Here is a 56,658-nt window from a genome sequence, read left to right as displayed (position 1 = left end):
CGCCAGCGCGAAGCAGGCCAGCACAGCCGGACCGAAGGCGGCGAGCGTCACGGTGGAATGGTCGATGGTCGCGACCCAGCGTGCCACTTTCAGAACGACGTCGGAAGCGAGCCCCATCAACGCCCAGGCTGGCCAGTCCAGCCCGAACGGATAGGCCAGCACGCCGAACACCGCCGCCGGCATCACGAAAAGCGAGACGAAGGGCAGCGCCATGGCATTGCCGAGCAGGCCGAAGGGGTTGAAGGTCTGGAAATGATAGGCGCCGAAGGGCGCGGTCGCGGCGGTCGCCAGCATGGTGGTGACGAGGATGCCGAGCGCCGCGGTCCAGATCGGCCCGAGCGGCCAGGGCAAAGCCGATGGCGGCTCGCTGCGATCTCTTCTCTCCCAGCGTTCGGCGAAGGCGATCAGCGCCGCGACCGCACCGAATGACATCTGGAAGCTCGGCCCAAGCAGCGCTTCCGGCTCGCGCAGCAGCACGATCATCGCGGCGAGCGCGAGATTGCGCATGCTCAGCGCCGCACGATCGACCAGGATCGCGCCGAGCATCACCAGCGTCATGATCAGCGAGCGTTCGGTCGCGACATCGCTGCCCGAGAAGATGCAATAGGCGGTCGCACCGAGCATTGCGGCCACTGCCGCGAGCTTCTTGACCGGCCAGTGCAGCGCCACCGTCTGCGACAGGGCGAGCAGCGCGCGCACCAGCCAGAAGATCGTGCCGGCCGCCAGCACCATATGCAGGCCCGAGATCGAGACGATGTGGTAGATGCCGGCGGCGCGCAGGTCGTTGTTCGTGGCTTCCGTGATCAGGCCGCGCTTGCCGGTGACGAGCGCGGCGGCGACCGCGCCGCCCTGCCCGCCCCCGACCTCGGCGATGCGCTTCGTCAAGGCATTGCGGGCGCGGTCGATCATGACGTCGATCGCAAGGCGGGTGGGCATCGGATAGGGTGCCGGCGCGAGCGCGACCTTGCCGGAGATGCTGCCGACGGCGCCAATGCCGCGGAAGAAGGCGTCGCGACCGAAATCATAGCCACCCGCCCGCGCCGGTCCCGGCGGCGGCAGCAGGCGCGCGGTCGCGACGATATGGTCGCCCGGCGCCACGGCGCCGGAGCGCAGGCTTACGCGGACGCGCTTCGGTCTCTGCTCGGCCGGCACATTGGCGAGGTCCGTGACCAGGACCACGATCCGCGCGCCATTGTCGCGCGCTTCGACGCTCTCGACGAAGCCGGAGAGCTTTCCGATGCGCGAGCGCTCCAGCATCGGCGCGGCGATATCGGCGGTGCGCCAGACCCCCGCACCGAAGCCGGCGAAGGCAGCGGCCGTCGCGAGGCAAGCCATCGACGCGAGCGGACGCAGGCGCAGGAGGAAGGCGGCTGTGCTGCTGAGGATCAAGCCGAGCAGCGGCGCCCACAGGGCCGGCTCACGATCGGCCGCAAAATAGAGCAGGATGCCGGCGCCCATCGCGATCGGCAGCCAGAGGAAGGGGCGACGGCGCTCGACCTCCAGCGCGAAACCTCGCTGGAGATGCAGCCAAAGCTGGCGAAGCGTTGGACGGAGGCTTGCGGTCAGCGGGACAACGGCACCAAGGCGAGCCGGCAAGGCATCGGCGCGTGCGCCGCGCCGGCCCTGTGCCCGCTCCTGCCCCGGCGGCGCCGGCTGCATCGCCCGCTCTCCCCCTGCCGGCGCTGCGATTTGACCGCTTAGCGTTCCGGCAAAGCCATGTTACAGGGCGCGCGCCGGTTGTCATGTCACGACTTGTGTCATGCCGCGACTCGGCCCCTTCCCCTGTCTTGCCCCGGACGGCTCTCCGCCGCCCGGCCGGAGTTTCCTCCCAATGAGCAACGCCGTCGTCACGCGCTTTGCGCCCTCGCCCACCGGATTCCTGCATATCGGCGGCGCCCGGACAGCGCTGTTCAACTGGCTCTACGCCCGCCGGCAAGGCGGCAAGATGCTGCTGCGCATCGAGGATACCGACCGCGAACGCTCGACCGATACGGCGATCGCTGCGATTCTCGACGGGCTGGAATGGCTCGGCCTCGATTGGGACGGCCAGACCGTCTACCAGTTCCAGCGCGCCGCGCGGCATCGCGAGGTCGCCGAGCAGATGCTCGCCGCCGGCCGGGCCTATCACTGCTATGCGACGCAGGCCGAGCTCGAGGAGATGCGCGAGAAGGCCCGCGCCGAGGGCAAGCCGCTGCGCTACGATGGCCGCTGGCGCGACCGCGATCCGTCGACCGCGCCGGAAGGCGTCAAGCCGGTGATCCGCCTCAAGGCACCGCAGACCGGCGAGACCGTGGTCAATGACGAGGTGCAGGGCCGCGTCGTCTGGCAGAACGAGAATCTCGACGACCTCGTGCTGCTGCGCTCCGACGGCACGCCGACCTATATGCTCGCCGTCGTGGTCGACGACCACGACATGGGCGTCACCCATATCATCCGCGGCGACGATCACCTGACCAATGCCGCCCGCCAGACCCAGATCTACGACGCACTCGGCTGGGACGTGCCGAGCATGTCGCATATCCCGCTGATCCACGGGCCTGACGGCGCCAAGCTCTCGAAGCGCCATGGAGCGCTCGGCATCGATGCCTATCGCTCGATGGGCTACCTGCCGGCGGCTCTGCGCAATTATCTGGTGCGGCTCGGCTGGAGCCATGGCGACCAGGAGGTCTTCTCGACGCAGGAGATGATCGACGCCTTCAACCTGTCCTCGATCGGCCGTTCGCCGGCGCGTTTCGACTACGCCAAGCTGGAGAACCTCAACGGGCTCTACATGCGCCAGTCGGATGATGCCGACCTGCTCGCGGCGCTCAAGGTCATCCTGCCCGAGATCGGCCCGGCGCGCGGGGTCGGCGCCACGCTGTCGCCGGAGCTGGAGGCGAAGCTCCTCGCCGCCATGCCTGGCCTCAAGGAGCGTGTCAAGACGCTGATCGAACTGCTAGACAGCGCCTTTTATCTCTATGCCCAGCGCCCGCTCCAACTCGACGACAAGGCCAGGGGCCTGCTCGACGAGGCTGCCCGCCAACGCCTGCCGAAGATCGCGGAAAAGCTCGCGGCGGTCGACGACTGGACGCCGGCGCCGCTGGAAGCGGCTGTGCGCGCCTATGTCGAGGAAAGCGGGCTCAAGCTCGGCCAGGCGGCGCAGCCGCTGCGCGCCGCGCTGACCGGCCGCGCGATGTCGCCCGGCCTGTTCGACGTCATGGCCGTGCTTGGCCGCGAGGAGACGCTGGCGCGACTTGCAGATCAGGCTGCCTGAGCAGGCGCAAACAAGGCCACCTTGTCATTCCGGGGCTTCGCGCAGCGGAGAACCCGGAATCCACGACTGGGTGAATGGCCAGCCACCTGGCATCAGGCGCCTCGCCCAGTCGTGGGTTCCGGGTTCGCGCCCTTGGCGCGCCCCGGAATGACAACCGGGTGGTTCGAGCCGGCTGAGCTAGCAATTGCGCCCCTTAAGCTACCCCAAGCCTCGGGAAAATCGCGGGTCGGAAGCGCCTGCATCGGCCACAAACGACCCGCTCGCGCAGATATGAGCGTAACGCGGTTCCAACCGCCTTTTGGCTCGGTTGAATGCACTGCGCAAATGGTCTAGTGACGCGCATGTGCATTGCACCGCGGCAACGCGGCAGGGCACGAATATTGCTTGTAAATCAGCCACATGGGCCAACTTCTCCCGTCTCCTTCCGACATCTGCCCGTCACATCGCGGCCTTCGGATGCGAGATGCCCGGCGCGCAAGCGCGGAGAGGCGAAACCGGGGCTGAACAGCAGCGAGCCTTGAAAGGATCGGTATCGATGAGCGGAAATACCAGCCAGCTCCAGATCGGCGACAAGACCGTCGACATGGCGATCAAGGAGGGGTCGGTCGGCCCCGCCGTCATCGACATCGCCAAGCTCTATGCCCAAACGGGCATGTTCACCTACGATCCCGGCTTCACCTCGACGGCAAGCTGCGAGTCGCAGATCACCTATATCGACGGCGACAAGGGCGTCCTGCTCTATCGCGGCTTCCCGATCGAGCAGCTCGCCGAGCATGGCGACTTCCTCGAGACCTGCTACCTGCTGCTCTACGGGGAACTGCCGACCGCCGCCCAGAAGGCCGATTTCGACTATCGCATCACGCGCCACACCATGGTGCACGAGCAGATGGCCCGCTTCTTCCAGGGCTTCCGCCGCGACGCGCACCCGATGGCGGTGATGGTCGCCTCGATCGGCGCCATGTCGGCCTTCTACCACGACTCGACCGACATCTCGGACCCGCATCAGCGCATGATCGCCTCGATGCGCATGATCGCGAAGGTGCCGACGCTGGCCGCGATGGCCTACAAGTACTCGATCGGCCAGCCCTTCGTGTATCCGCTGAACTCGCTGGACTACACCTCGAACTTCCTGCGCATGTGCTTCGCGGTGCCGGCCGAGGAATACAAGGTCAATCCGGTGCTGTCGCGCGCGCTCGACCGCATCTTCATCCTGCACGCCGATCACGAGCAGAACGCCTCGACCTCGACGGTGCGCCTCGCCGGCTCGTCCGGCGCCAATCCCTTCGCCTGCATCGCGGCCGGAACGGCCTGCCTCTGGGGCCCCGCCCATGGCGGTGCCAACGAAGCGGCGCTGAAGATGCTCGAGGAGATCGGCTCGGTCGACAACATCCCGAAATACATCGCCAAGGCGAAGGACAAGGATGATCCGTTCCGCCTGATGGGCTTCGGCCACCGGGTCTACAAGAACTACGACCCGCGCGCGAAGATCATGCAGAAGACCACGCATGAGGTGCTGAACGAGCTCGGGATCAAGGACGATCCGCTGCTCGACGTCGCGGTCGAGCTGGAGCGCATCGCGCTCTCGGACGACTACTTCATCGAGAAGAAGCTCTATCCGAATATCGACTTCTATTCGGGCATCACCCTCAAGGCGATGGGCTTCCCGACCTCGATGTTCACCGTGCTCTTCGCGGTCGCCCGGACGGTCGGCTGGATCGCGCAGTGGAAAGAAATGATCGAGGATCCGTCCCAGAAGATCGGCCGCCCGCGCCAGCTCTATACCGGCTCGGCCCAGCGCGACTACACCCCGATCGGCCGCCGCTGAGCGCAGCCTTCAGGGACCGACGACCAGGGCGCGGTGGTTTCCACCGCGCCCTTATTGTTTCAGATGATTGATGTTTCCGGTGCGGCTGATCCTGCGGACGGGCCGGATAAAATCGGGCCATTCACGGAGATCCGTTCATGACCGAAAGCCGCTTTCTCGACCGCCGCTCCTTCCTCATCGCCGCCGGCGTGGCCGGCCTTGCCGGCACAAAGGCTCGCGCACAGGCCAATTTCCCCAGCCGCCCGATAAACCTGATCGTTCCCTTCGCCGCCGGTGGTTCGACCGATATCGTCGCCCGTCTCGTCGGCCAGAAGATGAGCGAGATCCTCGGCCAGAGCGTCGTGATCGAGAACCGGGCCGGCGCCGGCGGCAATATCGGCTCCACGGCCGTCGCCCGTGCCCAGCCTGACGGCTACACGCTGCTGCTCGGGACGATCTCGACCCATGCCCTCAACCCGGCGATCCTGAAGACCGTAACCTTCGACGCGGTGAAGGATTTCACGCCGATCAACCTGCTGGCGATCGTGCCGAACGTGATGGTCGTGCATCCGGACTTCCCGGCCAAGACGGTCAAGGAGGTGATCGCGGTGCTGAAGGCCAATCCGGGCAAGTACTCCTACGCGTCCTCCGGCGTTGGCACGCCGCTGCATCTTTCCGGCGAATTGTTCAAGTCGCTCGGCGGCGTGCAGATGAATCATGTGCCTTACCGCGGCGCGGGGCCGGCCCTGAACGACGTGGTCGCGGGCGCCGTCCCGATCATGTTCGACAACCTGCCCTCCTCCGCCGGCTTCATCCGGAACGGCCAGTTGCGGGCGATCGGCGTCACCACCAAGGAGCGCGTATCCTCGTTCCCCGACCTGCCGACGATCGCGGAAGGCGGTCTGGCCGGCTACGAGACCTATACCTGGAACGCGCTGTTCGGCCCCGCCAACATGCCGCGCCCGATCATCGAGAAGATCAACCAGGCTGCAAACCAGGCGCTGAAGGACGAGAACGTCAAGAAGAGGCTCAACGATGTCAGCGCCGATATCGTCGGCTCGACACCCGAGCAGCTCGGCGAACACGTCAAGGTCGAGCTCGCCAAATGGGCGCCGATCGCCAAGGCCTCGGGCGCCGTCGTCGAGTAAGCCGGCTCAGCTCCGCACCGCCTCGCGGCCGGTCCGCGAGGCGACCAGCTCCAGCGCCGCCGCAACGGCATTGGCGGCCGGGCTCGGCCCGGCCGAGCGCATGATCGTCTCGACCTCGGCGAAGCCGTCGATTTGCTCCCGCCGCTTCTGCCCCTCGGCCATGGCTGCGAGGAGATGGCTGCTCAGCGCCTCAGCCGTCGCCTCCTCCTGGATGAATTCGGGGACGATGCTGCGGCCGAGGATCAGGTTGGGCAGGATCACGCTCGGCAGTTTGACGAGGCGCCGCGCCAGGAAGGCTTCCCAGTTGGCGCCGCGATAGGCCGCGACCGTCGGGATCTGCGACAGGGCGAGTTCCAGCGTCACGGTGCCGGACGCAGCCAGCGCAGCGCGGGCTTCCCGGAAGGCCGCGAGCTTGGCCGCCTCGCCGGTCACGATCTCCGGTCTGATGGACCATTGTGCCGTCGCCTCGGCGATCATCGGATGCAGCCGCTGTACCGCCGGCAGGACGAAACGGGCGCCCGGCACTGCCGCGGCGACCTTCGCCACGGCCTCGCCGAAGACCGGCATCAGGTGATGGATCTCGGAGCGCCGGCTGCCGGGCAGGACAAGGATGGTTGGGCGCGCGGCATCGTCGCGACGGCGCTGCTCATCCGCGTCGGGACGCATCTCGGCGAGCCGCTCCATCAGGGGATGGCCGACATAGACGGTTTCGGGACCGTGCAGCCGGGCGAGCGCCGCGGGCTCGAAGGGCAGCAGGGCGAGGATGCGGTCGACATGCGGCGCCATCCGCCGCGCGCGCCCGGAACGCCATGCCCAGACGCTGGGGCAGACCCAATGCACGATCGGGATCGAGGGCGCGCGCGCCCTCACCTTCTTTGCGACGCGCAGGCAGAAATCCGGGCTGTCGATCGTCAGCAGGAGATCGGGCTGAAACGCCGCGATGCCGCGCGCTGCATCCTCCATCCGCCGCAACAGCAAGGGCAGGCGCGCGATCACCGGGCCGAAGCCCATCACCGCGATATCGGCCTGGGGAAAGAGCGGTTTCAGCCCGGCTTCGGGCAAACCGTGATCGCCCACGCCGCAGAGCTCCACCGGGCGATCGCCCAGGTTTTCGCGCAGCGCGGCGAGGAAGCGCAGCGCCAGGGCATCGCCCGAAGCCTCGCCAGCGATGATCGCGAGGCGGAACGGCCGCATCAGGGGAAGCCCTCGACGAAGAGGCCGAGTTGATCCGCCAGGCGGCCAAGCGCCGCACGGTCGCCGACCAGGACCTGGCCGGCGCGAACGCCGATGCCGGCGAGCCCGGCCTCAGCGATATGCCGCAGCGTATCCGGGCCGATGGCCGGCATGTCGACGCGCAGATCCTGGCCGGTCTTCGGCACCTTCACGAGAAAGCCATCGCCCTTGCCGATCTTGAGGCGCCCGCGCGCCACCAGATCGGCCACACGGCGGATCATCGCATCCGTGCCCTCGGCCGCCTCGATCGCGACGACGCGGTGATCGGCGAGGATCGCCGCCTGCCCGACATCGAAGGGCGACAGCGTGGCCAGCAGCGAGAAGCCACGTTCGAGCTCTGCCCGCTGTTCAGGATTGGCCTGCTTGCGGCCAAGGGCTCCGTGTGGAGCGGTCATCTCGGGGGCAATGTCCGCCGGCCCGTGGACATGGAAGCCCTGCATCTCGAAGAAGCGGACGACGCCGCGCAGGAGATGATCATCCCCACCCTGGAAAGCCTTGGCGAAATGCGGCAGGTATTTCAGCGTCGAGACTTCGGGGCGCAGCGAGCCGAAGCTCGGCCGCGGCAAGGCGCCGAGCATGACGATATCGGCGATGCCGCGCCGGCGCAGCTCCTCGAGCAGGCTGCCGAGCTGGCCGAGGCGGTAGCGCTTGGTATCGGCGCCCTCGCCGAAGGCTGCGGGATCGGCCGCACCGTCGAGCGCCGCGATATAGGGGCGCTCGCCCCGACCGGTCACGATGCGGGCGAGCTGGAGCGGGTAGTCGCCGCTTCCCGCGATCATCGCGAGCGGACCGCGGGCCACCGGAGCCGCTCCTGGCGCGTCGGCGCTCACCGATCCGCTGCGGTGGCTTCCCGCGGCGTGCAGAGTGGCTTGCCCGCACCTTCCCGGATGAAGTTCAGGATCTCGTCGATGAGCGGATGGGCCGAGAACTCCACCGCAACGTCCTCGACACGCTCTGCCAAGGTACCTTCGTCGGCGAATAGCAGCCGGTAAGCGCGGCGCAATTCATTGATATGCTCGCGGCTGAAGTTGCGACGTTTCAAGCCGACAAGATTGAGCCCGGCCAGATGGGCGGGGTTGTCACGCACGAGGCCGAAGGGAATGACGTCGCTGGTAACGCCCGCGCCACCACCGATGAAGGAGTGATCGCCGATCCTGATGAACTGCAGCAGGCCGGCGCCGCCGCCGACGATGACGAAGTTACCGACCGTGACATGGCCCGCGCACATCGCGTTGTTCGAGAACACGACATTGTTGCCGATCCTGGAATCGTGCCCGACATGCGAATTGGCAAGGAAGGCGCAGCGATCGCCGACGACGGTTTCCATGCCGCCGCCCTCGGTGCCCGGATTCATCGTCACGCCCTCGCGGATGATGCAATCCTCACCGACGGAGAGCGTCGAGGGCTCGCCGCGATATTTCAGGTCCTGCGGCGGGTGACCGATCGAGGCGAAGGGAAATATACGCGTGCGCGCGCCGATCGTGGTGCGACCGGCGACGACGGCATGGCTGACGAGCTCGACGCCCTCGCCCAGCACGACATCGGGGCCAACCTCGCAGAACGGCCCGATCTTCACGCCCGCACCGAGCCGGGCCTTCGGGTCGACGAGCGACATGGGATGGATGGTGACGCTCATCGCGACGCTGCCCTGATCCTGAACCGACGCTACGCTCAAACGACCATCGCCGAGATTTCGGCTTCGGCCACAAGAACGCCATCGACGCGCGCTTCGCCGCGATAGAAGAAGATGTTGCGCTTGCGGGCGAGCTTGGTGAGATGGAAGCGGATCTGGTCGCCCGGCGTGACAGGCTTGCGGAACTTCGCCTTGTCGATCGTGGTGAAGAGGACGGTCTTGACCTGCTTGTCGCCGAATTCATTGGCATTCACGACCAGCACGCCGGCTGTCTGGGCCATCGCCTCGATCATCAGCACGCCCGGGAAGACCGGCCTGTCGGGGAAATGCCCGGTGAACTGGGGTTCGTTGGCCGTGACGTTCTTGATGCCCACGCCGGACGCATCGCCATCGATCTCAACGACCCGGTCGACCAGCAGGAACGGGTAGCGGTGAGGAATGCTGGCCATGATCCTCTGGATGTCGATCACACCCAGTGCCGTCGTCGCCTCGCTCATGGTCTGTCTTCTCCCGCGTGCCTTCGCCGGGCAGCGCCTTGCATTCACGTCTGCGGCCGGCAACAGGCAACACCCCTGCAACCTGTCGCGATTTCAAAGCCTTCCGCCGCTTTGCAGGAAACGAAGCGGGTTGGGCAACAAGATTCTCCGCATTCCTGGCAGAAAGAGCCCATCCGACGACGGTGGGAGCGCCTGTCTCAGCCTCGCGACGCGTCCGGCTTCTTGCCGCGATTGGCCACCAGCGTCTTGAGCAGCGCCGTTTCGCGCGCCCAGCCGAGCGCGGGCTGAGCCGGATATCCGCCATAGCGAGCGCCGCGCGGGACATCGCCGGCGACGCCGCTCTGCGCCGCGATCTGCGCACCCGCACCGATCACGAGATGGCCTGCGAGCCCGACCTGGCCGCCGAGCACCACGAAATCCTCCAGCGTGGAGGAGCCCGCAAGGCCGGTCTGGGCGCAGATCACGCAATGACGCCCGATGACGCAGTTATGGCCGATCTGGACGAGGTTATCGATCTTGGTGCCCTCGCCGATCACGGTGTCGCGGCTGGCGCCGCGGTCGATCGTGCTGTTGGCGCCGATCTCGACATCGTCCTGGATGATGACGCGGCCGACCTGCGGCACCTTCATGTGCCCCTTCGGGCTCATCGCGAAGCCGAAGCCGTCCTGCCCAATCCGCGCGCCGGGATGAACGATGACGCGGTTGCCGATGAGGGAGGCCTGGATCGTGCTGCCCGCCCCGATCGAGCAATTGCGCCCGATCCGGACCTGCGGGCCGATGACCGCATGCGAGGCCACGACGGTGCCGGCGCCGATCTCGGCGCCCGGCCCGATCACGGCGCCCGGATCGACGGTGACGCCGGCTTCGAGAACCGCTGTGGCGTGGACGATGGCGCCCGGTGCCACACCCTGCGAGGCAAAAACAGATTCAGGCTTCAGTGCATTCGGGAAGCAGTGCGCCATCACCTTCGCGAAGGCGTGGTAGGGGGCCGGCGACACGAGCGCCACCGTTCCCGCCGGCACACGATCGGCGAAACGAGGCGAAACGAGGCACAAGCCCGCCTTGGTCGACGCCAGGGCCTCCGTGTATTTCGGATTGTCCATATAGGCGAGATCGGCCGGACCGGCGTTCTCAAGCGCGGCGATACCATCGAGCTTGCGGGCCGGCTCCACGCCTTCCGGCAAGGTAGCGCCCGAAATGCTTGCGACCTCGCCGAAGTCCAGCGAGGTCGCGAAAGGAAAGAAAACTGGCTCTGCCATGATCCGGTCCGGAGCGGGATCGCCAGGCGTCCCACGGGACACGAGGATGGCGATCCATGTCGTTGTTATCGCACCGATTTTTCCCGGGAAACGAAAGCCGCTTCCCGGTCGATGCCCAGCCTGCTCCCGTCAGAAGCGGGTGCCGCCCGAGAAACGGAAGGCCTGGAGACGGTCGCCGCCATACTTGCCGACGATGCCCGTCTGCGGGTTGATACCGATCTGGCCCTCGTCCTTGGTCAGGGCGTAGGCATAGTCGAACCGGATCGGACCGAGCGGCGACTGCCAGAGCAGGCTCACGCCGACCGACGACCGCAGGACGTTCTTGTCGCGGATACAGCCGATGCTCGACTGGGCGCCACCGGTAACGACGTTGTACTGGCGCGCCTCCGAGCCCGCCGGGCAGGCGAAGGCCACAGACTTCGTGCCGCCGTCATAGTTGAACAACGTACCGGCGTCAGCGAAGACCGCGCCACGCAGGCCGAGGTCGCGCGGCAGGCCGAAGAGCGGGAACTGCAATTCGACGGTACCGCCGAAATAGGTCGTTCCGCCGACCGAGTTCGCCGTCGGGTCGTTCAGCACGTCGCGCGGGCCGATGCCGGAGGGCGCGAAACCGCGAACCAGCGACGGGCCGAGGAAGTAGTGATCGACCATGCGCAGGTTGCCGCTGGTCGCCTGGACGTGACCGCCCTGGACGCGCAGGAAGCCGACCACGTCGTCGAAGATTTCGCGGTAGTAGCGAGCATCGGCCGAGATGCGCAGGAACTTCGAGTCGCCGCCGAGACCGGCGAATTCAGGCTTCAGCTCCGCCGAGAAGCCGTTGCGCGGGTTCTGGACACTGTCGAGCGAGTTGTAGTTGAAGTTCAGGCCGACGAGCGAAGTCAGGGTCGTGCCCTGGGCCTCCTTGACCGCCACCGTCGCCTCGCCGTTGGTCACGCAGTTATAGAGCGCGCCGGGACCAGCATTCGGCGTGATGCCCGCGATCGGGTAGGTACAGTCGTTATACGGCCGGTTGATCTCGTTCGGGATGTCGATCTCGGTCGTGTAGAGCGAGTAACGCGGCGTGATCGAGAACTCTTCCGTGATGGGGAAGGTAAAGCGCACCTGTCCGCCGGTCACGCGGCTCTCGAAGCGGCCGGTGTTGTAGTTGTCGTTGTACTTCGAGAACAGGTCGATACCCGCCGCGACGCGGTAGCCCAGGAAATAGGGCTCCGTGAACGAGAAATCGATGCCCTGCGTCCGCTGGCCGAGCGTGCCGGCGATGCGGACGAACTGGCCGCGGCCGAGGAAGTTCGATTCCGACAGCGAGATTTCGCCGATGACGCCGTCCGAGGTCGAGTAACCGCCGGCAACCGAGAAGGAGCCCGTCGCCTTGTCCTCGACGTCGATATTGACCACCACGCGATCCGGAGCCGAGCCCGGCTCGTTGGTGATGCGGACCTTGGTGAAGAAGCCGAGATTGTTCAGGCGACGCTCGGCGCGATCGACCATGACCTTGTTATAGGCATCGCCCTCGCCGAGATCGAGCTCGCGGCGGACGACATAGTCGCGCGTACGGGTGTTGCCGCGCACGTTGATGCGCTCGACATAGACCCGCGGGCCCTCGTCGACGACATAGGTGATGCCGATCATGCGGCCCGCGGCATCGCGGTCACCGCGCGGGCGGACCTGAGCGAAGGCATGGCCACGACGCGCCACCTCGGTGGTGAGCGCGACCAGCGACTTCTCGACCGCCTCGGCATTGTAGGTATCGCCCGTCGAGGTCGCGACATAGCGCTGCAAAGCGGCAGGATCGACATCGCGCAGTGAGGAATCGACGGTGACGTTGCCAACCTGATAGCGCTGGCCTTCTTCGACCTGAATGTCGACCACCCAGCCACCGGCCGCCTCGTCGAAGCGGGCGCCGCTGTTGACGATCTGGAAATCGGCATAGCCGTTCTTCAGATAGAAGCGGCGGATGAGGTCCATATCGGAATTGATGCGATCCGGATCATAGACGTCGGAGGTCTTGACCCAGCTCAGGAAGTTCGACTCCGTCGAGGTCATCAACCCGCGCAGACGACCGGCCGAATAGGCCTCGTTGCCGGAGAAGTTGATCGACTTGATGCCGGTCTTGCCGCTCTCGTTGACGGTGAAGACGATGTCCTGGCGACCATTCGGCAGCGGAGCCACGCGGCCGCTCACCGAGGACAGGCCGTAGCCGGCCCGGCGATAGGCCTCACGCAGGCGCTCGGCGTCGGAGTTGATCAGAGCCTGGCTGACCGGGCCGCCGGCGCGCGACTGCACGATCTGCGAGAGCTGCTCGCTCTTCAGCTTGCGATTGCCCTCGAAGGCGACGCGGTTGGCCGTGCCGTTCTGCTCCTGGACCGAAACGACGGTCTGCGAGCCGCGGCGGCTGACCTGCACGCTGCTGAACAGACCGGTGGCCAGCAGGCTCTCCCGGATCTCCTGCGGATTCTCACGACCCGCGGCGTAGGAGCGGATCGTCTCCGCATCGACCCGCCGGTTGCCTTGGACAACCACGGCCTGCGCGAAAGCCACACCACCACTCACGGCCAGCATCAAAGCCGAAAGTCCGATCGATCGAGAGAGCCGCGTCCTGGTCGTCCGGCTCTTTTGGGTCGACGTCATCGGGTCGCCTATTCCATATCTCTGGTCACCACCCCAAACGGGGACCGCCATCAACCGATGGCAGCACGGGGACATTGCGGTTCAAACGCTTCTACAAAGTTTCCGGCAGGGTGCAAACCGCGATCATCGTTAATAAAGCGTTTTTAGAAATCTCGTTGCCGCGGAGCCACGCAGCGTGCCGTTTTTCCGCCGCAAAGTGCGGCGCAGCAGGCGGTTTCAGAGCATTCCGCGAACGTGGACGATATCGTTCCAGGTCACGAAGAGCATCAGCATCAGCACGAGTGCCAGACCTACCCGGAACCCGATCTCCTGCGCCCGCGGGCTCAGCGGCCGGCCACGCAGGGCCTCATAGAGATAGAAGAGCAGGTGCCCGCCATCGAGCATCGGAACCGGCACGAGATTCATCAGGCCGATCGAGACCGAGAGGATCGCGGCAAGGTTGATCAGCCCCAGCAGACCGCCATTCGAGGCGACGATGCCGGAGACCTGCGCGATCCGAATCGGGCCGGAGAGCTGATCGGTGGATTCGCGCCCCACCACGAGTTTGGCGACGTAGTCATAAGTGCGGGTGACCACGAACCAGGTCTCGACGAAACCGGCCCTGACGGAGTCCAGCACGCCGAATCGCTGGGTCGTCCAGTCCTCCGGACGCGGCGAAGCCCTGACACCGATCACGCCGATGCGCTGCGTGCCGAGCTGGGTTTTCATCTCGGTGAGCGCCGGCGTCACCGGCAGGGTCACGGTCCCGCCGTCGCGCTCGATCGAAACCTCGAGGCGCTCCTCGGGCCTGATCGAGACGATGCGCTGCATGTCAGAGAAACTGGTGACCTTCTGGCCGTCGATGGCGATCACGATATCGCCCGCCTTCAACCCCGCCTTCTCGGCCGCGCTGCCGGCGACGACGGCATCGACGCGCGGGATCAGAACCTGCTTGCCGAAGAAGAAGGCCGAGCCGGCGAAGATCACGATCGCCAGCAGGAAATTCGCCATCGGGCCGGCGGCGACGATCGCGGCCCGCTCGCCGAGCGATTGCGCCGGAAAGGTACGCGCGCGCTCCTGCGGCGTCATCCGGCCGACCGCGGCGTCGTCGGGCGCACTGGCGGCATCGGCATCGCCGGAGAACTTGACGTAGCCGCCGAGCGGAATCAGCGCGAAGCGCCAGCGCGTGCCGTGGCGGTCGTTGAAGCCGAAGAGTTCGCGGCCGAAACCGATCGAGAAGGTCTTGACGTCGACTCCACACCAGCGGCCGACCAGGAAATGCCCGAGCTCGTGAAAAAAGACGACGACGGTCAGGACGAACAGGAACGGCAGCAGATAGCTGAGCAGGAAATACCCTGCATTCCAGAGCGACGCCGCGAATTCCATGAAATCATCCCCCCGGGGGTCCGTGCCAGCCTTTAGGTGACAGTGAACCGCGCTTGCGACAAGAGCGAGGCAGCTCTGCTTCGCGAATCTTGGTCAATGACGAGTGCCGCCGCGACATCGTCGGGCGCCTCCGATCCGGAGGGAAAGGCCGCGCAGACCGCTTCCACCAAAGCGGCGATATCTGGGAAGCGAAGCCTGCCCTCCAGGAAGGCGGCAACGGCAACCTCGTTGGCGGCGTTGAGCACGGCGGGCATCGCGCCGCCCTCCCGCAGCGCCGCCATGGCGAGGCCGAGCGCCGGAAAGCGGACGAGATCGGGGCGCTCGAAGCTCAGCGGCGCCGTGAGCGCGAGATCGAGGAAGCGCGCCGGCGGTGCGTCGAGACGGCCGTCCATACCGAGGCAATGCGCCGCAGCGACCCGCATGTCCGGCAACGCCATTCCGGCGCTGACCGAGCCGTCGCGGAAGGTGACGAGGCCATGGACGATCTGCTGGGGATGGACGAGCACGTCGAGCTGGTCGGGCTGGAGATCGAACAGGAAGCGGGCTTCGATCAGCTCAAGCCCCTTGTTCATCATGCTGGCGGAATCGATCGTGATCTTGGAGCCCATCGCATAGTTCGGGTGCTTCAGCGCCTGATCCGGGGTCGCCGCGGCGATGCGCTCGGCACTCCAGGTCCGGAACGGGCCGCCGGACGCGGTCAGCGTCATGCTGCGGACCGAGGAGAGCGGCTCGGCACCGAGCACCTGAAAGAGGGCGTTGTGTTCGGAATCGAGCGGAAGAATCCGGGCACCGACCTCCGCCGCCCGCGCCATCACGGCCATGCCGGCGCAGACCAGGCTTTCCTTGTTGGCAAGAGCGATCGTCCGGCCGGGCAGAAGCGCGGCGAAGGTCGCTTCCAATCCGGCAGCGCCCGCAATCGCGCTGACCACGATATCAGCGGGACGGCTCACCGCCTCCAGCACGGCGGAACGCCCTGCCCCGTTGGCAATGCCGGTACCGGCCAGCGCCTGTTTCAGCGCCGCGCCGCCGGCCGCGTCGGCGAGCGCGGCGAAGGAAGCGCCGGTCTCGATCGCGGTCCGCGCCAGCGCCTCAGCATCCCGGCCGCCGACCACGGTTGCGATCGACAGGCGTTCGGGATTCTCGGCGACGATGTCGCGAACCGAGCGCCCGACGGAGCCGGTCGCCCCCAGAAGCGTGACGCTGCGCAGAGACATCGGATCAGACGTTGAGATGCAGGGCGAAGAGCGCGAAGCCGGCGAGCACCAGCACCGCCCAATAGCCGTCGAGCCGGTCGAGGAAGCCGCCATGGCCCGGGATCAGCTTGCTCGAATCCTTGGCGTCGAAACGGCGCTTGAGCGCGGATTCGAACAGGTCGCCCGCCTGGCTGACGATCGAGCCGGCGAGCGAGGCGGCGACTACCGGCCCGGCCGCGGTCATGCCCTGCAACGCCGGCACCAAGCGCCAGACGAGATAGCCGCCGATCATGCCCGCGACGGCGCCGCCGATCGCGCCCGACCAGGTCTTCTTCGGGCTGACCGCCGGCATCAGCTTGGGGCCGCCAAGCTTGCGGCCGGTGAAATAGGCGGCGATGTCGGTGAGCCAGACGACGGCGAAGCTCCACAGGATCAGGGCGAGGCCGATATTCGGAAGATCGCGCAAGGCCGGCGTGACCAGCGCGAAAGCCAGCGCATAGGCGACGCCGCAGAGTTCGAGCGCCAGGCGCGAACGCACGAAGGGCGTCAAGAGCGCGCCGAGAAGGGCCGCGGCGGAGGCGGTGCCCGCAAGCGCTACGGGGCTAGCCGGATAGAGGGCCAGCGCGAGGCCGGCGACGACCACGCCGATGCCGGCCGGGATCGCATTGCCGCGGCCAATGATCGCGAGCCATTCATAGGCGACGAGGCCGGCGACGAGAATCCAGACCAGCCGGAAGGGCCAGCCGCCCCAGAGCGTGACCAGCAGGATCAGCAGGCCGAGAACGAGCGCTGAGGCGACCCTGAGCCTCAGCTCGGAGCCGGATCGCGGCGCAGAGGGGGCCGGCGCATTCACGCGACGTCCACGCTGCGGTCGGAGGGCGTGGACAGACCGCCGAAGCGGCGATCGCGCTGGCGATACTGGGCCAGGGCCTCCTCGAAGGCGGCGCGATCGAAATCGGGCCACATCACCGGCGCGAAGATGAATTCGGCATAGGCCGCCTGCCAGAGCAGGAAATTCGAGATGCGCGTCTCGCCGGAGGTGCGGATGACCAGCTCGGGATCGGGAATGTCGTGCGTGTCGAGATGGCTGGCGATCGCAGCCTCGTCGATCGTGGCCGGGTCGATCCGTCCCGCCGCCGCTTCGGTCGCCAGCCGGCGCGTGGCGCGGATGATCTCGTCGCGGGAACCGTAATTGAACGCGATCGCCAGCACGAGTCCGGTATTGCCGCGCGTACTGATTTCGGCGTGATCGACGAGGCGGCGCAGATCGGCGGCGAGATCATCCCGGCTGCCGATGATCCGCACCCGGACATTGGCGGCGGAAAGCTCGGCGAGATCCTTCTCGACGAAATGCTTGAGCAGCCCCATCAGGAAGGAGACTTCCGCATAGGGACGGCGCCAGTTCTCGGTCGAGAATGAGTAGAGCGTCAGGTAGCGGAGGCCGAGATCGCTGGCGTTGCGGACCGTGCGGCGCAGCGCCTCCAGCCCGCGACGATGGCCCTCCTGCCGCGGCAGCCCGCGCATCTGCGCCCAGCGGCCGTTGCCGTCCATGATGATGGCGACATGGGCCGGGTTGGACACGCCTGCGTCGCGCTGACCGGATGACATGCGGAAGAGCCTCGCTCGGCTGCGGCCGAAGAGCGCGGGTGCCCCCCGCGCGGGAGATCAAACGTCCAGACGATCAGACGTGCAGGATTTCCTTTTCCTTCGCCGCGAGCGCCTGATCGATCTCGGCGATGTGCTGGTCGGTCGCCTTCTGGACTAGGTCCGAATTGCGGGCAGCGTCGTCCTTGGTCATGTCGCCGTCCTTCTCCAGCTTCTTGACCACGTCGATGCCGTCGCGGCGGACATGGCGCACGGCAACCTTGGCCTCCTCGGCATATTTATGCGCGACCTTGACCATCTCCTTGCGGCGCTGCTCGTTGAGCTCGGGGATACGGATGCGCAGGACCTGGCCTTCCGTCTGCGGGTTGAGGCCGAGATCGGATTCGCGCACCGCCTTGTCGACGGCGTTGACCATCGAGCGGTCCCAGACCTGAACGCTGAGCAGGCGCGGCTCCGGCACGGAGACCGTCGCGAGCTGGCTCAGCGGGGTGCGGGCGCCGTAGGCCTCGACCATGATCGGGTCGAGCATGTTGGCGGAGGCGCGGCCGGAGCGCAGCGAGGCGAGATCGCCCTTGAAGGACTGCACCGCACCGGCCATGCGGCGCTTGATGTCGGCGAGGTCGAACGTCGTCTGGGCCATTTCAATCGAGACCTTGCAGGTAATCCAAAATCGGCGAGACCATGGCGGCGAGGCCGCGCAGGGTCAAGATTTACATCCTCGAACAGCATTTTCCCCCGCGATGAGCAAGGGAAAAGCGTCGATGCGGGCAGATCATGGCCGGACAGCGGCGCAACCTACTGGTTCGCAGCCTCTCGATGCCCATCTCCATTCTAAGGTGCCGGCCAGTGCCGCCCGCAGTGAACCACGGAGAAAAGCCGTGCCTTGCCTCAACCGCATCGTCGAGACCGCGCTCTATGTCGACGATCTCGACCGTGCCCGCGCCTTCTACGAGGACAAGCTCGGCCTCGCGCCGCTGCTCAAGACGAAGACGCTCTTCGCCTATGATATCGGCGGCGCGAATGTGCTGCTGCTGTTCCTGCGCGGCGCCTCGCTGCTGACGCAGAGCTCGGCCGGCGGCACCATCCCGCCGCATGACGGCAGCGGGCCGCTCCACATCGCCTTCGCGATCGATGCCGAGGAGCTTCCGGTCTGGGAGGCCAGACTGGCGGAACTCAGCATCGCCGTTGAAGGGCGCATGCAATGGGAATGCGGCAGCACGAGCCTTTATTTCCGCGATCCCGACGGGAATCTGCTCGAACTGGCGACGCCCGGCCTGTGGAAGACCTACTGAAACGAGTGCCTCAGGGCGTGACGTAGGTCGCCCTGCCCTCGCCGCGCAGGACGGCGGCGAGCATACCGGGCTCGGCGATCGAGAAGACGACGATGGTCAGGCTGGCATCGCGGGCGAGCGCGAAGGCAGCGGTATCCATCACCTTGAGATCGCGCTTGATCGCGACTTCATGGGTCAGGGTGTCGTAGCGGGTCGCGGTCGGGTCCTTCTTGGGGTCGGCGCTGTAGACGCCGTCGACCTGCGTCGCCTTGAGCAGGTGGCTGCAGCCCAGTTCGGCCGCGCGGAGCGCCGCGCCCGTATCGGTGGTGAAATACGGGTTGCCGGTGCCGCCGCCGAGGATGACGACCTTGCCGTTGCTGAGATGGTCGAGCGCGCGCTTGCGGGCATAGCTCTCGCAGAGCGAGGGCATCGGCACCGCCGACATGGCGCGGGCCGGTGCGCCGGCCGCCTCGATCGAATGCTCCAGCGCGAGCGCGTTCATGACGGTGCCGAGCATGCCGATCGAATCGGCGGTGGTCCGGTCGAGACCCTTGTTGAGGCCCTGGACGCCGCGGAAGAAATTGCCGCCACCGACGACGATGCCGATCTCGACGCCCTCGCGCGAGGCATGGGCGATATCGGCGGCGAGCGCCGTCAGCGTGACGCCGTCGAGGCCGTTGCCGACAGGGCCGGCGAGGGCTTCACCGGAGAGCTTCACGAGAACGCGTTGGGGTCTCATCGATGTCTCTCCGTCTAGCTGGGGGCCGGCCGCGATTCGACGCAGCCCTATCTTCCTACAAAAAAGGCCGCGCGATGCGCGGCCTTTTTCCTATTTGGAGAGGAGCTTGTCAGCCCGTGGTGCCGCCGGCGGCAGCGACCTCGGCCGCGAAGTCCTGCTCTTCCTTCTCGATGCCCTCGCCGAGCGCGAAGCGGGCGAAGCCGGTGAGCTTCACCGGGGCGCCGACCTTGCTCTCGATGTCCTTGAGGACCTGCGAGACCGACTTCGAGCCGTCATGGATATAGGCCTGCTCGAGCAGGCAGTATTCCTTGGCATAGCTCTTCAGGCCGCTCTCGGTGATCTTGGCGAGGACGTGCTCGGGCTTGCCGGCGTTCTTCTCGGCCAGGATCGCCTTCTCGCGCTCCAGGACGTCCGGAGCGACCGAAGCGAGGTCGAGCGCAACCGGGTTGGTCGCGGCGACATGCATGGCGAGCTGACGGCCGAGCGCGGCGAGCTCATCGGCCTTGCCGGTCGACTCGAGCGCGACGATGACGCCGATCTTGCCGAGGCCGTCGGCGATCGCGCCGTGGACATAGGAGCCGATCACGCCCGAGGAGACCTTGAGCGCGGACACGCGGCGCAGCGTCATGTTCTCGCCGATCGTGGCGATGGCGTTGGCGATAGCGTCCTGCACCGAGCCGCCGCCCGGATAGTGATGGCCGAGCAGCGCCTCGACGTCGCCGCCGCGCTCCAGCGCGACATCGGCGATGGTCTTGGCGAGCGCCTGGAATTCCGGGTTGCGCGCAACGAAGTCGGTCTCGGAGTTGACCTCGACGACGACGCCCTCGTTGCCCTGCACCGCGACGGCGACGAGGCCCTCGGCGGCGACGCGGCCGGCCTTCTTGGCGGCCTTCGACAGGCCCTTCGCACGCAGCCAGTCGACGGCGGCTTCCATGTTGCCGTCGGTCGCCGAAAGGGCGGTCTTGCAGTCCATCATGCCCGCGCCGGTCTTGTCGCGGAGTTCCTTCACCATCGCGGCGGTGATCGCTGCCATCTGTCTTGTCCTTGCTGTCGGTGCGGCGCAGACCCTAAGGGGCCGGCCGCGGATCGGAATGATGCGGACGCCTGCATGGGGAAACGCCGACGCTCCGTTTCCGGCCGTCGGCGCGTCCTCCAAATCTTTGCTTTCGCATCGGCTCTGCCCGAAAACCGCAGGGCACTTTTCGGGCCGATGCTCCAAAAGCCGGCGTCAGTCGAGAACCCGATTGCGACGCGCCGATGACGCGCCGCAATCGCAAACCGAATTACGCGTCGGCGAGATCGCGAGCCTGGGCGACCCAGCCCTCGCGGTCGATCTTGCCGCCGAGCTTCAGGTCGTGGTCGATCTTGGTCACGTCGGCCGGAGTCATCGCAGCGATCTGCCAGAAGTGGTAGATGCCGCCGTCGTTCAGCTTCTGGACCGCGTCCGGGCCCATGCCCGAGAGCTTGGTCAGATCGTCCGGAGCGCCACGCGGGGTGGTCAGCGTCTCGAAGGCGCCCGAAGCGGTCTCGAGAGCCTCCTCGACGACCGGCGCCTCGGCGGCGCCGACATCGATGCCCTGGTCGCCCGAGGCGCGGCCGATGCCGTCGATCGCCGAGCGGGCGATCAGGTCGCAATAGAGCTGGATGGCGCGGCCGGCGTCGTCATTGGCCGGGACCGGGAAGGTGATGCCGTCCGGATCCGAGTTCGAGTCGACGATCGCGGCGACCGGGATGCCGAGGCGCTGGGCCTCCTTGATCGCGAGCTGCTCCTTGTTGGTGTCGATCACGAAGATCATGTCCGGCGTGCCGCCCATGTCCTTGATGCCGCCCAGAGCCTTCTCGAGCTTGTCGCGCTCACGCGACAGCATCAGGCGCTCCTTCTTGGTCAGGCCGGTGCCGCCGCCGGCGAGCAGCTCGTCGACCTTGCGCAGGCGCTGGATCGAAGCCGAAATGGTCTTCCAGTTGGTCAGCATGCCGCCGAGCCAGCGGGAGTTGACATAGTACTGGGCCGAGCGCTTGGCGGCATCGGCGATGGCATCCTGCGCCTGGCGCTTGGTGCCGACGAAGAGGACGCGGCCGCCGCGGGCGACGGTGTCCGACACAGCCTGCAGGGCGCGGTGCAGCATCGGCACCGACTGCGACAGGTCGAGGATGTGGATGTTGTTGCGGACGCCGAAGATGTACGGGGACATCTTGGGGTTCCAGCGGTGCGACTGGTGGCCGAAATGGGCGCCGGCCTCGAGGAGCTGACGCATGGAGAAATCAGGCAGAGCCATCGTATTCTAGTCCTTCCGGTTGAGCCTCTGGAGCGCGAATGAACAAGGCATGAGCTGCCACGTCACCGGAACGCCTCGGGACACCGAGGCGATGCGCTCCATGTGGGATGGGCTGCGCCTTACAGGGGATGGCGCCGTATTGCAAGCCGCCACGGCCGAGAAAGCAGAGAGCGGAACGTGAAGGGCCCCATGCGGATACCGCATGGGGCCCTCGATCATCATTGCGGAGAATGTCCGCCCTCGCCTCACTGCGGCAGCTTGGCGCCCATCTGCTTCACGAGATCGCCGATCTGCTTGCAAAAGGTCGCAGGCGTGCCGTTCTGCGCCTTGGCGATGACCTCGATGCTCTGCTCCATGCCCATCGCGGAGATCGTGCCCTTGCGGCCGGCAGCCTCGGCGGCATCGCCGCCGCTGACGTCGGACGGCGCGGGAATCATCGCGACCAGCTTCTTCTGGACATCGGCCGCGGCAGGGTCGGTGTAACCCTTTTCGGCGCAATAGCCGAGGATGCCGAGCTGATTGCGGGCGGCCTGATAGGCGACCTTGAGCTGGTCGGCCTGGGTCTGTGCGAAGGACGGGGCGACTGAGCCCAGAAATGCGACCGCGGAGACGGCCATCAACGACTTATAAAAGTTCATGGGGAATATCCTCAGGCTATCATGTTCTCAAGCATGCCAAGATGCGCTTCCCCCCACCCTCACCTGCCTAGCGTGTGCGGCCGGGCCGGACAACCCGGAATGCCGGAGCATGCCCAGCCTCACGGGTGGGCATCGCATTGGAGGCAGGCTGACGCAGCCGTAGAGAGGCTTACCCGCCGAAGCCACCGCAAGGGCTCGGTATCGGCGTGATTCTCGACCTGAGAACGATCTTCGTCACGGGTGCGCTGACCTGCTTCATCATCGGCGCGATGCAGTTGATGACCTTCGCCACCGGGCGCTTCACCCGCAGCCCGGTCTGGTGGGGCGTCAGCAGCCTGTGCATCGGGGCGGGCCTGCTCGGCGCGAGCTTCCGCGGCGCCATTCCCGACATCGTCTCGATCGAGTTCGCCAACACCATCATGCTGGCGGGTTGCCTGCTGCTGCTCTTCGGCATCCGCAATTTCGCCGGCCGCGAGCTCAACTGGTTCGGATTCGGCGTGGTGCTGCTGGGCATCTGGACCCTGCTTGCACTGTCGCCCGGGGCGGAGGGCTACTCGACGCGCGTCATGGTGGTGGCGACGGTCATGGCGCTCTGCGATGCCGCCATCGTGCGCGAAGCCGTCCGGCTCGGCCGCCAGGAGAAGCTGCGCTCGGCCTGGCTGCTCGCCGCCCTGTTCTCGCCGACGGTGGTGATCTATGCCGGCCGCATCACGCTGGCCGCGCTGGACCAGGTCGGCACGACCCTGTTCCCGGTCGATTCGGGCGCGACCGGCTGGCTCGCCGCGACCGGCGTGGCCTTCGTCATCCTGAGAGGCCAGGCGCTGCTGCTGCTCGCGGCCGAGCGCAGCAACCGGATTCTGGCGACGCTGGCCCGACGCGATCCGCTGACCGGTGCGATGAATCGCTCCGGTCTGGAGCAATGGCTGGCGCGGCAGGCGCGCGGGGCGCAGCGCGCCGCGCTCCTGCTCGTCGATATCGACCACTTCAAGAAGCTCAACGACACGCTCGGCCATGCGGCCGGCGACCGGATCCTGCGCCTTTTCGCCAGCTCCGTGCAGGAACAACTGCGCAGCACCGATATCCTGGCCCGGCAAGGCGGCGACGAGTTCGCGATTATCCTGCCCGATGTCGGCGCCCGGGAAGCGGTGCGGGTGGCCGAGCGCCTCCGCGGCACCTTCCGCGACAAGGTCTCCGATCTCGCCGAGATCGGTTTGCAGCCGACGCTCAGCATCGGCGTGGCCGAGGTCGAACTCGGCGGGCGCGAACTGGACGACCTGCTGGTCGAGGCCGACGAAGCGCTCTATCGCGCCAAGCGGCTCGGGCGCGACCGCGTCCAGGCACAGCTCAAGCCAGCCGCTTGAGGCAGAGCTTCTGCTTCAGACTGCCAGGTTCGCTGCGCTGACGCGCCTGATTCCTGCCGCCGCCATCTCGGCCCAGGCCCGATAGAGCGAGCCGTCGAGATCGATCGCCCGGCATGCGTCCTCGACGACGACGGTCTCGAAACCGGCGCGAGCGGCATCCTGCGCCGTCCAGTTTACGCAGAAATCGGTGGCGAGGCCGGCGATGACGACCTTCGTGATGCCACGCTCGCGCAGATAGCCCTCCAGGCCCGTCCGCGTCCGGCGATCGGCCTCGACGAAGCCGGAATAGCTGTCGATGGCGCCGCGATAGCCCTTGCGGATGATCGCTTCGGCATGAGGCAGGTCCAGCCCGGCATGGAAGGCGGCCCCGGCCGTACCCTGCACACAATGGTCCGGCCAAAGCACCTGCGGGCCATAGGCCAGCTCGATCGTCTCGAAGGGCGCCCTACCGGGATGGCTCGAAGCAAACGAGGCGTGGCCGGCCGGATGCCAGTCCTGCGTCAGCACGACATGGCGGAAATGGCGCCCGAGCGCATTGACGATGGGCACGACCCCGTCGCCGCCCGGTACGGCGAGGCTGCCGCCGGGACAGAAGTCGTTCTGAACGTCGACGACGAGCAACACGGTCCGGTCGTCGGCCATCGACATGTTCCTATTGCAGCCTGACATCGACCACGCCGGGCGCCGCGCGCACGGCATTGGCGATCTGCTGGTTGACCGGAAACTTGCCGGGCAACTCGATCTCGACCTCCTGCGCGCCGTCGTCGATGATCATGATGATCGAGACCTTGCCCTCGGCGCGCGTCGCCTCGCGTGGGCGGATGCGCTCGGCGACCGAAGCCACCGCCTTGTCGTCGCGCAGATAGACGACGAGATCCTGCTTCTGGCGCGCGGCAAGGCCGTCGAGCTCTTCGGCGTCCTCGATGCGCGGACGCACCTCTTCGCCGTCGAGCACGGCGGAGAGGCGCAGCACCAGCGCCCTGCCCGGCTCCAGCAGGTCGCGCAGCTTCATCAGCCCTTCCGAGAACAGCACGGCCTCGAACTGGCCGCTCGGATCGGACAGATTGACGATGCCCATCTTGGAGCCGGACTTGGTGCGCCGCTCCGACTTGTCGATGACGGAGACCGCGACCTTGCCGACGCCGGTGCCGTTGGCGCGCACGGTCTGGGCGAAATCGGCATAGCGCTGCACGCGCAGGCGCTTCAGCACATGCTCGTAATCGTCGAGCGGATGTCCGGAGAGGAAGAACCCGACCGCCTCATGCTCGCGCTTGAGCTTCTCGGCCGGCGCCCAGGGCTCGACCTGCGGGATGCGAAAGGCCTCCTGCACCACGCCGCCGCCGAGCAGGTCGAACTGGCCCGCCGCCGCCTCGTCGCGCGTGCGATTCGAGAGCGCCAGCATGCCGTCGAGCGCCGCGACGGCGCGGGCGCGGTCCGCCTCCAGCTCGTCGAGCGCGCCGGCGGCGATCAGCGCTTCCAGCGTGCGGCGGTTGACCAGTCTGGTGTCGATCCGACGCGCGAGATCGGCGAGATCGCGGAACGGGCCGGCAGCCTGCCTCGCCGCCACAAGCGATTCCACCGCCGCCGTGCCGACGCCCTTGATGGCGCCGAGCGCGTAGAAGATCTTGCCGTCGGCCACATCGAACTCGACGCCGGACTGGTTGATCGCCGGACGCTCGACCTTGATGCCGAGGCGCTCGGCGTCGCGGCGGAATTCCGAGAGCTTGTCGGTATTGCCCATGTCGAGCGTCATCGACGCCGCCAGGAACTCGACCGGGTAGTTCGCCTTGAGATAGGCAGTCTGGAAGGCGACGATGGCATAGGCCGCCGCGTGGCTCTTGTTGAAGCCGTAATCGGCGAACTTCGCCAGCAGGTCGAAGATCTCGGAGGCGATCTCCTTCTTGATGCCGCCCTCGATCGCGCCTTTCACGAAGCGGTCACGCTGGGCGTCCATCTCCGCCTTGATCTTCTTGCCCATGGCGCGGCGCAGCAAGTCCGCCTCGCCGAGCGAATAGCCCGAAAGCGCCTGCGCCACCTGCATCACCTGTTCCTGGTAGACGATGATGCCGTGGGTCTCGCGCAGGTAGGGCTCCATGCCGGGATGGAGATAGGTCGGATCCTCCAGCCCGAGCTTGCGGCGGCAATAGGTCGGGATGTTGTCCATCGGGCCCGGCCGGTAGAGCGCGACCAGCGCGATCAGGTCCTCGATCCGGTCGGCCTTCATCTCGACCAACGCCTTGCGCATGCCGACCGATTCCACCTGGAACACGCCGACCGTCTCGCCGCGGGCCAGCATGGCGTAGGTGGTGGGATCGTCGAAGGGCAGTTGCGCGAGATCGATCTGGATATCGCGCTGGGCGATCAGCTTCACTGCGGTCGTCAGCGTGGTCAGGGTCTTCAGGCCGAGAAAGTCGAACTTCACCAGGCCTGCCTGCTCGACCCATTTCATGTTGAACTGGGTGACGCGCATGCCGGTGCGCGGATCGACCGAGAGCGCGACGAGCTGTTCGAGCGGCCTGTCGCCGATCACCACGCCTGCGGCGTGAGTCGAAGCATGGCGGTGAAGCCCTTCCAGCTTCTGGCCAATTTCGAGCAGGCGCGCGACGATCGGCTCCTCCTCGGCGGCCTGCTGCAGCTTGGGCTCGCCCTCGATCGCATCCTTCAACGAGATGGGCTTGGCCGGATTCTGCGGCACGAGCTTGGTCAGCTTGTCGACCTGGCCATAGGGCATTTCAAGCACGCGGCCGACGTCGCGCAGCACGCCGCGGGCGAGCAGCGTGCCGAAGGTGATGATCTGGGCGACGCGTTCCTGCCCGTAATGATGCTTCACATACTCGATCACCTCTTCACGCCGGTTCTGGCAGAAGTCGATGTCGAAGTCCGGCATCGAGACGCGGTCGGGATTGAGGAAGCGCTCGAAGAGCAGGCCGAAGCGCAGCGGATCGACGTCGGTGATGGTCAGCGCATAGGCGACGAGCGAGCCAGCTCCCGAGCCACGCCCCGGCCCGACCGGAATGTCCTGGTTCTTGGCCCATTTGATGAAGTCCGAGACGATCAGGAAGTAGCCCGGGAACTTCATCCGGGTGATGATCGAGAGCTCGAATTCGAGGCGCTTCTCGTAATCCTCGACGGTGAAGCCCTCGGCCGGGCCGTGCTTGTCGAGGCGCGCTGCAAGGCCGGCGCGCGCCTGCTCCTGAAGCTCCTCGGCCTCGTCGCGCCCCTCCTCGCCGAAGCGCGGCAGGATCGGCTTGCGGGTGGTGACGCGCCAGTGGCAGCGCATCGCGATCTCGACCGTGTTCGCGAGCGCCTCCGGCAGGTCGGCGAAGCGCTTCTTCATCTCGGCGCGCGAGGCGAAATAATGCTCCGGCGAGACGCGGCGGCGCGTGCCATCCGAGACGAGCCGACCTTCGGCTACAGCGAGCAGCGCGTCATGCGCGTCGAAATCGGCGGGCTTGGCGAAGAAGGGCTCGTTGGTCGCGACGATCGGCAGATCGGAATCATAGGCGAGGCGCAGGAGATGGGCCTCGCGGGCCGCCTCGCCGTCTCCGCCATGGCGCTGGATCTCGACATAGAGCCGGTCGCCGTAGATGCCGGCGAGTGTCGCCAAACGCGAGGCAGCCTGCGGGAGCTGACCGAGGCGCAGGGCGGTGTCGATCGGTCCGCCCTGCCCGCCGGTCAGCGCGATAAGGCCGCTATTGTAGGCAGCGAGGCGCTCGACCGTGGTCACCGGCTGGCCGGAACCGCCGGTCGCCAAAGCCGCTTCGCTGACGAGCTTCATCAGGTTGCCGTAGCCGGCCTCGTCCATCGCGAGCAGGACGATATGCGGCAGGCGCTGCGGTTGCGTCGGCTTGCGGCTGCCCTCGCCCTCATCGGCGAAATCGACCGAGAGCTGCACGCCGACGATCGGCTGCAGGCCCGAGCCGGCCAGCTTCTCGGAGAATTCGAGGCCGCCGAAGAGATTGTCGGTATCGGTCAGCGCCAGGGCCGGCTGGCCGTCGGCGGCGGCCATCTTGGCGAGCGTCGCGATCGTCATCGCGCCTTCGAGCAATGAATAGCTCGAATGGACATGCAGGTGGACGAAGCCGATCTCCTGGAGAACGCGCGCCTCGCCAGCTTCGCTGTTCATGTCCCACTCCTGCCGCCGCAACCGGGCGACTCGTCGACCCCGACCGTTATGAGACTCTTATGCGTCCTGGGCAGGGCCGGCGTCGAGGCCTTGCGGCCCCATCTGTGGATGGCTCCTGCCGCCCTCAGACATGCGGGCCGCAGAGGATGGCGGCCCAGAGCCAGATCATGCCGAGGAAGACGCCGAGCGAGGCGATCTCGGCAAGGCCGGCGGCGAATTTACGCGCTGCAGTCATGGGAACCTCCTGTGTTCTCGATAAGTTCAGTTTAGTTCTCTTTTTGTTCTCGTCAATGTCGATACGGAAGCTGGCGACGCGATCCCTGCGCGGCGGTTAATGAAATCCTACCGCCGCGTTCCAGCGGTCAGTCGCTCCTCATTTTCGCCACCCGTGGCGGCCATCGCGGAATGGCGTCTTTTCGACGCGATCCATCTGCATGGGACAAGGAGGCGGGCTTGAGCGGGCTTCGATTGTCAGGAGCGATCACGCTGGTCGGGCTGCTGCTCGGTGCCTGTGGCGAGGCCGAGGCGCAGAAGGATGATTTCCTGCCGCTGATACAGGCCTATTTCGACAAGGAGCCGGTCTGCGTCGCCGTCCGCAAACTGCCCTTCGACGCCAACAACGCCTGGCTCCAGGGCAATCTGCGGACACTGGTCGAGCAGGGATTGCTCAGCGAGGAGGACAGCCCGGCGGATGTGCAGGCTGAAATCGGTCCGTCGCGCCGCTTCGTCCTCACGCCGGCAGGAGCCACGTTCTACAAGCCCGACGGCCTGCCGGAAGCGCCGCGAACGCCGGTGCTCTGTTTCGCGCGCCGCCAGATTACCGGGATCGTGAAGGCCGAGATCGATCCGTCGCGCGGCGACGAGGAGGACGAGGTCGCGCTCTACCCGCGCAAGGCGCGCCTCACCTTCGGCCAGCGCATCGTGGATGTCGCGCCCTGGGCGGAGGCCAAGCCGGTGCAGGACGCATTCTCAGCTTTCGGCATCCAGCTCAAGACCTCCGGCGAAGACGGCAAGATCGAGTTCGCCTGGAAGGAGGGAGCGTGGCGGGCGCAGCCGAGCTATGCCTTCCCGCTCAGGGATGCACGGCAGCTCGGGCGGTAGTGCGGCTTCAAGTGGGATGCGTTGTCATTCCGGGGCGCGCCGCAGGCGCGAACCCGGAACCCACGACTGGGTGAAACTTTCAGGCTTGGTTTGTGACGGGCTCACCCGGTCGTGGGTTCCGGGTTCTTCGCTACGCGAAGCCCCGGAATGACAAAGGTAGTGCGGGCAAGGAATGAGCTGACGGGCGCAGGCCGCCTACAGCTTGACGACCAACCCGTCGCGGATCGTGACCTGCCGGTCCATCTGGCGGGCGAGATCGAGGTTGTGCGTCGCGATCAGCGCCGCCAGCCCCGAGGCGCGCGCCAGCGCCATCAGCGTGCCGAAGACATGCTGAGCGGTCTGCGGGTCGAGATTGCCGGTCGGCTCGTCGGCCAGCAGCAGGCGCGGGCCGTTGGCGACAGCACGGCCGATGGCGACGCGCTGCTGCTCGCCGCCGGACAATTCGCCGGGCAGATGGTCGAGCCGCTCGCCGAGGCCGAGGAAGGTCAGCAGTTCCGATGCCCGCTCCTCCGCAAGGCCGCGGGCGAGGCCGCGGATGCGCTGCGGCAGCACCACGTTCTCCAGTGCCGTGAACTCCGGCAGGAGGTGGTGAAACTGGTAGACGAAGCCGATTTCGGTACGGCGCAGGCGCGTGCGGCCCTTGTCGTCGAGCTTGGTCGTGGCGAGCCCGCCGACGAAGACCTCGCCGGCATCGGGCTTCTCCAGGAGGCCAGCAACGTGCAGCAGCGTCGACTTGCCGGTGCCGCTCGGCGCCACCAGGGCGACGACCTCGCCGGGCCAGAGCGCGAAATCGGCCTTGCGCAGCACTTCGAGCGGCGCGTCGCTCTGCGGATAATAGCGCTCGACCTGGGAGAGGAAGAGCGCGGGCATCTCCTGTGCCATGTGCTCAGCCCATCCTCAGCGCTTCGACCGGATCGAGGCGTGCCGCCTTCCAGGCCGGGTAGAGCGTCGCCAGCAGCGACAGGGTCAGCGCCATCAGAACAACGCTGGTCACCTCGCTCCAGTCGATCACCGAGGGAATGTCGCTGAGGAAGCGCACCGTCGGGTCCCAGAGATTGGCGCCGGTGATCCAGTTCAGCGCCGCCATGATCGACTTGATGTTCTTGGCGAAGACGATGCCGAGCCCGAGCCCCGCCAGCGTGCCGACGACGCCGATCGCCGCGCCCGTGATCAGGAAGACGCGCAGCACCGTGCCGCGCGTGCAGCCCATGGTGCGCATGATCGCGATGTCGGCGGTCTTGTCCTTCACCAGCATGATCAGGCCGGAGACGATATTCAAAGCCGCGACCAGCACGATCAGCGTCAGGATGATGAACATCACGTTCCGTTCGACTTCCAGGGCATTGAAGAAGCTGCGATTCCTCTGGCGCCAGTCGGAGAGTACGAGCGGGCGCGGCGCATCGGCCTCGATCGCGTCGCGAACGGCCTGGGTCCTGTCGGGGTTGTCGACGAAGATCTCGATGACGTTCACGTCGCCGTCACGGTTGAAATAGGCCTGCGCCTCGCCGAGCGGCATATAGACGAAGGTGCCGTCGAACTCGGTCATGCCGATCTCGAAGATCGCCTTCACCGGATAGGCCTTGATGCGCGGCGCCGTGCCGAAGGGCGTCGAGGCACCCTGCGGCGAGACCAGCGTCATCATGTCATTGACCTGGATGCCCAGCGCATTGGCAAGGCGCCGGCCGATGGCGACGCCGGGCGTCCCGCCGTCGAAACCGTCGAGCGTCCCAGACTTGATGTTGCCGCCGATGAAGGGAATCGCCTTGATGTCGCTCTCGCGAACGCCGCGCACCAGCACGCCATTGTTGCCGGTCTGCGAGGAGGCGAGCGCCTGCCCCTCGACCAGCGGAATGGCGAGCTTGATGCCGGGAATCTTGGCGAGCCTCGCCGCGACGCTGTCGTAGTCGTCGAGCGGACGGTCGATCGGGGTCGCGAAGATATGGCCGTTCACGCCGACGATCTTCTCCAGCAGTTCCTTGCGGAAGCCGTTCATCACCGACATCACGATAATCAGCGTCGCGACGCCGAGCAGGATGCCGAGGAAGGAGAAGCCGGCGATGACCGAGACGAAGCCCTCGCGGCGGCGCGTGCGCAGATAGCGCCCGGCGAGCAGCCATTCGAAACCGGCGAAAGCCTTGGTCCCGGTCGGGACTTCGGCGCTGTCGGCGACGGCGCTCATGCGGCCACTCCCATCCGGTGCGTCGTCATGACGGTGTCCGCCGTCACGCCGCCCTGCCTTTGAAGCGATCGAGCGCAGCTTCCAGCGAGACGAGTTCGCGCTCGCCGCCGGCGCGGCGCTTGATCTCGACCTTGCCCTCGGCCAGCCCCTTCGGGCCGACGATGATCTGCCAGGGCACGCCGATCAGGTCGGCGGTCGCGAACTTGGCGCCCGGCCGGTCGTCGGTGTCGTCGAGCACGGCGTCGTAGCCCTTGCCGAGCAAATCCTTGTAAATGCGCTCGGCCGCGCCGTCGGTCGCCGCGTCGCCGGCCTTGAGATTGATGACGGCGATGTCGAAGGGCGCGATCTCCTCGGGCCAGACGATGCCGGCTTCGTCGTGGCCGGCCTCGATCAGCGCCGCGACAAGGCGGCTCGGCCCGATGCCGTAGGAGCCGCCATGCAGCAGCACCGGCTGGCCATCCGGCCCGGCGACCGTCGCGCCCATCGGCTCGGAATATTTCGTGCCGAAATAGAAGATATGGCCGACCTCGATGCCGCGCGCCGAGACGCGCTTGTCTTCCGGAACCGCCTCGAAAGCAGCCTTGTCGTGCATTTCCTCGGTCGCGGCGTAGAGGCTCGTCCACTTGTCGAAGACGCCCTGCAGGCCGGGGACGCTGTCGAAATCGGTATCGGCGGCAGGCGTCTCGAAGTTCAGGTAGTCGCTGTGGCAGAAGACCTCGCTCTCGCCGGTCGAGGCAAGCACGATGAACTCGTGGCTGAGATCGCCGCCGATCGGGCCGGTATCGGCCTTCATCGGGATCGCCTTCAGACCAAGCCGCGCGAAGGTGCGCAGATAGGCCGTGAACATGCGGTTATAGGCGTGCCGGGCCGCATCCTTGTCGAGATCGAAGGAATAGGCGTCCTTCATCAGGAACTCGCGCCCACGCATCACGCCGAAGCGCGGGCGGACCTCGTCGCGGAACTTCCACTGGATGTGGTAGAGATTGAGCGGCAGGTCCTTGTAGGACTTGACGTAGGAGCGGACGATCTCGGTGACCATCTCCTCGTTGGTCGGGCCGTAGAGCATGTCGCGATCATGCCGGTCCTTGATGCGCAGCATCTCCTTGCCATAGGCGTCGTAGCGCCCGCTCTCACGCCAGAGATCGGCCGACTGGATCGTCGGCATCAGGATCTCGGCGGCGCCCGAGCGATTCTGCTCCTCGCGGATGACGTTGCTGATCTTGTTCAGCACGCGCAGGCCCAGCGGCAGCCAGGAATAGATGCCCGCGGATTGCTGGCGGATCATGCCGGCGCGCAGCATCAGCCGGTGCGAGACGATCTCCGCTTCCTTGGGCGTGTCGCGCAGAAGGGGCAGGAAATAGCGGGAAAGACGCATCGGAAAACCTGTCGGAGGGCCCTGCGCGCGGAATCGCGCCGGGTGATCGAAGAGCGAGTCGGCCTAGCTGAGAGACACCATCGCTCTCGGCAAAATGCAAACCAAAATCAGCAGGAAGCGGCGGAAGATGGCGAAGTTATGTGCCTTTCGCCGGAGATCGTGCTGCTCAGCCCTTGGCGAAGCGCGCCTTCAGCGCGGCGAGCACCGGGGCCGGCACGAAGGGCGAGACATCCCCACCCATAGCCGCGATCTGGCGCACCAGCGTCGCGGTGATATGGCGCACGCCGGGCGAGGCCGGCAGGAAGACGGTCTGCACATCCGGCGCCATGGTGCCGTTCATCCCGGCCATCTGCATCTCGTAGTCGAGGTCGCTGCCGTCGCGCAGGCCGCGGATGATGATCGAGGCTCCCGCCCGGCGCGCCGCGTCGACGGCGAGATCGCCGAAGGTCACGACATCGAGCGCGGCACCCTTGGCGGCCAGCAAGGGCGTGGCGACCTGACGCAAGAGATCGGCACGCTGCTCGACCGGCAGAAGCGGTGTCTTGCCGGGATGAACCCCGATCGCGAGGACGAGCCTGTCGCAGAGTCCGGCGGCCGCCGCGATGACGTCGGCATGGCCGTTGGTCACGGGATCGAAAGAGCCGGTGTAGAAAGCGATGCGTGCCATAGGGCCAGCGTTAGCGGCTGGACCGAAAAATGACAAGCCGCATCAGAGGCTTGGCGCTCTCAGGTCAGCGGCACCAGAGCGGCGAGCGCTGCGGCGCTGCCGATGATGATCGCGACGAGAACCATGAGGGACGCCGCAGCGGAAGCGCGGCGGGAACTGGCGTAGGACAGGCGGGCATCCATGGAGATAGCCTCAGCGAATCGCGGTTGACCCGGTTTCCCTTGGGTGATGGCCAGAGCGGGCCGTCCCAAGGCGAGATTTTGACGAAACGGTGACATCGGCCGCTTGTTCCGGCTTTCGATTGCCTTTTTGGCGCTCCCAAGCCTAAACGGGCGCGCCATGCTGACGATCAACGACATCACCTACCGTCTCGGCGAGCGCCTGCTGCTCGATCATACCGGCGCCGCCATCCCCGATGGCGCGCGCGTCGGCTTCGTCGGCCGCAACGGCACCGGCAAGACCACGCTGTTCAAGATCATTACCGGCGATCTCGGCACCGAGAGCGGCAATATCAGCCTGCCGAGGGGCCGGCGCATCGGCGGCGTCGCGCAGGAAGCGCCGGGCGGACCCGAGACGCTGATCGAGGTCGTGCTTGCCGCCGATACCGAGCGCACGGCCCTGATGACCGAAGCGGAGACCGCGACCGATCCGCATCGCATCGCCGAGATCGGCACGCGGCTTGCCGATATCGGCGCGCATTCCGCGCCGGCGCGGGCGGCGATGGTGCTGCACGGGCTCGGCTTCGACGAGGAGGCCCAGCAGCGTCCCTGCTCCGATTTCTCCGGCGGCTGGCGCATGCGCGTCGCGCTTGCGGCCGTGCTGTTCTCCGAGCCCGACCTGCTGCTGCTCGACGAACCCACCAACTATCTCGACCTCGAAGGCACGCTCTGGCTCTACGACTATCTGGAGCGCTATCCGCATACCGTGATCGTCATCAGCCACGATCGCGAATTGCTGGACACCTCGGTCGACCACATCATGCATCTCGACCAGGGCAAGCTCACGCTCTATCGCGGCGGCTATTCCTCCTTCGAGAAGCAGCGCGCCGAGAAGCAGATGCAGCTCGCCCGCGCCAAGGAGAAGCAGGACGCCGAGCGCAAGCACCTCCAGTCCTTCGTCGACCGCTTCAAGGCCAAGGCGACCAAGGCCCGGCAGGCGCAGTCGCGCGTCAAGCGGCTGGAGAAGATGCAGACCATCGCCGCGATCGTCGACCGCGACGTGCAGCCCTTCGTCTTCCCCGGCCCGGAGAAGCCGCTCTCGCCGCCGATGATCGTGCTGGAGGATGCGGCTGCCGGTTATGGCGAGCGCAAGGTGCTGTCGCGGCTCAACCTGTCGCTGGCGCCGGACGACCGCATCGCGCTGCTCGGCTCGAACGGCAACGGCAAGTCGACCTTCTGCAAGCTGATCGGCGGGCGTCTCGACGCTATGTCCGGCGAGATGAAGAAGTCGAGCAAGCTGGAGACGGCCTATTTCGCCCAGCACCAGCTCGACGAACTGCGCATCGAGGACACGCCGGTCGGCCATCTGCGCGACCTGATGCCGGATGCGCCGGAAGCGAAGGTGCGCTCCAAGGCGGCGCAGATCGGCTTCCCCGCCAATAAGGCCGACACGCCAGTCAAGCTGCTCTCCGGCGGCGAGAAGGCGCGCCTGATGCTGGGTCTCGCGACCTTCCACGGGCCGCATCTGCTCATCCTCGACGAGCCGACCAACCATCTCGACATCGACAGCCGTACCGCGCTGGTCACCGCGATCAACGACTATCCCGGTGCCGTCATCCTCGTCAGCCACGACCGCTTCCTGATCGAGGCCTGCGCCGACCGGCTCTGGCTCGTCGGCGGCGGCACCGTGAAGAATTTCGACGGCGACATGGACGACTACCGCACCTATGTGCTGGGCGCCGCCAAGGCGGAGAAGCGCGGCAAGCCGGCACCGGACGCCAACGCCAAGCCAAAGGCCGACGAGCGCAAGGAAGCGGCGACGAAGCGCGCGGCGCAGGGGCCGCTCAGGCAGAAGCTCAACCTCGCCGAGGCGCGCATCGCCAAGCTGACGGGGCTGATCGAGAAGGTCGATGCCGCGCTCGCCAACGGCGCCTTCGCGCGCGAGCCGGACAAGGCGTTGCAGCTTTCGCGCCAGCGCGCGGAATTGTCGGAAGCGCTGGCAGCGGCGGAGGAGGAGTGGCTGCTGCTCGGCGAGGAGCTGGAGAGCGCCTGAGGCTTCACGCTTCCTGGATACGGCGCTGTCGCGACCGGCGGCTTATTGGCGCGGGACGCAGGCGCCGAGCCGCAGCATGGTGCCGGCCGGGCAGGCATACGCGCCGGTGGGTTGCGAGATCGGCCGGACGGATTCGCAGCAGGCGCCGCGGACGACATAGCCGCTCGGGCAGCCGCCGGACATTTCCATCCGGTCCTTGCCATCTCGCGTCGGGCGGCAAGAGCCTGCCGCCAGCACGTCAGTGGCGACGCCCAAGGCAGCAACGACGACGAGCACGGCAGCGACAGCGAATCTGATCATGGACGATGATTTCCAATGGCCTTCTAGAGGCGTCGGCCGCATTTCTGAGCTTGTCTCAGTTTAGCTTGTCGCGTGGTGGTTGTCGGCACTGCATCTTCGATAGCAGCGCAGCCGCTCTAGCTGGCCGGGTCGTACATGAATTCGCGAAGTTCCTGCGAACAGCGGCAGGCGCGCGCAAGCTTCTCCGCCCATTTCACCGCCTCCTCGCGCGTCGGCACCTCCAGCACCGCGAACCCGCCATTGAGGCGGCTGCCGGGATAGATCTGCCCGGACACCGCCCCATCCGCGGAGACGAGCACGGGGGCGACCTGCTCGTTGATCCCGCCGCCGAAGACATAGACGCCAGCCGCCTTCGCCTCCTCGATCACGGCATGGGAATCGACGGAGGCCGCGGCCAGTTGCTCCTCCGAGAGCACCATCGCCTCGCTCGGAAAGGAGATGAGATACTTCGTCATGCCGCGATGATGCGCTGCGGGTTGGACGAAAACAAGCGGATGGGTCGCCCGATCACCTCGTGGCCGTCGCGACAGTAGACTATGTTGCCGACTCAGATGGCCGGCCGGAGACGGCCGGTCCGTTTCGCCCGGGCAAAGAAAGACAACGCCGCTCATGCAATCGCGAGCAGCTCATGCGCTGATCGGGCTGGCTACGCTGGCAGTGCTCGCTGCGCTGTTCGGGCTCGGCTATTGGTTCAGCAGGGGGCAAGGCGACACCATTGACGTCAGGGTGGTTTTCAATGGGAAGGTCTCGGGCCTTGGCCGGGGCTCCAGCGTGCTTTTCAATGGCCTGCGCGTCGGCGAGGTCAAGGAACTCGATATCGAGCCGAATGACCCGCGCCAGATCTACGCCATCCTGAAGGTCAGCCAGTCGGCCCCGCTGCGGGTCGATACGATCGCCCGCCTCGAAGGCCAGGGTCTCGCCGGCATCGTCGCCGTGCAGCTTCGTGGCGGCAGCGCCGCCGCTGCTCCCTTGGTTGCCGGACCGGGGCAGGCTCTTCCGACGATCATCGCGGAATCCTCGGAGAGCATCTTCGAAAAGGTCGAATCCATCGCGAACGGCATCGATGAAGCTCTCGTCGGCATCGACGCTGCAATCCAGGCCAATGCAGGGCCCGTGACCGAGAAGATCAGATACATTGAGAACCTGTCGGCCACGCTCAACAGCAATTCGTCCGAGGTCGAAAAGCTCATGAAGAACGTCAGCTCGGCGGCCGAATTCATCACTCCGCTTCCGGACAAGCTGAAAAATTTCAGCGACGGCTTCATGGAGCCCCTCCGATCCGTCGACAAGGATCGGATCGCTTCGGTCATCGCTGATACCGATCGCCTTGCCGCGAAGCTGAGTGCCGCCGCTCCCGATATCGGCAAGACCGTGCGGAACGTTGCCTCGATGAGCGAAAAGCTCAACCGGGCCGCCGATCAGGTCGATGGCGTGTTGAAAGGCGCGCAAGCCTTCCTGAGCGGTGCCGGGAGAGAAAACGGACAAACCGTCTTCGAAGACGTTGCCGAGGCCGCGAAATCCCTGCGCACACTCGCCGAAAATCTGGATCGGAGCTCGGCTGCCGTGGCGGCGACGATCATCCAGTTCACGGGAAGCGGGCGGCAAAAGGTCGAAACATTCACCTCGGACGGCAGCCGCTCCCTCTCCGGCTTCGACCGTACGCTGCGCAACGTGAATCGAGACCCGCAAGGACTCATTTTCGGCAGCAAGAACCGCATCCCGCAATATAACGGTTCGCGGTAGAACAGGCGCCTGTCAGGAGAAGCGCGATGTCCGTCACGACGATACTCTGGCAGGTTCCACTGGCTCTGGCCGGATGCTTTGGCGGAGCCTATCTCGGCCAGGAGGTTCTCGGCGGCGGCGCGATGGGCTGGGCGGTCACGGGCGCGATCGTCGCGCTCTGCTGCGCGCCGCTGTTCAGATCGCTGATGGCCCAGCGAGCCCGACGTCCGAGCCGCTAGCGCGCAGAGGCGACGCCCCGTCTCACCCCTGCCCCGGCTTGACGATGCGGGTCAGGCGGTTGTCGGTGAACAGGTAGATCTCGCGGCCGCCCGGCTCGGAATAGAGCACCTGGACCTCGCGCTGGCCCTTGCCGCTTTCGCCTACGAGCACATCGGTCGGGCGCCCGCCCTTCAGCTTGACCAGTTCGCATTCGGTGATGCCCGGCGCGATCTCCTTCGGCAGCGGCCGGGTCGAGGGATCGAGCGAGGCGCCGACGCTGCACTCGCCTTCCGGCGTCAGGACCGGCTCCTGCGTCGAGATGCCGGCGCTGGCCGAGGCGGTCCGGGTCGTGGTGACGCCGCCCTTCGTCTCGGACTGGAAGGCGAAACCGCCCATATCGACCGAGCAGCCGGCAAGGGCCGCGGTGCAGAGCAACAGAACAGGCAGTCTCACGCTTTCTTCTCCCAACGGCCGGCATCGTCCTGCTGCCAGTAACTGGCGGCATGGCCCGAGGCCCTGGCCTTCTTCCAATCCTCGCGGGCGGCAGCAAGCGCCTCGGGATCGTCGCCATCGAATATCAGGACGACGCGCTCGTAGTCCTGCATTGCGTCGGGAATGCGAACCCCGTCGGCGCAGACCCGGACCTCAGCGGCATTCGGATTATGCGCCTGCGTGGTCAGCACGACCGGGTTACCCGGCGCATCGGCCTCCAGAGCCGTGACATGCGGCAGGAAGCTCTCATCCGCATAGGTCCAGAGGTGGTCGTCGAGCACGCTCATGCGCTCCTGGCCGCCGACCTGGACGACGACCTTCTGGCCGCGCGACAGGGCGCGGTCGAGGATCGTCGGCAGGACCTGCTCCAGCGGGCGGGATTGCAGATGGAAGAACAGGATCTCGGCCATCGAAGCCTTATATCCGAACGGGTTATCGGCGCTTCCGCAGAAAACGAATCAGCCTTCGTAATGGTCCGCGACCAGCCGGTCGAGCAGGCGCACGCCCCAGCCCGGCCCCCATGAGCGGTTGATCTCCGAATTCGCGGCGGCCATTCCGGTTCCCGCGATGTCGAGATGCGCCCAGGGCGTGTCGTTGACATGGCGCTGCAGGAACTGCGCCGCGGTGATCGAGCCGCCATAGCGGCCGGCCGAGTTCTTCATGTCGGCGAATTTCGAATCGATCAGCTTGTCGTAGCCCTTGCCGAGCGGCATGCGCCAGACCGTCTCGCCCGTGGCCAGACCCGCCGCCGTCAGGCGGGTGGAAAGCTCGTCGTCATTGCTGAACAGGCCGGCATTCTCCTGGCCGAGCGCCACCATGATCGCGCCGGTCAGCGTCGCCAGATTGATCATGAAACGCGGCGCGAAGCGCTCCTGCGTGTACCAGAGCACATCCGCCAGAACGAGCCGGCCTTCGGCGTCGGTGTTGATGATCTCGATGGTCTGGCCCGAGAGCGAGGTCACGATGTCGCCGGGGCGCTGGGCGTTGCCGTCCGGCATGTTCTCGACGAGGCCGATCACGCCGATGGCGTTGACCTTGGCCTTGCGGCCGGCGAGCGCCTGCATCAGGCCGACGACGCAGGCAGCGCCCGCCATGTCGCCCTTCATGTCCTCCATGCCGGCGCCCGGCTTCAGCGAGATGCCGCCGGTGTCGAACGTCACGCCCTTGCCGACGAAGGCGACGGGCTTGTCGTCCTTCTTCGCGCCGTTCCAGCGCATGATGGCGACGCGGCTTTCCCGGCGCGAGCCCTGGCCGACGCCGAGCAGCGCGCGCATGCCGATCTTCTTCATCGCCTTCTCGTCGAGGATCTCGATCTCGACGCCGAGCTTCTCGAGCTTGGCAGCGCGGTCGGCGAATTCGGCGGGGTAGAGGACGTTCGGCGGCTCGTTGACGAGGTCGCGCGCCTGAAGCACGCCGGCGGCGATGGCGTCGGCGGTCTTCACAGCCTTCTTCAGGGCCGACGGATCGGCCGTGCGCAGCGTGATCGTCAGCGGCTCGGCCTCGTCCTTGTCCCTGCTCTTGGTCTTGTAGCGGTCGAAGGCATAGGCGCGCAGCCTGAGGCCGAGCGCGATATCGGCGGCCTGCTTCGCCTCGATCGTGCCTTCCGGCAGTGCCAGAATAACCTCTGCGCTGCGACCGGCGCCGAGCCGTCCGGCAATGGCACCGCCCAATTTGACGAAATCGAGCTTGGCGCGGTCGTCCTTGGCTCCAACGCCGACGATAATCAGGCGCTCGTAGGAGGCGCCCTCCGGGGACGGCAGCGTCAGCCCGGCCAGCGCCTTGCCCTTGAAGCGCTCGGCGGCGGCGGCCCGCGCCAGCAGCGCCTGGGCGCCCTCGCCGGCCCATTCCTGCGCCGCGCCGGGCACGGCGAGACCATCCGAAACGAGGATCACGAGGTCCTGCCCCTCGACGGTATCCAGGGCTTTGATCTCCAGCTTCAGGCGCTGCGACATGATCCGCTCACAATCTTGCGAAAATGACAGGGGAAGGACATTTGAGGCTGTTAGGGACTATGGGATTGATCTGACGCGGACGATTTTGCGTGAATGCCGGGGAGTTCGAGGACGCAAGCCTTCCGGCTTGCTACGAAGAACGACACGGCAGTCGCGCAAAAGCGCCGCGCCCCTTGGGTGAGGTGAAAACGACGGAGCTGCAGCGTCGCATCGCTTGCCGATACCAGCGGTATCGGCGGCGCAATGCTCCTCCCATCTCCGTCGTTTTGACCTCATCAGATCATTCCCATAGCCCCTAACAGCCTCTAAACGGCAGACGGCAAACGATTCCCGTTTGCGCCCTCGCCGCGCCTATACCATAGGGTGTGTCCGACGAACCACCTCGGAGGGTCCCGGCCCTCCAGCTCCGGAACCGACGTGTGCTTCTGAACCGCCTCGATCGCTACATTCTGAAGATCGCGGCGGTCGCGGCGATCGTGCTGCTGCTCGGCCTGACCGGCGTGATCTGGGTCACGCAGGCGCTGCGCGAGGTCGATCTCATCACCGGCAAGGGCCAGACGGTCCTGATCTTCCTGACCGTGACGCTGCTCTCGCTGCCGGCGCTGATCGCCGGCATCGCGCCGGTCGCGCTGTTCATGTCGACGCTCTACACGCTGAACAAGCTGAACGGCGATTCCGAGCTGATCGTGATGAACGCCGCCGGCGTGGCGCCGCAACGGATCACGCGGCCCTTCATCGTGCTGACGGTCGCGACCTCGCTGATCGTCGCCTGGATGACGATCTCGGTGATGCCGGCGAGCTTCCGCATGCTGCGCGACCTGATCACGCTGATCCGCGCCGATTTCGTCGCCAATGTCGTGAAGGAAGGCCAGTTCGTCTCGCTCGATTCCGGCGTGACCTTCCATTACCGCGAGAAGGCCGGCGATGCGCTGGTCGGCATCTTCATGCAGGATCGCCGCGACCCGTCGCAGCCCTCGATCTACCTCGCCGAGCGCGGCCGCACGGTCGAGGCCGAGGGCCAGAGCTTCCTGATGCTGGAAAAGGGCACGATCCAGCGCGAGGCCAAGAACACCTCGACGACCTCGATCATCTCCTTCGAGCGCTATGCCCTGAACCTGTCGGCGCTGACGGGCGATTCCAGCGGCGGCCCCGGCGAGGGCGACGGCGACAAGGTGATCTACAAGCCGCGCGAGCGCTCGACCTGGGAACTCCTCACGCAGAACACGAACGAGGCCTATTACAAGATCCAGGAAGGCCGCTTCCGGGCCGAACTGCACAACCGGCTGTCGTCCCCGCTCTACCCCTTCGCCTTCATGCTGATCGCCTTCGCGGCCATCGGGGAGGCGCGCACCACCCGCCAGGGGCGTGCGCTGGCGATCCAGTCTGCCATCATGATCGTCGGCGCGACCCGCATTGCCGCCTATGCCGCCTGGACCGCGAGCGTGCGCTCGCCCTTCGCGGCCGCCCTGCTCTATATCCTGCCGATCCTGGCCATCGTCATGGCCATGGGCTTCATCTATTACGGCGCACGGATCAAACCGGTGCTCGCCCGCCTGCTTGCCCCCCTCACAACGCCGCTGGTCAATCTCGCGGCCCGTTTCCGGCGCGCCTGATGCTGCTGCTCACGACCTTCGGCCGCTATCTGACGAAGCGCTTCACGCGCGCCATCGTGGGGGTCTTCAGCACGTTCTTCTTCCTGATCGGGACGCTCGATTTCGTCGAGCTGATGCGCCGCGCCGGCGATTCCCCGATCGCGACGACGCCGCGCATCGTGCAGCTCGCGCTGTTCCGGGCGCCGGCGGTGGCGGAGCAGATCTTCCCGTTCGCCGCGCTGTTCGGCGGCATGTTCGCACTGCTCACGCTGAGCCGGAAGCTCGAGCTCGTCGTCGCCCGCTCCGTCGGCGTCTCGGCCTGGCAGTTCCTGCAGCCGGCCGCCGCAGTCGCAGGCGTGATCGGGCTCGTCTCGATCATGATCTACAATCCCGTCGCGGCCGAACTGAAGCGCAAGGCCACGGCGCTGGAGACCCGTCTGTTCGTCCGCTCGGGCGGCAAGTCCGGTCTTCCCCAGGAAATCTGGCTGAGGCAGCGCAGCGTCGACGGCCAGGCCATCATCCGCGCCGCCGGCGCCCTGCCCGACGAGGACGGGTTGTCGCAGGTCGCCTTCTTCATCTTCAACCCGAACGGCAGCTTCAAGGAGCGAATCGACGCCAGGCAGGCCCTGCTGCGCCCGGGGCACTGGGAACTCGCCGACGCGCGCTCCACCTCCGCCACGGAAGAGCCACAGAGCTATAAGAGCTACGTGCTCGCCACGACGCTGGAGCCGGAACAGATGCGCCAGAGCTTCACCCCACCCGACGCGGTGGGCTTCTGGTCCATGCCGGCCGTGATCGACAGGACACAGCGCGCGGGCCTCGACACGACCCCCTATGAGCTGCGTTATCAATCGCTTATGGCGCGTCCGCTGCTGCTCATCGCGATGGTGCTGGTGGCTGCATCCGTTTCTTTAAGATTTTTCCGGTTTGGTGGCGTGACCAAACTGGTGATAGGTGGCGTCGCGGCCGGGTTCGTGCTCTATGTGGCGACACAACTGTCGGAGGAACTCGGATCGTCGGGAATCGTCAATCCGATCGTCGCGGCGTGGTTGCCTGCAGCATTGGGGGCAATGCTGGGAGCGCTCGCCCTTCTCCATCAGGAAGATGGGTGAAACGTACTGTGCCTATGGTTAATTTCGAGTTTACGCGATGGGTCCAGGAGTGAACCGGCTAGCGCAGTTTGCTGCGGCGACGGCTCTCGCCTCCAGCCTGGCCTATCTGCTGGCCGGGCCGGTCCATGCCCAGAATCGGGCGGCCGGCGCGCAGCCCAAGCCCGCGGCCGCGGCTCCTGCGAAACCGCAGGACCGGATGGTCGTGGATGCGCGCGAGCTCGTCTATGACAACGACAAGAAGACGGTCGCGGCCGTCGGCGATGTCCAGATCCTGTATCAGGGCCGGACGATCGAGGCCGACCGTGTCATCTACGACCAGGGCAACAAGCGGGTCACCGCCGTCGGCAATGCCCGGATCACCGAAGCCAACGGCACGGTCATCACCGGCGACAAGTTCAACCTGACCGACGATTTCCGCGACGGCTTCATCGACTCGCTGCGCGTGGTGAACCCGGACAAGACCCGGTTCTCGGCGCCGCGCGCCGAGCGTACGGACGGCGAGACCTTCGTCTTCGAGAAGGGCATCTACACGGCCTGCGAGCCCTGCAAGGACAACCCGGAGCGGCCGCCGCTCTGGCAGGTCCGCGCCGCGCGGATCATCCACAAGAAGTCCGAGCAGACGATCTATTACGAGGATGCGCGGGTCGAGTTCGCCGGCATCCCGATGGCCTACATCCCCTACATGTCCGGCCCGGATTCGACGGTGAAACGCAAGTCCGGCTTCCTGTCGCCGCGCTTCATCAATACCTCGGCGCTCGGCTACGGCGTCGGCCTGCCCTATTTTCTCAACCTCGCGCCGAATTACGACCTGACGTTCACACCGACCTATTTCAGCCGCCAGGGCTTCCTCGGCCAGACGGAATGGCGACACCGGCTGGTGAACGGGTCCTATACGATCCGGGCCTCAGGCATCTTCCAGCAGGACAAGAACGCCTTCCTGCCGAGCCCGCTCGGCCCGCGCGACAAGGAATTCCGCGGCTCGATCGAGACGAACGGCAAGTTCTTCATCAACCCGCGCTGGACGGTCGGCTGGAATGCCTCGATGTCGACGGATCGCTGGTTCTACAAGAACTACCGCATCCGCAACGAGAGCCTCAGCAACACGACCTATCTGCAGGAAGCGATCTCGACCGCCTATCTGAACGGGCAGAGCGAGAGCGCCTGGTTCGACCTGCGCGGCTATTACTTCCAGCCGCTGAACTACCAGGACTGGCAGAAGCAGCAGCCCGTCGTGCTGCCGGTGCTGGACTACGACAAGCGCGTCCACAAGCCGTCTCTCCTCGGCGGCGAGCTCTCTTTCAACGTCAATCTCACGAGCCTGACGCGCGACACCGCCGCCTTCACGGAGCTGCCGCAGCAGAAGACCTACCTGATCACGACGCCGAGCTATTCGCTCTATGACGGCTGCGCGATCTACGACAAGAACCGCTGCCTCGTGCGTGGCCTCGCCGGCAATGTCTCGCGGGCGACGGCCCAGGTTTCCTGGCGGCGCAACTTCATCGACCCGCTCGGCCAGATGTGGACGCCCTATGCCTCGGTGCGGGCCGATATCTTCTCGATCAACCCGGATACCACGGGCGTGATCAACTCGCGCGTCGCGACGATCGCCGATACCTCGGACGAGGTGTTCGGCCGCGTGATGCCGGCGATCGGCCTGATGTACCGCTATCCCTTCGTCGCCAGGACCGGCTGGGGCACCCATATCATCGAGCCGGTCGCCCAGGTGGTCGCCCGCCCGAACGAGACGAACAGCCTGCGCGTCGCCAACGAAGACGCGCAGAGCCTCGTCTTCGACGCCAACAACCTGTTCGAGTGGAGCGGCAAGTTCTCCGGCTTCGACCGAGTCGAGGGCGGCACGCGCGCGAATGTCGGCGCGCTCTATACCGGCCGCTTCGGCCAGGAGGCCTTTGCCAACCTGTTGCTGGGCCAGTCGTTCCAGCTCGGCGGGCGCAACTCCTTCGCCAGCGGCGACCTGCTCAATACCGGCCTGAATTCCGGCCTCGAGACCCGCAACTCCGACTATGTCGCACGCGCCCAGCTCTCGCCGTTCAAGGGCTTCTTCCTGACCGGCGCGACCCGCCTCAACGCGACGACCTTCGAGGCCCAGCGGATCGACGCCGCGGCGACCTATGCCAACAGCATCATCACCGCCTCGATCGGCTATGGCCGCTACGAGCCCCAGCCGGAACTCGGCATTTCCAGGCGCCGCGAGGGTCTTTCGCTCAACGGCTCGCTGCGCGTAGCCGAGAACTGGCGCCTGCGCGCCGGCGTGCTGTTCGACCTCGACAAGTACAAATACGACCGCGAACGCTACCGGGACGCCTATGCGTCCTATCTCGCGGCTCCGGCGGTCTCGGCCGTGCCGATCTATCCGAATACGGGCCCGTTCCAGACGGCCTCGACCTCGTTCGGCATCAACTACACCGACGAATGCACGGTCTTCGACATCAGCTATTCGCAGAGCTATGCCGATCGCCAGGCGGGCTCGACCAAGGATACGCGCACGGTCATGTTCCGCCTCGAGCTGCGCACGCTGGGCGAGATCAGCTACTCGCAGAACCTCAGCTCGAACTCGTCGAGCGACGGCGTCGGCTCGAACTAGTCCAGCGCCGGCCCGGAACGACGGGCCGGTTCTCCCTTCAGGTCGCGGAGTTCGTCTTGCCGGCAACGCCGCTCGCATTGACACAGGGCGATCCGGCCGGGATCGGGCCGGAGCTGACGCTGCGTGCCTGGCTGGAACGTCGCGAACGCGCGCTGCCCCCCTTCGCCTGCATAGCCGACCCAGACCACCTCGCCGCCGTCGCCGGCCGGCTCGGCTGGAGCGTGCCGCTGCGCCTTTGCGGCTGGCGCGATGCCGGAACTGCCTTCGCCGAAGCGCTGCCTGTGATCCCGCTCGCCTCCGGGTCGGGCATGGCCATGCCGGGCAAGCCCGATCCGGCGACGGCGGCGGGCACGATCGCCTCGATCGACCGTGCGGCCGCGGCCGTCCGCGCCGGCGAGGCCGCCGCCGTGGTGACCAACCCGATCGCCAAATCCGTGCTCTACAGCGCCGGCTTCAAGCATCCCGGCCATACCGAGTACCTGGCGCATCTGGCGGCCGAGGGCGGAGCCGAGCCGCGGCCGGTGATGATGCTCTGGTGCGAGGAACTCGCCGTCGTTCCGGTCACGATCCACGAACCGCTGCGCCGCGTGCCCGACCTGCTGACCACGACACTCATCGTCGAGACCGGCCGGATCGTCGCGGCGGAATTGCGCAGCCGCTTCGGCATCGCCGCGCCGCGGCTGGCGCTCAGCGGGCTCAATCCCCATGCCGGCGAGAGCGGCACGATGGGCCATGAGGACGGGGCCATCGTCGCGCCCGCCATCGCGCAATTGCAGGCCGAGGGCATCGACGCGCGCGGCCCCTATCCCGCCGACACGATGTTCCACGCCCGGGCGCGTGCCGGCTACGACGCAGCGTTGGCGATGTATCACGACCAGGCGCTGATCCCGATCAAGACGATCGCCTTCGACGACGGCGTCAACGTCACGCTGGGCCTGCCCTTCATCCGGACCTCGCCGGACCACGGCACCGCGTTCGACATCGCCGGGCGGGGCATCGCACGGCCGGACAGCCTCTGCGCTGCGCTGAAGCTCGCCGCCCGGATGGCCGAGCGCACCGCGACGGACATCGTTTCATGAGCCAGATCGACGACCTGCCGCCGCTGCGCGAAGTGGTGGAGCGCCATGGGCTGATGGCGCAGAAGGCGCTCGGCCAGAACTTCCTGTTCGACCTCAACCTGACGAGCCGGATCGCGCGCTCGGCCGGGCCGCTGGAAGGCCAGACGGTGGTCGAGATCGGCCCCGGCCCCGGCGGGCTGACGCGGGCGCTGCTGGCCAACGGCGCCGGCCGCGTCATCGCGATCGAGCGGGACCGGCGCTGCCTGCCGGCGCTGGCCGAGATCGCGGCGCATTATCCGGGCCGGCTGGAGGTCGTCGACGGCGATGCGCTGGCGGTCGACCTGACACCGTATCTCGCGGGCGAGCGGGCACGGATCGTCGCCAACCTGCCCTATAATATCGGCACTCCGCTGCTGGTCGGCTGGCTCAGCCTGGAGCCCTGGCCTTCCTGGTGGGATTCGCTGACGCTGATGTTCCAGCGCGAGGTCGCCGAGCGCATCGTCGCGACGCCGGACGAGCGGGCCGATTACGGCCGGCTCGCCGTGCTCTCGAACTGGCGCTGCGAGACCAGGATCCTGTTCGATGTGCCGCGCAGCGCCTTCGTGCCGCCGCCGAAGATCACCTCGTCGATCGTCCAGCTCATCCCGCGCGCAGAGCCGCAGCCCTGCGACCGGCGCCTGCTGGAGCGCGTGACGCTCGCCGCCTTCGGCCAGCGTCGCAAGATGCTGCGGCAGAGCCTGAAGGCCGTGCTGCCGGACCCCACGCCGCTCATCGCGGCGGCCGGCCTTGTCGAGACGGCACGGGCCGAGGAGATCCCGGTCTCGGGCTTCGTCAGGCTGGCGAACGCGCTCGCCGCTCAGGCCTGAACGGGCTCGGCCAACAGAGCATCGACGAAATCGGCCATGCCGATCGCGCGGCTGCGCTTCAGCCGCTCCGCCGCCAGGATGGAACGCACGGCCTCATAAGCCTTCTCGAGGTCGTCATTGACGATGACATAGTCGTAGACGGCCCAGCGCGCGATCTCGTCACGCGCATTGGCCAGCCGCTTCGCGATCACATCCGGAGCGTCCTCGGCCCGACGCACGAGGCGGGAGCGCAGTTCCGCCATCGAGGGCGGCAGGATGAAGATCGAGACCACGTCCTCGCGGGCCTTCTCCATGATTTGCTGGGTGCCTTGCCAGTCGATATCGAACAGCACGTCCCGGCCGGCCTTGAGCGAGGCTTCCACGGGCTTGCGCGGCGTGCCGTAACCGTTGCCATGCACTTCGGCCCATTCGAGCAACTCGTCTCGCTGCCGCATCTCGTCGAAGCTCTCGCGATCGATGAAATGGTAATGCACGCCGGGAATCTCGGATGGGCGCTTCGGACGCGTCGTCACCGAGATCGACAGGTCGAGATTCGTCTCGTTGGGGGATTTCGACAGCGTGCGCGTCAGCGTCGACTTGCCCGCCCCCGACGGCGACGACATGATCATGATCAGGCCGCGGCGGGCCGGGCGAAGGGTCTCGGCAGCCATCCGGCTCACTCCACGTTCTGAACCTGCTCGCGCATCTGGTCGACGACCGTGCGCAGCTCCAGCCCGATACGAGACAGGCCGGGGTCGTTGGCCTTGGCGCAGAGCGTCGAGGCCTCGCGGCCGAACTCCTGCGAGAGGAAGTCGAGCTTGCGGCCAATCGGGCCCCCCTTGGCGAGAAGCTCGCGCAGAGCCGCGACATGGGCCTGCAAGCGATCGATCTCCTCGCGGATATCGGCGCGAACTGCAATCAACGCCGCCTCCTGATGGAGGCGCTGGGGATCGAAGCCGTTATTCGCCCCCAGCAACGCCTCGACCTGCGCCGCGATCCGGGCACGGATCGCCTCGCTGCTGCGGGCGGGGTGGCGTTCGGCTTCTCCGGCCAGACGGGCGATGGTTTCGAGATGGCCGAGGACGATGGCTTCGAGCGCACGGCCCTCGGCAGCCCGTGCTTCCTTCAAGGAAGCCGTGACGGCTTCCAGCCCGGCAAGCGCCGGCGCCTCGACCGCGCCCAGCGCATCCTGCGCCTCGTCGGCGTATTCGACGACGCCACGGATGCCGAGCAACCCGTCATAGGATGGCGGATTGATGCCGGCGGCCGGCGGCAGCCGCTCGACCGCCTCGAGCAAAGCGGCGAGGACGGCCTCGTTGACGCGCGGGCGCGGCGGGCCGGCATCGCTGGTGACCGCGAGATTGACGTGAAGCGTTCCGCGCGAGAAGGCCGCGCCGAGTTGCTTGCGGGCTGCCTCGGCGACAACCTCGAAGCCGGGCGGGACACGGACGCGCAGGTCGAGCCCGCGCCCGTTGACGCTGCGGATCTCCCAAGCCCAACCATGGACCCCGGCCGTCCCGGCCGCACGGGCAAAGCCCGTCATGCTTTCGATGGCCATTGCCCTGCCGCCTTCGTTGGAGATCGGGCGGGACCGTAGTGGCGCGCATCCGCTACAGCAAGCGGCCAGCTGCCGGAAAATGGGGATTGAGTGCCTTCCGGACCGCAGGTTAGGGCCTGAGCTGCGGCACCTGCTTCGGCGAGTTCAGGTCGAAGGTCTTGTTCAGCAGCGGGTCGCGCGCTGTTCCCTCGGAGGCATCGAAGGCGCGGGCACGCGTCCCCGCCACGGCGCCGGCCGGCTGAGCGACAGGCATACCGACGGAGCCGGCATTGTCGGCGGCCGGCTGCGTCGTGGCGGGCGCCTCGGTGCGGTTGTCGGGGCCGGCCGGCGGCTCGACCTTGTCGACGGAATCGGCCGGCGGCTTGCCGCCCTGCTGCTGCGTGCGCGTCGTCTCGATCTGGCGCCAGCGCCCGACATTGCGGTTGTGCTGATCCAGCGTCTCGGCGAAGGCGTGGCCGCCGCTGCCGTCGGCGACGAAATAGAGGTCCTTGGTCCGCGAATGGTTGACCACCGCCTCCATGGCGGCGCGGCCGGGATTGGCGATCGGGCCCGGCGGCAGGCCGTTGATGACATAGGTATTGTAGGGAGTCGCCTGCGTGATCTCGCTGCGCTGGATCGGCCGGCCGAGCGTGCCCTTGCCGCCGACGAGGCCGTAGACGATCGTCGGGTCCGACTGCAGCCGCATCTTCTGGTTGAGCCGGTTGATGAAGACGCCGGCGACACGCGGACGCTCGTCGGCACGCCCGGTCTCCTTCTCGACGATGGAGGCGAGAATGACGAGTTCCTCAGGCGACTTGATCGGGAGGTCGGCGGGCTTGCGCGCCCAGATGTTCCTCAGGACGGCGCTCTGGCTGCGCGCCATCTGATCGAGGATTCCCTTCCGGGAAAAGCCGCGCGGAAAGCGATAGGTGTCGGGCAGGATCGACCCTTCCTTCGGCACCTGCGCGATATCGCCGGTCAGCAGCTCGTTGTTGCGCAGACGCTCGACGACCTGTTCGCTCGTCAGGCCTTCCGGGATGGTGATCGAATGCTCGACCACCTTGCCGCTGGAGATGATGCCGAGAATTTCCTGCGGGCTGACGCGGGCCTTGAACAGATATTCGCCGGCCTGGAGCTTGTGCCAGTCGCCGCCCATGATCGCCGCGACGCGGAAGCTCAGCGGATGCTCTATCAGGCCCTCGCGCTGCAAGAGCTCGGCGATCTCGGTGAGTCCGCTTTCCTTCGGAATGATCAGGGTGCGGTCGCTGGCCAGCGGCCCGGGCGCCTTGCTCTGGTTCGAGACGACGGCGATGCCGGCCCCGACCACGCCGGCCCCGACGAGCGCGATGGTGAACAGCCCGCTCAGCATCGACAGGAAGGGGCTGCGCCGGCGGCGGCGGACCTTCGGCGGCGGCGCGGGCGGCGCTACGGGCTTGAGGGCCTCGCTCGGACTCTTCGGGGCGACGCGGGGCGTATCATTCACGATCAAGACGCTCGCAGCACGGGGTAGATGATCTCGGCACGGCGCAACCTGGACCGCGCCTGCCGGAGTGGGCAAACGGCCACACCAAAGCCGGGCGACCGCATTAGAGCCGGTTTCCTTGCGGCTGTGAACGTGGAATCACGCATTCGGCAGCCGCTGGCGCAAACTCTACCCAAGATTATGGCGAAACGGCGCTAGGCAACGGCCGATCACGATTCGGGATGATAGCGCCGCATCACCAGCGAGGCATTCGTCCCGCCGAAGCCGAAGGAGTTCGACAGGGCGTAATCGATCTCGCGCTTGCGGGCGACATGCGGCACCAGATCGATCTCGGTCTCGACGGAAGGGTTGTCGAGATTGATCGTCGGCGGCGCTATCTGGTCGCGGATCGCGAGCACGGTGAAGATCGCCTCGATCGCACCGGCGGCGCCGAGCAGGTGGCCGGTCGCCGATTTGGTCGAGGACATGGACGGGCGCTTCGAGGCATTGGCCAGCAGGCGCTCAACGGCGCGCAACTCGATCTCGTCACCGAGCGGTGTCGAGGTGCCGTGGGCATTGATGTAGTCGAGATCTGAGGCCGTGATGCCGGCGCGATCGAGCGCCGCCTGCATACAGCGATAGGCGCCGTCGCCATCCTCGGAAGGCGAGGTGATGTGATAGGCGTCGCCCGACATGCCGTAGCCGACGACCTCGGCATAGATGCGGGCGCCGCGGGCCAGCGCGTGCTCGAGATCCTCGAGCACGACGACGCCGGCGCCCTCGCCCATCACGAAGCCATCGCGGTCCTTGTCGTACGGGCGCGAGGCCTTCTCGGGCGTGTCGTTGAAATTCGTCGAGAGCGCGCGGCAGGCGCAGAAGCCGGCAATGCCGATGCGGTTGATCGCCGATTCGGCGCCGCCAGCCAGCATAACCTCGGCATCGCCGAGCGCGATCATCCGGGCGGCATCGCCGACGGCATGCGCGCCGGTCGAGCAAGCCGTCACGACGGCATGGTTCGGGCCTTTCAGCCCGTGCTCGATCGAGACATAGCCCGCCGCCAGATTGCTCAGGCGGCCGGGGATGAAGAAGGGCGAGAGGCGGCGCGGGCCGCGCTCCTTGAGCAGGAGCGAGGCATCGTAGATGCCGCCGAGGCCGCCGATGCCGGAGCCGATGGCGACGCCGGTGCGGATCTGGTCCTCGTAGCTTTCCGGCTTCCAGCCGGCATCCTGCAACGCCTGGGTGGCGGCAGCCATGGCGAAGACGATGAAATCGTCGACCTTGCGCTGCTCCTTCGGCTCCATCCAGTCGTCGGGATTGAAGGTCCCGTCGCTGCCGTCACCCCGCGGGATGTTGCAGGCGATCCGCGCCGGCAGGTCGCTGGCATCGAAACTGGTGATGGGACCGGCACCGCTGGCGCCGGCCAGAAGCCGCGACCAGGTCGGCTCGACGCCGCATGCAAGCGGCGTCACCATGCCAAGCCCGGTCACGACGACACGCCGCATCGGATAACTGCGAGAAGCCATGGCTCTTTCTGCGTCGACCGACCGAAAGGCCGATCAGGCGCTCTTCGCGGAGAGGAACTTGACGGCGTCGCCGACGGTCACGATCGTCTCGGCCGCATCGTCCGGAATCTCGACGCCGAACTCTTCCTCGAAGGCCATCACGAGCTCGACGGTGTCGAGGCTGTCCGCGCCCAGGTCCTCGATGAAGTTGGCGCCGTCGACGACCTTGTCGGCCTCGACGCCGAGGTGCTCGACCACGATCTTCTTCACGCGCTCGGCAACATCGCTCATGGGTCTTTTCCTTAGACTTAGAAACTGAAAACGCATCGCAGGGATACGACGCGGTGGAGGGATCTCATTCCGAGCCGCCGCGCCACCTTGACGATGTCCGCGATCCGGAAAGCTCGAAGCCTGCACAAACGCAACAACCGAGGTTTCGTCAAGTCCCCTCGGATCGCCCGGCTGTAGCGCGACGGCGCTAGTTAACACACCCTTTACAGGCTGGCGAGTGCGCCACAGACTTATCAAACCCGATCGAGATTGCGCGCTAACGCACCTAGATCATTGCCATTCCGCCGTTGACGTGCAGGGTCTGGCCGGTCACGTAGCCGGCTTCCGTGCTGGCGAGAAAGGCGACCGCCGCCGCCACATCCGCGCCCTCGCCGAGACGGCCCATCGGCACGCCGGAGAGGATGCCCTCGCGCTGCTTGTCGTTGAGGGCTTGCGTCATCGGCGACTCGATGAAGCCCGGCGCGACCACGTTGACGGTGATGTTGCGGGTCGCGACCTCGGCGGCCAGCGCCTTGGACATGCCGATCAGACCAGCTTTCGCGGCGGCATAATTACCCTGGCCGGGATTGCCGGTGGTGCCGACGACCGAGCCGATCGCGACGATTCGGCCGTAGCGGCGACGCATCATCGATTTCACGGCGGCGCGCGAGAGACGGAAGGCCGCGGTCAGGTTGACCGCGAGGACGCTGTCCCAGTCCTCGTCCTTGAGGCGCATGAACAAGTTGTCGCGGGTGATGCCGGCATTGTTGACGAGGATGTCGAGCCCGCCGAGCTTCTCCTCGGCGGTCGGCACAAGCGCTTCGACCGAATCCTTGTCGGAGAGGTTGCAGGGCGCGATCACGACGCGCTCGCCGAGCTCGGCCGCCAGGGCCTCGAGCGCTTCCGCGCGCGTGCCAGAGATCGCGACGCTGGCGCCTTGCGCATGCAGCGTCCGGGCGATGGCTCCGCCGAGACCGCCGGTCGCGCCGGTGACCAGGGCCTTGCGGCCGGTCAGATCAAACATGTTCGCTCCCCTTGTTCGGCATTCTGCCGCCGGAGCCCGTCCTGGGCTCTGATGCGACGACCTTAACCCTGGCGGGCCTTCCAGGCTGCGATATCGTCGGCCGTGCCGATCGAGACCGGCGCCGCGCCCGCGACGATACGCTTGACGAGACCGGCCAGCACCTTGCCGCTGCCGGCCTCGACGAAATCGGTGACGCCCGCAGCGGCCATCGCCTGCACGCATTCGCGCCAGCGCACCGTGCCGGTGACCTGTGCGACGAGCGAGGCGCGGATCGCGCCCGGATCGCTCAGCGGGGCCGCGCCAACATTGGCGACGACCGGCACGACAGGCGACTGCATCGCGACCTTGGCGAGGGCATCGCGCATCGCATCGGCGGCAGGCTGCATCAGGGCGCAATGGAAGGGAGCGGAGACCGGCAGAAGCATGGCGCGCTTCACACCGCGCTCGCCGGCCAGCGCGATGGCGCGGTCGATCGCGGCCCTGGCGCCGGAGAGCACGACCTGACCGCCGCCATTGTCGTTGGCGGCCTCGCAGACCTCGCCCTGGGCTGCAGCCGTGGCGATCTCGCGGGCGAGATCGAGCTCCGCACCAAGCAGAGCCGCCATCGCGCCCAAGCCCGCCGGCACGGCCTTCTGCATGGCGTCGCCGCGGATGCGCAGCAGGCGGGCGGCATCGCTGATCGAGAAGGTCCCGGCAGCGGCGAGCGCCGAATACTCGCCGAGCGAATGGCCGGCGACGAAGGCGGCGTCGCGCTTCAGGTCGAGCCCAGCTTCGCTTTCGAGCACGCGCACGACCGCGAGACTGACCGCCATCAGGGCCGGCTGGGCATTGGCCGTCAGGGTCAGTTCCTCGGAAGGACCTTCCCACATCACGCCCGAGAGCTTCTGCGACAGGGCCGCGTCGACTTCGTCGAAGACCGCCTTCGCGACAGGGAAGTTGTCGGCCAGGGTCTTGCCCATGCCGACCGCCTGAGAGCCCTGGCCCGGAAAGATGAACGCTGTGGTCATGCTGTGAACGTCCCGGTCTTCTACATTCGTCATTTGTCTTATATGACGCGGCTGTCACATCGCTTCCGCCGCCAAGTCAAGCGCGGCGCCCGAATTTTCCGCTTCCGAAGCGGCATTTTCCGGCAGATTCCGATTGCCATGGCGCGCTGGACACTGTAACGACCGCCTCCTGCTTGTTCGGCCGGAGGCTGAACGGATGGCGCATGTCCGCAAGGATCGGCGCAGGCTCGTTTCCCGAACCGTCATCCCGTGTCTCCGCCTTCGATGAAATCCTGTCGGGCCTTATCCAGGGCTCGGAGGGCTCCGCGCCGGGCGAAGCAGGGTGAAACAAGGAAGGCCACATATGGCATTGTACGAGCATGTGCTGCTCGCGCGGCAGGATGTCAGCGCGCAGCAGGTCGAAGCCCTCGTCGAGCAGTTCAAGGGCGTCATCGAAGCGAATGGCGGCGCCATCCGCAAGGTCGAGTACTGGGGCGTCAAGTCCCTCGGCTACCGCATCAAGAAGAACCGCAAGGCTCACTACACGCTGCTGAACATCGAGGCTCCCTCCGCCGCCGTGCTGGAGATGGAGCGCCAGATGCGCATCAACGAGGACATTCTGCGCTTCATGACCGTCAAGGTCGAGGAGCTCGAGGAAGGTCCGTCGGCCATGCTGCAGAAGCGTGACCGCGAGGACCGTCCGGAGCGTGGCGGCGACCGTTTCGAGCGCGGCCCGCGCCGTGACCGTCCGCGTCGTGACGACGAAGCGACCGAAACCGCCGAAGCGGAGGCCTGAGAATGTCGACTGCATCCGCTGGCGCCCGTCGCCCCTTCTTCCGCCGCCGCAAGTCCTGCCCGTTCTCGGGCGAAGGCGCCCCGAAGATCGACTACAAGGACGTGCGTCTGCTCTCGCGCTACATCTCCGAGCGCGGCAAGATCGTTCCGTCCCGCATCACGGCGGTCTCCGCCAAGAAGCAGCGCGAGCTCGCCCAGGCGATCAAGCGCGCCCGCTTCCTCGGCCTGCTGCCCTACGTCATCCGCTGATCCGTCCGTTCGGATCCGGCAGACGCTAAATTCCGGAGGCGCTTTCCGCGCCTCCGGTTCTCGCTTTCAAGATCAACCAGTCGCCCGGCGGTGAAACTCCACCGGGTTCGTTGAGGCCGAGAGGCCTCTCACCCTGCCACACCGGATGGTGTGTGAGCAGCGGGACAGCAGGACGGACCAATGATTCCGATTGTCGGCATCGGCGCGGGCCTTGTTTCGGCCCTGCTCTTCTCAGTGGTGATCACCGGATCGCCGCTTGCCGCCTTGCTGTATTCGGCCGCTCCTCTCCCGATCTTCATCGCATCTTTGGGCTGGAACCACCGCTCCGGGCTGTTCGCCACGGCATCGGGTGCGCTCGCCGTCGCGATTGCTCTCGCTCCGACCGGCGGCATCGCCTTTGCCCTGATCATCGGCCTGCCGGCCTGGTGGATCGCCTATCTCGCCCTGCTCGCCCGCGGCGATGCCGAGGGCCGGGTCGAGTGGTATCCGCTCGGGAACCTGCTGCTCTGGATCGCCGCAACCGCTGCGCTCGCCACCGTCGGCAGCGCACTGGTGATGACTACCGATTACGACACCTATCAATCGGTTATCGCGCGCATGATCGAAAACCTGCTGAACGAGATGGTGCGCGGCAAGCTGATCGCCCTGCCCGGCGACGTCCAGGTCAAGGAACTCGCGCAGAGCCTGGCGCCGGCCGTGCCGCTCGGCATCGGCGCCTCCTTCGTCACCACCATCACCGCCAATCTCTGGCTCGCGGCCCGCACCGTGAAGATGTCCGACCGCCTGCCGCGGCCCTGGCCCTTCATCCCGTCGACGACGCTGCCGCGGCAGGCGCTGCTGCTCATGATCGCCGCCGCTTTCGTCGCGACGATCGGTGGCTTCGTCGGCGTCGCCGCCATGGCCTTCCTCGGCGCGCTGCTCGCCGCTTTCATGTTCAGCGGGCTCGCCACGCTGCACGATATCTCGCGCGGCAAGTCCTGGCGGATGCCGATGCTGATCTCGATCTATGTCGCCCTCGTCGTGATGCAGGCCGTGCTGACGCCGCTGCTCGCGATCGCCGGCGTCATCGACACGCTGCTCGGTTTGCGCAAGCACGCCGCGCTGCCGCCTCCGCCTAACCGTTCCTGACAACCTCGTCTCAAGACAGAACAAGGAGAAGACCCATGGAAGTGATCCTGCTCGAGCGCGTCGCCAAGCTTGGCCAGATGGGCGACATCGTGAAGGTCCGCGACGGCTTCGGCCGCAACTACCTGCTCGCCCGCGGCAAGGCGCTGCGCGCCACCGAGGACAACAAGAAGCGCTTCGAGAGCCAGAAGCTCGAGCTCGAGACCCGCAACCTCGAGCTGAAGTCCGAGGCCGATGCCGTCGCCGAGCGCC

Annotated in this window: 53 protein-coding genes (2 of these 53 only partly in view); 18 read left to right on the top strand and 35 right to left on the bottom strand. The window is 66.7% G+C overall.

Features of this window, described 5'->3' with window-relative positions:
* Window positions 1–1,659, bottom strand: the 5' portion of a protein-coding gene (locus Q9235_RS07880; protein WP_306226254.1) for a ComEC/Rec2 family competence protein. Its footprint begins 633 nt before the window's first position; the window shows 1,659 of its 2,292 coding nt (coding positions 1–1,659); it begins with the start codon at window positions 1,657–1,659; its stop codon lies beyond the left edge, outside the window.
* A gap of 172 nt (window positions 1,660–1,831) precedes the next feature.
* Here Q9235_RS07880 and gltX point away from each other — a divergent pair, with 172 nt between their 5' ends.
* From gltX to Q9235_RS07865, 3 genes are all read left to right on the top strand, one after another.
* Window positions 1,832–3,253: a glutamate--tRNA ligase gene (gene gltX, locus Q9235_RS07875; protein WP_306226253.1), complete on the top strand. Its 1,422-nt coding sequence runs from the start codon at window positions 1,832–1,834 to the stop codon at window positions 3,251–3,253.
* 535 nt (window positions 3,254–3,788) lie between these two features.
* Window positions 3,789–5,078: a citrate synthase gene (gene gltA, locus Q9235_RS07870; RefSeq protein ID WP_306226252.1), complete on the top strand. Its 1,290-nt coding sequence runs from the start codon at window positions 3,789–3,791 to the stop codon at window positions 5,076–5,078.
* Between the two features lie 137 nt (window positions 5,079–5,215).
* Window positions 5,216–6,205, top strand: a complete 990-nt coding sequence (locus Q9235_RS07865; protein ID WP_306226251.1) for a Bug family tripartite tricarboxylate transporter substrate binding protein — start codon at window positions 5,216–5,218, stop codon at window positions 6,203–6,205.
* A gap of 6 nt (window positions 6,206–6,211) precedes the next feature.
* Here the strand turns inward: Q9235_RS07865 and lpxB are convergent, their stop codons facing one another.
* The 11 genes from lpxB to frr all read right to left on the bottom strand — a co-directional run bounded on the left by lpxB (window position 6,212) and on the right by frr (window position 18,258).
* Window positions 6,212–7,399: a lipid-A-disaccharide synthase gene (gene lpxB / locus Q9235_RS07860; RefSeq protein WP_306226250.1), complete on the bottom strand. Its 1,188-nt coding sequence runs from the start codon at window positions 7,397–7,399 to the stop codon at window positions 6,212–6,214.
* Window positions 7,399–8,238, bottom strand: a complete 840-nt coding sequence (locus Q9235_RS07855; protein ID WP_306226249.1) for an LpxI family protein — start codon at window positions 8,236–8,238, stop codon at window positions 7,399–7,401. The genes lpxB and Q9235_RS07855 overlap by 1 nt, the downstream gene beginning before the upstream one ends.
* Window positions 8,239–8,264: 26 nt before the next feature.
* Entirely contained in the window at window positions 8,265–9,074 is an 810-nt protein-coding gene (gene lpxA / locus Q9235_RS07850; RefSeq protein WP_306226248.1) for an acyl-ACP--UDP-N-acetylglucosamine O-acyltransferase, read from the bottom strand.
* 35 nt (window positions 9,075–9,109) lie between these two features.
* Window positions 9,110–9,568 carry a 3-hydroxyacyl-ACP dehydratase FabZ gene (gene fabZ, locus Q9235_RS07845; RefSeq protein ID WP_306226247.1) on the bottom strand — a complete coding sequence of 153 codons (459 nt, stop codon included), beginning with the start codon at window positions 9,566–9,568 and terminating at the stop codon, window positions 9,110–9,112.
* 197 nt (window positions 9,569–9,765) lie between these two features.
* Entirely contained in the window at window positions 9,766–10,827 is a 1,062-nt protein-coding gene (gene lpxD, locus Q9235_RS07840) for a UDP-3-O-(3-hydroxymyristoyl)glucosamine N-acyltransferase (RefSeq protein WP_306226246.1), read from the bottom strand.
* A gap of 129 nt (window positions 10,828–10,956) precedes the next feature.
* Window positions 10,957–13,455 (bottom strand): outer membrane protein assembly factor BamA, encoded by a 2,499-nt coding sequence (gene bamA / locus Q9235_RS07835; RefSeq protein WP_422678290.1) that lies wholly within the window; start codon window positions 13,453–13,455, stop codon window positions 10,957–10,959.
* Between the two features lie 216 nt (window positions 13,456–13,671).
* On the bottom strand, window positions 13,672–14,820 hold the full coding sequence (rseP, locus tag Q9235_RS07830; RefSeq protein WP_306226245.1) for an RIP metalloprotease RseP: 1,149 nt from the start codon (window positions 14,818–14,820) through the stop codon (window positions 13,672–13,674).
* Window positions 14,821–14,852: 32 nt separating this feature from the next.
* A complete protein-coding gene (dxr, locus tag Q9235_RS07825; protein WP_306226244.1) occupies window positions 14,853–16,034 on the bottom strand; it encodes a 1-deoxy-D-xylulose-5-phosphate reductoisomerase in 1,182 nt (393 codons plus the stop codon).
* Window positions 16,035–16,038: 4 nt separating this feature from the next.
* Window positions 16,039–16,866 carry a phosphatidate cytidylyltransferase gene (locus Q9235_RS07820; protein WP_306226243.1) on the bottom strand — a complete coding sequence of 276 codons (828 nt, stop codon included), beginning with the start codon at window positions 16,864–16,866 and terminating at the stop codon, window positions 16,039–16,041.
* On the bottom strand, window positions 16,863–17,621 hold the full coding sequence (locus tag Q9235_RS07815; RefSeq protein ID WP_306226242.1) for an isoprenyl transferase: 759 nt from the start codon (window positions 17,619–17,621) through the stop codon (window positions 16,863–16,865). Before Q9235_RS07815 ends, Q9235_RS07820 begins: the two co-directional genes overlap by 4 nt.
* A gap of 73 nt (window positions 17,622–17,694) precedes the next feature.
* Complete coding sequence (frr, locus tag Q9235_RS07810; protein ID WP_047575806.1) at window positions 17,695–18,258, bottom strand: ribosome recycling factor; 564 nt, start codon at window positions 18,256–18,258, stop codon at window positions 17,695–17,697.
* Between the two features lie 238 nt (window positions 18,259–18,496).
* Here frr and Q9235_RS07805 point away from each other — a divergent pair, with 238 nt between their 5' ends.
* Window positions 18,497–18,910: a VOC family protein gene (locus tag Q9235_RS07805; RefSeq protein ID WP_306226241.1), complete on the top strand. Its 414-nt coding sequence runs from the start codon at window positions 18,497–18,499 to the stop codon at window positions 18,908–18,910.
* 10 nt (window positions 18,911–18,920) lie between these two features.
* Here the strand turns inward: Q9235_RS07805 and pyrH are convergent, their stop codons facing one another.
* The 4 genes from pyrH to Q9235_RS07785 all read right to left on the bottom strand — a co-directional run bounded on the left by pyrH (window position 18,921) and on the right by Q9235_RS07785 (window position 22,542).
* Complete coding sequence (gene pyrH / locus Q9235_RS07800; RefSeq protein ID WP_306226240.1) at window positions 18,921–19,628, bottom strand: UMP kinase; 708 nt, start codon at window positions 19,626–19,628, stop codon at window positions 18,921–18,923.
* Between the two features lie 109 nt (window positions 19,629–19,737).
* A complete protein-coding gene (tsf, locus tag Q9235_RS07795) occupies window positions 19,738–20,661 on the bottom strand; it encodes a translation elongation factor Ts (RefSeq protein ID WP_306226239.1) in 924 nt (307 codons plus the stop codon).
* Between the two features lie 250 nt (window positions 20,662–20,911).
* A complete protein-coding gene (locus Q9235_RS07790; RefSeq protein WP_306226238.1) occupies window positions 20,912–21,904 on the bottom strand; it encodes a 30S ribosomal protein S2 in 993 nt (330 codons plus the stop codon).
* Window positions 21,905–22,149: 245 nt separating this feature from the next.
* Window positions 22,150–22,542, bottom strand: a complete 393-nt coding sequence (locus Q9235_RS07785; protein ID WP_306226237.1) for a pore-forming ESAT-6 family protein — start codon at window positions 22,540–22,542, stop codon at window positions 22,150–22,152.
* 206 nt (window positions 22,543–22,748) lie between these two features.
* On the opposite strand from Q9235_RS07785, the gene Q9235_RS07780 reads away from it, so the two are divergent.
* On the top strand, window positions 22,749–23,903 hold the full coding sequence (locus tag Q9235_RS07780; protein ID WP_306226236.1) for a GGDEF domain-containing protein: 1,155 nt from the start codon (window positions 22,749–22,751) through the stop codon (window positions 23,901–23,903).
* Window positions 23,904–23,918: 15 nt separating this feature from the next.
* Here the strand turns inward: Q9235_RS07780 and pncA are convergent, their stop codons facing one another.
* On the bottom strand, window positions 23,919–24,551 hold the full coding sequence (pncA, locus tag Q9235_RS07775; protein ID WP_306226235.1) for a bifunctional nicotinamidase/pyrazinamidase: 633 nt from the start codon (window positions 24,549–24,551) through the stop codon (window positions 23,919–23,921).
* Between the two features lie 4 nt (window positions 24,552–24,555).
* Window positions 24,556–28,029 carry a DNA polymerase III subunit alpha gene (gene dnaE, locus Q9235_RS07770; RefSeq protein WP_306226234.1) on the bottom strand — a complete coding sequence of 1,158 codons (3,474 nt, stop codon included), beginning with the start codon at window positions 28,027–28,029 and terminating at the stop codon, window positions 24,556–24,558.
* A 453-nt stretch (window positions 28,030–28,482) separates the two neighbouring features.
* On the opposite strand from dnaE, the gene Q9235_RS07765 reads away from it, so the two are divergent.
* The gene (locus tag Q9235_RS07765) at window positions 28,483–29,130 is read left to right on the top strand and encodes a hypothetical protein (protein WP_306226233.1); all 648 of its coding nucleotides are present in this window, start codon (window positions 28,483–28,485) and stop codon (window positions 29,128–29,130) included.
* A gap of 195 nt (window positions 29,131–29,325) precedes the next feature.
* Here Q9235_RS07765 and Q9235_RS07760 read toward each other — a convergent pair whose 3' ends face one another.
* The 5 genes from Q9235_RS07760 to Q9235_RS07740 form a co-directional block, all read right to left on the bottom strand.
* Window positions 29,326–30,012, bottom strand: coding sequence for an ABC transporter ATP-binding protein (locus Q9235_RS07760; protein WP_306226232.1), 687 nt, complete (start codon window positions 30,010–30,012; stop codon window positions 29,326–29,328).
* 4 nt (window positions 30,013–30,016) lie between these two features.
* Complete coding sequence (locus tag Q9235_RS07755) at window positions 30,017–31,309, bottom strand: lipoprotein-releasing ABC transporter permease subunit (RefSeq protein WP_306226231.1); 1,293 nt, start codon at window positions 31,307–31,309, stop codon at window positions 30,017–30,019.
* Between the two features lie 43 nt (window positions 31,310–31,352).
* Window positions 31,353–32,684 carry a proline--tRNA ligase gene (gene proS / locus Q9235_RS07750; protein ID WP_306226230.1) on the bottom strand — a complete coding sequence of 444 codons (1,332 nt, stop codon included), beginning with the start codon at window positions 32,682–32,684 and terminating at the stop codon, window positions 31,353–31,355.
* A gap of 166 nt (window positions 32,685–32,850) precedes the next feature.
* Entirely contained in the window at window positions 32,851–33,351 is a 501-nt protein-coding gene (gene coaD, locus Q9235_RS07745; protein ID WP_306226229.1) for a pantetheine-phosphate adenylyltransferase, read from the bottom strand.
* A gap of 59 nt (window positions 33,352–33,410) precedes the next feature.
* Window positions 33,411–33,710 (bottom strand): hypothetical protein, encoded by a 300-nt coding sequence (locus Q9235_RS07740; RefSeq protein ID WP_306226228.1) that lies wholly within the window; start codon window positions 33,708–33,710, stop codon window positions 33,411–33,413.
* Here Q9235_RS07740 and Q9235_RS07735 point away from each other — a divergent pair.
* Window positions 33,691–35,562 (top strand): ABC-F family ATP-binding cassette domain-containing protein, encoded by a 1,872-nt coding sequence (locus Q9235_RS07735; RefSeq protein ID WP_306226227.1) that lies wholly within the window; start codon window positions 33,691–33,693, stop codon window positions 35,560–35,562. The genes Q9235_RS07740 and Q9235_RS07735 overlap by 20 nt on opposite strands.
* Before the next feature lie 42 nt (window positions 35,563–35,604).
* Here the strand turns inward: Q9235_RS07735 and Q9235_RS07730 are convergent, their stop codons facing one another.
* Window positions 35,605–35,862: a hypothetical protein gene (locus Q9235_RS07730; RefSeq protein WP_306226226.1), complete on the bottom strand. Its 258-nt coding sequence runs from the start codon at window positions 35,860–35,862 to the stop codon at window positions 35,605–35,607.
* A 116-nt stretch (window positions 35,863–35,978) separates the two neighbouring features.
* A complete protein-coding gene (locus Q9235_RS07725) occupies window positions 35,979–36,317 on the bottom strand; it encodes a YciI family protein (protein WP_306226225.1) in 339 nt (112 codons plus the stop codon).
* A gap of 202 nt (window positions 36,318–36,519) precedes the next feature.
* Between Q9235_RS07725 and Q9235_RS07720 the strand changes: the two genes are divergently transcribed.
* Both Q9235_RS07720 and Q9235_RS07715 read left to right on the top strand, forming a co-directional pair.
* The gene (locus Q9235_RS07720) at window positions 36,520–37,605 is read left to right on the top strand and encodes an MlaD family protein (protein ID WP_306226224.1); all 1,086 of its coding nucleotides are present in this window, start codon (window positions 36,520–36,522) and stop codon (window positions 37,603–37,605) included.
* A 26-nt stretch (window positions 37,606–37,631) separates the two neighbouring features.
* Window positions 37,632–37,823, top strand: a complete 192-nt coding sequence (locus tag Q9235_RS07715) for a hypothetical protein (RefSeq protein WP_306226223.1) — start codon at window positions 37,632–37,634, stop codon at window positions 37,821–37,823.
* Window positions 37,824–37,845: 22 nt separating this feature from the next.
* On the opposite strand, the gene Q9235_RS07710 is transcribed toward Q9235_RS07715, so the two are convergent.
* From Q9235_RS07710 to Q9235_RS07700, 3 genes are read right to left on the bottom strand one after another with little or no spacing between them, the layout of a single operon-like run.
* On the bottom strand, window positions 37,846–38,256 hold the full coding sequence (locus Q9235_RS07710; protein WP_306226222.1) for a hypothetical protein: 411 nt from the start codon (window positions 38,254–38,256) through the stop codon (window positions 37,846–37,848).
* Window positions 38,253–38,705, bottom strand: a complete 453-nt coding sequence (locus Q9235_RS07705) for a DNA polymerase III subunit chi (protein ID WP_306226221.1) — start codon at window positions 38,703–38,705, stop codon at window positions 38,253–38,255. Before Q9235_RS07705 ends, Q9235_RS07710 begins: the two co-directional genes overlap by 4 nt.
* Before the next feature lie 48 nt (window positions 38,706–38,753).
* A complete protein-coding gene (locus tag Q9235_RS07700; protein ID WP_306226220.1) occupies window positions 38,754–40,247 on the bottom strand; it encodes a leucyl aminopeptidase in 1,494 nt (497 codons plus the stop codon).
* Between the two features lie 419 nt (window positions 40,248–40,666).
* Between Q9235_RS07700 and lptF the strand changes: the two genes are divergently transcribed.
* From lptF to rsmA, 5 genes are read left to right on the top strand one after another with little or no spacing between them, the layout of a single operon-like run.
* Window positions 40,667–41,860, top strand: a complete 1,194-nt coding sequence (gene lptF / locus Q9235_RS07695) for an LPS export ABC transporter permease LptF (RefSeq protein ID WP_306226219.1) — start codon at window positions 40,667–40,669, stop codon at window positions 41,858–41,860.
* Window positions 41,860–42,951, top strand: coding sequence for an LPS export ABC transporter permease LptG (gene lptG / locus Q9235_RS07690; RefSeq protein ID WP_306226218.1), 1,092 nt, complete (start codon window positions 41,860–41,862; stop codon window positions 42,949–42,951). The genes lptF and lptG overlap by 1 nt, the downstream gene beginning before the upstream one ends.
* A gap of 49 nt (window positions 42,952–43,000) precedes the next feature.
* On the top strand, window positions 43,001–45,553 hold the full coding sequence (locus tag Q9235_RS07685; protein WP_306226217.1) for an LPS-assembly protein LptD: 2,553 nt from the start codon (window positions 43,001–43,003) through the stop codon (window positions 45,551–45,553).
* Window positions 45,554–45,609: 56 nt separating this feature from the next.
* Window positions 45,610–46,632: a 4-hydroxythreonine-4-phosphate dehydrogenase PdxA gene (gene pdxA, locus Q9235_RS07680; protein ID WP_306226216.1), complete on the top strand. Its 1,023-nt coding sequence runs from the start codon at window positions 45,610–45,612 to the stop codon at window positions 46,630–46,632.
* Window positions 46,629–47,477, top strand: coding sequence for a 16S rRNA (adenine(1518)-N(6)/adenine(1519)-N(6))-dimethyltransferase RsmA (rsmA, locus tag Q9235_RS07675; RefSeq protein ID WP_306226215.1), 849 nt, complete (start codon window positions 46,629–46,631; stop codon window positions 47,475–47,477). Before pdxA ends, rsmA begins: the two co-directional genes overlap by 4 nt.
* Here the strand turns inward: rsmA and gmk are convergent.
* The 7 genes from gmk to fabD all read right to left on the bottom strand — a co-directional run bounded on the left by gmk (window position 47,468) and on the right by fabD (window position 54,258).
* Entirely contained in the window at window positions 47,468–48,127 is a 660-nt protein-coding gene (gene gmk / locus Q9235_RS07670; protein WP_306226214.1) for a guanylate kinase, read from the bottom strand. The genes rsmA and gmk overlap by 10 nt on opposite strands.
* Before the next feature lie 5 nt (window positions 48,128–48,132).
* A complete protein-coding gene (locus tag Q9235_RS07665; protein ID WP_306226213.1) occupies window positions 48,133–49,014 on the bottom strand; it encodes a YicC/YloC family endoribonuclease in 882 nt (293 codons plus the stop codon).
* Window positions 49,015–49,123: 109 nt separating this feature from the next.
* Window positions 49,124–50,476 carry an endolytic transglycosylase MltG gene (mltG, locus tag Q9235_RS07660; protein WP_306226212.1) on the bottom strand — a complete coding sequence of 451 codons (1,353 nt, stop codon included), beginning with the start codon at window positions 50,474–50,476 and terminating at the stop codon, window positions 49,124–49,126.
* 209 nt (window positions 50,477–50,685) lie between these two features.
* Window positions 50,686–51,957, bottom strand: coding sequence for a beta-ketoacyl-ACP synthase II (gene fabF, locus Q9235_RS07655; RefSeq protein WP_306228156.1), 1,272 nt, complete (start codon window positions 51,955–51,957; stop codon window positions 50,686–50,688).
* A 54-nt stretch (window positions 51,958–52,011) separates the two neighbouring features.
* Complete coding sequence (locus tag Q9235_RS07650; protein ID WP_047578895.1) at window positions 52,012–52,248, bottom strand: acyl carrier protein; 237 nt, start codon at window positions 52,246–52,248, stop codon at window positions 52,012–52,014.
* A 265-nt stretch (window positions 52,249–52,513) separates the two neighbouring features.
* Entirely contained in the window at window positions 52,514–53,251 is a 738-nt protein-coding gene (fabG, locus tag Q9235_RS07645; RefSeq protein ID WP_306226211.1) for a 3-oxoacyl-[acyl-carrier-protein] reductase, read from the bottom strand.
* A 62-nt stretch (window positions 53,252–53,313) separates the two neighbouring features.
* Complete coding sequence (fabD, locus tag Q9235_RS07640) at window positions 53,314–54,258, bottom strand: ACP S-malonyltransferase (protein ID WP_306226210.1); 945 nt, start codon at window positions 54,256–54,258, stop codon at window positions 53,314–53,316.
* Between the two features lie 343 nt (window positions 54,259–54,601).
* Here fabD and rpsF point away from each other — a divergent pair, with 343 nt between their 5' ends.
* The 4 genes from rpsF to rplI all read left to right on the top strand — a co-directional run.
* Window positions 54,602–55,033, top strand: coding sequence for a 30S ribosomal protein S6 (gene rpsF, locus Q9235_RS07635; RefSeq protein ID WP_293806327.1), 432 nt, complete (start codon window positions 54,602–54,604; stop codon window positions 55,031–55,033).
* Window positions 55,034–55,035: 2 nt separating this feature from the next.
* On the top strand, window positions 55,036–55,281 hold the full coding sequence (rpsR, locus tag Q9235_RS07630; protein ID WP_038367644.1) for a 30S ribosomal protein S18: 246 nt from the start codon (window positions 55,036–55,038) through the stop codon (window positions 55,279–55,281).
* A 180-nt stretch (window positions 55,282–55,461) separates the two neighbouring features.
* Window positions 55,462–56,409 (top strand): DUF2232 domain-containing protein, encoded by a 948-nt coding sequence (locus Q9235_RS07625; protein ID WP_306226209.1) that lies wholly within the window; start codon window positions 55,462–55,464, stop codon window positions 56,407–56,409.
* A gap of 35 nt (window positions 56,410–56,444) precedes the next feature.
* Window positions 56,445–56,658 carry the 5' portion of a 50S ribosomal protein L9 gene (gene rplI / locus Q9235_RS07620; protein ID WP_306226208.1) on the top strand. Its footprint extends 350 nt past the window's final position, so 214 of the gene's 564 nt are visible here — the first part of the coding sequence; the start codon lies at window positions 56,445–56,447; the stop codon falls past the right edge of the window.

Origin of the sequence: Bosea beijingensis, assembly GCF_030758975.1 — a bacterium.
Classification (GTDB): domain Bacteria; phylum Pseudomonadota; class Alphaproteobacteria; order Rhizobiales; family Beijerinckiaceae; genus Allobosea; species Allobosea beijingensis.
The sequence above is the reverse complement of the archived record's forward strand: the minus strand, read 5'-3'. Positions and strand labels throughout refer to the sequence as shown.

Bases quoted from the DNA above. Each gene is read 5' to 3' on its own strand.
- gltX (WP_306226253.1), top strand. From the start codon at position 1,832: ATGAGCAACGCCGTCGTCACGCGCTTTGCGCCCTCGCCCACCGGATTC.
- gltA (WP_306226252.1), top strand. From the start codon at position 3,789: ATGAGCGGAAATACCAGCCAGCTCCAGATCGGCGACAAGACCGTCGAC.
- Q9235_RS07865 (WP_306226251.1), top strand. From the start codon at position 5,216: ATGACCGAAAGCCGCTTTCTCGACCGCCGCTCCTTCCTCATCGCCGCC.
- lpxB (WP_306226250.1), bottom strand. From the start codon at position 7,399: ATGCGGCCGTTCCGCCTCGCGATCATCGCTGGCGAGGCTTCGGGCGAT.
- lpxA (WP_306226248.1), bottom strand. From the start codon at position 9,074: ATGAGCGTCACCATCCATCCCATGTCGCTCGTCGACCCGAAGGCCCGG.
- fabZ (WP_306226247.1), bottom strand. From the start codon at position 9,568: ATGAGCGAGGCGACGACGGCACTGGGTGTGATCGACATCCAGAGGATC.
- lpxD (WP_306226246.1), bottom strand. From the start codon at position 10,827: ATGGCAGAGCCAGTTTTCTTTCCTTTCGCGACCTCGCTGGACTTCGGC.
- bamA (WP_422678290.1), bottom strand. From the start codon at position 13,455: ATGACGTCGACCCAAAAGAGCCGGACGACCAGGACGCGGCTCTCTCGA.
- rseP (WP_306226245.1), bottom strand. From the start codon at position 14,820: ATGGAATTCGCGGCGTCGCTCTGGAATGCAGGGTATTTCCTGCTCAGC.
- dxr (WP_306226244.1), bottom strand. From the start codon at position 16,034: ATGTCTCTGCGCAGCGTCACGCTTCTGGGGGCGACCGGCTCCGTCGGG.
- Q9235_RS07815 (WP_306226242.1), bottom strand. From the start codon at position 17,621: ATGTCATCCGGTCAGCGCGACGCAGGCGTGTCCAACCCGGCCCATGTC.
- frr (WP_047575806.1), bottom strand. From the start codon at position 18,258: ATGGCCCAGACGACGTTCGACCTCGCCGACATCAAGCGCCGCATGGCC.
- pyrH (WP_306226240.1), bottom strand. From the start codon at position 19,628: ATGAGACCCCAACGCGTTCTCGTGAAGCTCTCCGGTGAAGCCCTCGCC.
- tsf (WP_306226239.1), bottom strand. From the start codon at position 20,661: ATGGCAGCGATCACCGCCGCGATGGTGAAGGAACTCCGCGACAAGACC.
- Q9235_RS07790 (WP_306226238.1), bottom strand. From the start codon at position 21,904: ATGGCTCTGCCTGATTTCTCCATGCGTCAGCTCCTCGAGGCCGGCGCC.
- Q9235_RS07785 (WP_306226237.1), bottom strand. From the start codon at position 22,542: ATGAACTTTTATAAGTCGTTGATGGCCGTCTCCGCGGTCGCATTTCTG.
- pncA (WP_306226235.1), bottom strand. From the start codon at position 24,551: ATGTCGATGGCCGACGACCGGACCGTGTTGCTCGTCGTCGACGTTCAG.
- dnaE (WP_306226234.1), bottom strand. From the start codon at position 28,029: ATGAACAGCGAAGCTGGCGAGGCGCGCGTTCTCCAGGAGATCGGCTTC.
- Q9235_RS07760 (WP_306226232.1), bottom strand. From the start codon at position 30,012: ATGGCACAGGAGATGCCCGCGCTCTTCCTCTCCCAGGTCGAGCGCTAT.
- Q9235_RS07755 (WP_306226231.1), bottom strand. From the start codon at position 31,309: ATGAGCGCCGTCGCCGACAGCGCCGAAGTCCCGACCGGGACCAAGGCT.
- proS (WP_306226230.1), bottom strand. From the start codon at position 32,684: ATGCGTCTTTCCCGCTATTTCCTGCCCCTTCTGCGCGACACGCCCAAG.
- coaD (WP_306226229.1), bottom strand. From the start codon at position 33,351: ATGGCACGCATCGCTTTCTACACCGGCTCTTTCGATCCCGTGACCAAC.
- Q9235_RS07735 (WP_306226227.1), top strand. From the start codon at position 33,691: ATGCTGACGATCAACGACATCACCTACCGTCTCGGCGAGCGCCTGCTG.
- Q9235_RS07740 (WP_306226228.1), bottom strand. From the start codon at position 33,710: ATGTCGTTGATCGTCAGCATGGCGCGCCCGTTTAGGCTTGGGAGCGCC.
- Q9235_RS07730 (WP_306226226.1), bottom strand. From the start codon at position 35,862: ATGATCAGATTCGCTGTCGCTGCCGTGCTCGTCGTCGTTGCTGCCTTG.
- Q9235_RS07725 (WP_306226225.1), bottom strand. From the start codon at position 36,317: ATGACGAAGTATCTCATCTCCTTTCCGAGCGAGGCGATGGTGCTCTCG.
- Q9235_RS07715 (WP_306226223.1), top strand. From the start codon at position 37,632: ATGTCCGTCACGACGATACTCTGGCAGGTTCCACTGGCTCTGGCCGGA.
- Q9235_RS07705 (WP_306226221.1), bottom strand. From the start codon at position 38,705: ATGGCCGAGATCCTGTTCTTCCATCTGCAATCCCGCCCGCTGGAGCAG.
- Q9235_RS07700 (WP_306226220.1), bottom strand. From the start codon at position 40,247: ATGTCGCAGCGCCTGAAGCTGGAGATCAAAGCCCTGGATACCGTCGAG.
- lptG (WP_306226218.1), top strand. From the start codon at position 41,860: ATGCTGCTGCTCACGACCTTCGGCCGCTATCTGACGAAGCGCTTCACG.
- rsmA (WP_306226215.1), top strand. From the start codon at position 46,629: ATGAGCCAGATCGACGACCTGCCGCCGCTGCGCGAAGTGGTGGAGCGC.
- gmk (WP_306226214.1), bottom strand. From the start codon at position 48,127: ATGGCTGCCGAGACCCTTCGCCCGGCCCGCCGCGGCCTGATCATGATC.
- Q9235_RS07665 (WP_306226213.1), bottom strand. From the start codon at position 49,014: ATGGCCATCGAAAGCATGACGGGCTTTGCCCGTGCGGCCGGGACGGCC.
- fabF (WP_306228156.1), bottom strand. From the start codon at position 51,957: ATGCGGCGTGTCGTCGTGACCGGGCTTGGCATGGTGACGCCGCTTGCA.
- Q9235_RS07650 (WP_047578895.1), bottom strand. From the start codon at position 52,248: ATGAGCGATGTTGCCGAGCGCGTGAAGAAGATCGTGGTCGAGCACCTC.
- fabG (WP_306226211.1), bottom strand. From the start codon at position 53,251: ATGTTTGATCTGACCGGCCGCAAGGCCCTGGTCACCGGCGCGACCGGC.
- fabD (WP_306226210.1), bottom strand. From the start codon at position 54,258: ATGACCACAGCGTTCATCTTTCCGGGCCAGGGCTCTCAGGCGGTCGGC.
- rpsF (WP_293806327.1), top strand. From the start codon at position 54,602: ATGGCATTGTACGAGCATGTGCTGCTCGCGCGGCAGGATGTCAGCGCG.
- rpsR (WP_038367644.1), top strand. From the start codon at position 55,036: ATGTCGACTGCATCCGCTGGCGCCCGTCGCCCCTTCTTCCGCCGCCGC.
- Q9235_RS07625 (WP_306226209.1), top strand. From the start codon at position 55,462: ATGATTCCGATTGTCGGCATCGGCGCGGGCCTTGTTTCGGCCCTGCTC.